The organism is Acinetobacter puyangensis, assembly GCF_900096995.1.
Taxonomy (GTDB): domain Bacteria; phylum Pseudomonadota; class Gammaproteobacteria; order Pseudomonadales; family Moraxellaceae; genus Acinetobacter; species Acinetobacter puyangensis.
In genome coordinates this window covers 461,372-519,042 of record NZ_OANT01000001.1, presented here as the reverse complement: position 1 = coordinate 519,042, position 57,671 = coordinate 461,372, and the positions used below count along the sequence as shown (strand labels likewise).

General features: G+C 40.6%; 50 protein-coding genes, 5 tRNA genes and 1 riboswitch (1 of these 56 cut by a window edge). Of the genes, 14 read left to right on the top strand and 41 right to left on the bottom strand.

What is annotated here, in order from left to right; all coding sequences use genetic code 11:
- Window positions 1-77 precede the first annotated feature (77 nt).
- Window positions 78-1,289 carry a 4-hydroxybenzoate 3-monooxygenase gene (pobA, locus tag CRO21_RS02445; protein WP_097077742.1) on the top strand — a complete coding sequence of 404 codons (1,212 nt, stop codon included), beginning with the start codon at window positions 78-80 and terminating at the stop codon, window positions 1,287-1,289.
- A 55-nt stretch (window positions 1,290-1,344) separates the two neighbouring features.
- Here pobA and CRO21_RS02440 read toward each other — a convergent pair whose 3' ends face one another.
- On the bottom strand, window positions 1,345-2,676 hold the full coding sequence (locus tag CRO21_RS02440; protein ID WP_097077741.1) for an MFS transporter: 1,332 nt from the start codon (window positions 2,674-2,676) through the stop codon (window positions 1,345-1,347).
- Window positions 2,677-3,053: 377 nt separating this feature from the next.
- On the opposite strand from CRO21_RS02440, the gene CRO21_RS02435 reads away from it, so the two are divergent.
- The 3 genes from CRO21_RS02435 (at window position 3,054) to CRO21_RS02425 (ending at window position 6,123) form a co-directional block, all read left to right on the top strand.
- Window positions 3,054-4,133 carry an aromatic ring-hydroxylating dioxygenase subunit alpha gene (locus tag CRO21_RS02435; protein WP_097077740.1) on the top strand — a complete coding sequence of 360 codons (1,080 nt, stop codon included), beginning with the start codon at window positions 3,054-3,056 and terminating at the stop codon, window positions 4,131-4,133.
- Window positions 4,134-4,143: 10 nt separating this feature from the next.
- On the top strand, window positions 4,144-5,088 hold the full coding sequence (locus CRO21_RS02430) for a PDR/VanB family oxidoreductase (protein ID WP_097077739.1): 945 nt from the start codon (window positions 4,144-4,146) through the stop codon (window positions 5,086-5,088).
- Window positions 5,089-5,439: 351 nt separating this feature from the next.
- On the top strand, window positions 5,440-6,123 hold the full coding sequence (locus CRO21_RS02425) for a GntR family transcriptional regulator (RefSeq protein ID WP_097078111.1): 684 nt from the start codon (window positions 5,440-5,442) through the stop codon (window positions 6,121-6,123).
- 284 nt (window positions 6,124-6,407) lie between these two features.
- Here the strand turns inward: CRO21_RS02425 and CRO21_RS02420 are convergent, their stop codons facing one another.
- The 11 genes from CRO21_RS02420 to CRO21_RS02370 all read right to left on the bottom strand — a co-directional run bounded on the left by CRO21_RS02420 (window position 6,408) and on the right by CRO21_RS02370 (window position 19,537).
- Window positions 6,408-7,895: an aldehyde dehydrogenase family protein gene (locus CRO21_RS02420; protein ID WP_097077738.1), complete on the bottom strand. Its 1,488-nt coding sequence runs from the start codon at window positions 7,893-7,895 to the stop codon at window positions 6,408-6,410.
- A 54-nt stretch (window positions 7,896-7,949) separates the two neighbouring features.
- Window positions 7,950-9,560, bottom strand: a complete 1,611-nt coding sequence (locus tag CRO21_RS02415; protein ID WP_097077737.1) for a GMC family oxidoreductase — start codon at window positions 9,558-9,560, stop codon at window positions 7,950-7,952.
- Between the two features lie 127 nt (window positions 9,561-9,687).
- Window positions 9,688-10,602 (bottom strand): transcriptional regulator FeaR, encoded by a 915-nt coding sequence (feaR, locus tag CRO21_RS02410; RefSeq protein WP_097077736.1) that lies wholly within the window; start codon window positions 10,600-10,602, stop codon window positions 9,688-9,690.
- Window positions 10,603-10,707: 105 nt separating this feature from the next.
- Entirely contained in the window at window positions 10,708-11,169 is a 462-nt protein-coding gene (locus CRO21_RS02405; RefSeq protein ID WP_097078110.1) for a MarR family winged helix-turn-helix transcriptional regulator, read from the bottom strand.
- A gap of 171 nt (window positions 11,170-11,340) precedes the next feature.
- Window positions 11,341-12,087: a class II aldolase/adducin family protein gene (locus tag CRO21_RS02400; protein ID WP_097077735.1), complete on the bottom strand. Its 747-nt coding sequence runs from the start codon at window positions 12,085-12,087 to the stop codon at window positions 11,341-11,343.
- A gap of 11 nt (window positions 12,088-12,098) precedes the next feature.
- A complete protein-coding gene (locus CRO21_RS02395; RefSeq protein WP_097077734.1) occupies window positions 12,099-13,097 on the bottom strand; it encodes a ketopantoate reductase family protein in 999 nt (332 codons plus the stop codon).
- Window positions 13,098-13,111: 14 nt separating this feature from the next.
- Window positions 13,112-13,885 carry an ABC transporter ATP-binding protein gene (locus CRO21_RS02390; RefSeq protein WP_097077733.1) on the bottom strand — a complete coding sequence of 258 codons (774 nt, stop codon included), beginning with the start codon at window positions 13,883-13,885 and terminating at the stop codon, window positions 13,112-13,114.
- The gene (locus tag CRO21_RS02385; RefSeq protein ID WP_097077732.1) at window positions 13,882-15,684 is read right to left on the bottom strand and encodes a branched-chain amino acid ABC transporter ATP-binding protein/permease; all 1,803 of its coding nucleotides are present in this window, start codon (window positions 15,682-15,684) and stop codon (window positions 13,882-13,884) included. The genes CRO21_RS02390 and CRO21_RS02385 overlap by 4 nt, the downstream gene beginning before the upstream one ends.
- Entirely contained in the window at window positions 15,681-16,718 is a 1,038-nt protein-coding gene (locus tag CRO21_RS02380; RefSeq protein ID WP_097077731.1) for a branched-chain amino acid ABC transporter permease, read from the bottom strand. Before CRO21_RS02380 ends, CRO21_RS02385 begins: the two co-directional genes overlap by 4 nt.
- 103 nt (window positions 16,719-16,821) lie before the next feature.
- Window positions 16,822-17,967: an ABC transporter substrate-binding protein gene (locus CRO21_RS02375; RefSeq protein ID WP_097077730.1), complete on the bottom strand. Its 1,146-nt coding sequence runs from the start codon at window positions 17,965-17,967 to the stop codon at window positions 16,822-16,824.
- A 283-nt stretch (window positions 17,968-18,250) separates the two neighbouring features.
- The gene (locus CRO21_RS02370) at window positions 18,251-19,537 is read right to left on the bottom strand and encodes an OprD family outer membrane porin (protein ID WP_378234912.1); all 1,287 of its coding nucleotides are present in this window, start codon (window positions 19,535-19,537) and stop codon (window positions 18,251-18,253) included.
- 367 nt (window positions 19,538-19,904) lie between these two features.
- Here CRO21_RS02370 and CRO21_RS02365 point away from each other — a divergent pair, with 367 nt between their 5' ends.
- A complete protein-coding gene (locus CRO21_RS02365) occupies window positions 19,905-20,480 on the top strand; it encodes an HD domain-containing protein (RefSeq protein ID WP_097077729.1) in 576 nt (191 codons plus the stop codon).
- A 57-nt stretch (window positions 20,481-20,537) separates the two neighbouring features.
- Here CRO21_RS02365 and CRO21_RS02360 read toward each other — a convergent pair whose 3' ends face one another.
- The 19 genes from CRO21_RS02360 to secA form a co-directional block, all read right to left on the bottom strand.
- Window positions 20,538-21,503 carry a p-hydroxyphenylacetate 3-hydroxylase reductase component gene (locus CRO21_RS02360; RefSeq protein WP_097077728.1) on the bottom strand — a complete coding sequence of 322 codons (966 nt, stop codon included), beginning with the start codon at window positions 21,501-21,503 and terminating at the stop codon, window positions 20,538-20,540.
- A 47-nt stretch (window positions 21,504-21,550) separates the two neighbouring features.
- Window positions 21,551-22,504, bottom strand: coding sequence for a PDR/VanB family oxidoreductase (locus tag CRO21_RS02355; protein WP_097077727.1), 954 nt, complete (start codon window positions 22,502-22,504; stop codon window positions 21,551-21,553).
- A 34-nt stretch (window positions 22,505-22,538) separates the two neighbouring features.
- The gene (locus CRO21_RS02350; RefSeq protein WP_097077726.1) at window positions 22,539-23,276 is read right to left on the bottom strand and encodes an SDR family NAD(P)-dependent oxidoreductase; all 738 of its coding nucleotides are present in this window, start codon (window positions 23,274-23,276) and stop codon (window positions 22,539-22,541) included.
- A gap of 11 nt (window positions 23,277-23,287) precedes the next feature.
- Window positions 23,288-23,773, bottom strand: coding sequence for an aromatic-ring-hydroxylating dioxygenase subunit beta (locus CRO21_RS02345; protein ID WP_097077725.1), 486 nt, complete (start codon window positions 23,771-23,773; stop codon window positions 23,288-23,290).
- 12 nt (window positions 23,774-23,785) lie between these two features.
- On the bottom strand, window positions 23,786-25,063 hold the full coding sequence (locus CRO21_RS02340; RefSeq protein ID WP_097077724.1) for an aromatic ring-hydroxylating oxygenase subunit alpha: 1,278 nt from the start codon (window positions 25,061-25,063) through the stop codon (window positions 23,786-23,788).
- Between the two features lie 33 nt (window positions 25,064-25,096).
- On the bottom strand, window positions 25,097-25,603 hold the full coding sequence (locus CRO21_RS02335) for a nuclear transport factor 2 family protein (protein WP_097077723.1): 507 nt from the start codon (window positions 25,601-25,603) through the stop codon (window positions 25,097-25,099).
- A 23-nt stretch (window positions 25,604-25,626) separates the two neighbouring features.
- Window positions 25,627-25,986, bottom strand: a complete 360-nt coding sequence (locus tag CRO21_RS02330) for an IacB protein (protein WP_097077722.1) — start codon at window positions 25,984-25,986, stop codon at window positions 25,627-25,629.
- A 20-nt stretch (window positions 25,987-26,006) separates the two neighbouring features.
- Entirely contained in the window at window positions 26,007-27,176 is a 1,170-nt protein-coding gene (locus CRO21_RS02325) for an acyl-CoA dehydrogenase family protein (protein ID WP_097077721.1), read from the bottom strand.
- A gap of 15 nt (window positions 27,177-27,191) precedes the next feature.
- Window positions 27,192-28,325 carry an amidase gene (locus CRO21_RS02320; protein WP_097077720.1) on the bottom strand — a complete coding sequence of 378 codons (1,134 nt, stop codon included), beginning with the start codon at window positions 28,323-28,325 and terminating at the stop codon, window positions 27,192-27,194.
- A 1,650-nt stretch (window positions 28,326-29,975) separates the two neighbouring features.
- Window positions 29,976-30,052, bottom strand: a tRNA-Pro gene (locus CRO21_RS02315).
- Window positions 30,053-30,093: 41 nt separating this feature from the next.
- Window positions 30,094-30,170: transfer RNA gene (locus CRO21_RS02310), tRNA-Pro, on the bottom strand.
- 4 nt (window positions 30,171-30,174) lie between these two features.
- Window positions 30,175-30,250 (bottom strand) — tRNA-His (locus CRO21_RS02305).
- A gap of 31 nt (window positions 30,251-30,281) precedes the next feature.
- Window positions 30,282-30,358, bottom strand: a tRNA-Arg gene (locus CRO21_RS02300).
- A gap of 42 nt (window positions 30,359-30,400) precedes the next feature.
- A tRNA-Pro gene (locus CRO21_RS02295) sits at window positions 30,401-30,477 on the bottom strand.
- 132 nt (window positions 30,478-30,609) lie between these two features.
- Complete coding sequence (nadA, locus tag CRO21_RS02290; RefSeq protein WP_097077719.1) at window positions 30,610-31,674, bottom strand: quinolinate synthase NadA; 1,065 nt, start codon at window positions 31,672-31,674, stop codon at window positions 30,610-30,612.
- Window positions 31,675-31,825: 151 nt separating this feature from the next.
- A complete protein-coding gene (argJ, locus tag CRO21_RS02285) occupies window positions 31,826-33,058 on the bottom strand; it encodes a bifunctional glutamate N-acetyltransferase/amino-acid acetyltransferase ArgJ (RefSeq protein WP_097077718.1) in 1,233 nt (410 codons plus the stop codon).
- A 42-nt stretch (window positions 33,059-33,100) separates the two neighbouring features.
- Entirely contained in the window at window positions 33,101-33,460 is a 360-nt protein-coding gene (locus CRO21_RS02280; protein WP_097077717.1) for a hypothetical protein, read from the bottom strand.
- A 69-nt stretch (window positions 33,461-33,529) separates the two neighbouring features.
- Entirely contained in the window at window positions 33,530-33,943 is a 414-nt protein-coding gene (locus CRO21_RS02275; RefSeq protein ID WP_097077716.1) for a hypothetical protein, read from the bottom strand.
- Between the two features lie 106 nt (window positions 33,944-34,049).
- Window positions 34,050-36,800, bottom strand: coding sequence for a preprotein translocase subunit SecA (gene secA / locus CRO21_RS02270; protein ID WP_097077715.1), 2,751 nt, complete (start codon window positions 36,798-36,800; stop codon window positions 34,050-34,052).
- Window positions 36,801-37,112: 312 nt separating this feature from the next.
- On the opposite strand from secA, the gene CRO21_RS02265 reads away from it, so the two are divergent.
- A complete protein-coding gene (locus tag CRO21_RS02265) occupies window positions 37,113-37,754 on the top strand; it encodes a peroxiredoxin (protein WP_097077714.1) in 642 nt (213 codons plus the stop codon).
- 124 nt (window positions 37,755-37,878) lie between these two features.
- The gene (locus CRO21_RS02260; RefSeq protein WP_097078108.1) at window positions 37,879-38,481 is read left to right on the top strand and encodes a phosphatase domain-containing protein; all 603 of its coding nucleotides are present in this window, start codon (window positions 37,879-37,881) and stop codon (window positions 38,479-38,481) included.
- Here CRO21_RS02260 and CRO21_RS02255 read toward each other — a convergent pair.
- From CRO21_RS02255 to trpA, 4 genes are read right to left on the bottom strand one after another with little or no spacing between them, the layout of a single operon-like run.
- Window positions 38,478-39,503, bottom strand: a complete 1,026-nt coding sequence (locus tag CRO21_RS02255) for an SPOR domain-containing protein (RefSeq protein ID WP_097077713.1) — start codon at window positions 39,501-39,503, stop codon at window positions 38,478-38,480. The two genes, CRO21_RS02260 and CRO21_RS02255, sit on opposite strands and share 4 nt — an antisense overlap.
- The gene (gene folC / locus CRO21_RS02250; protein WP_097078107.1) at window positions 39,490-40,773 is read right to left on the bottom strand and encodes a bifunctional tetrahydrofolate synthase/dihydrofolate synthase; all 1,284 of its coding nucleotides are present in this window, start codon (window positions 40,771-40,773) and stop codon (window positions 39,490-39,492) included. The genes CRO21_RS02255 and folC overlap by 14 nt, the downstream gene beginning before the upstream one ends.
- Window positions 40,770-41,666 (bottom strand): acetyl-CoA carboxylase, carboxyltransferase subunit beta, encoded by an 897-nt coding sequence (gene accD, locus CRO21_RS02245; RefSeq protein WP_097077712.1) that lies wholly within the window; start codon window positions 41,664-41,666, stop codon window positions 40,770-40,772. Before accD ends, folC begins: the two co-directional genes overlap by 4 nt.
- Window positions 41,666-42,466: a tryptophan synthase subunit alpha gene (gene trpA, locus CRO21_RS02240; RefSeq protein WP_097077711.1), complete on the bottom strand. Its 801-nt coding sequence runs from the start codon at window positions 42,464-42,466 to the stop codon at window positions 41,666-41,668. Before trpA ends, accD begins: the two co-directional genes overlap by 1 nt.
- 494 nt (window positions 42,467-42,960) lie before the next feature.
- On the opposite strand from trpA, the gene CRO21_RS02235 reads away from it, so the two are divergent.
- Window positions 42,961-45,048, top strand: a complete 2,088-nt coding sequence (locus CRO21_RS02235; RefSeq protein ID WP_228150340.1) for a TonB-dependent siderophore receptor — start codon at window positions 42,961-42,963, stop codon at window positions 45,046-45,048.
- Window positions 45,049-45,090: 42 nt separating this feature from the next.
- Here CRO21_RS02235 and CRO21_RS02230 read toward each other — a convergent pair whose 3' ends face one another.
- A complete protein-coding gene (locus tag CRO21_RS02230) occupies window positions 45,091-45,525 on the bottom strand; it encodes a PaaI family thioesterase (protein WP_097077709.1) in 435 nt (144 codons plus the stop codon).
- A 576-nt stretch (window positions 45,526-46,101) separates the two neighbouring features.
- On the opposite strand from CRO21_RS02230, the gene CRO21_RS02225 reads away from it, so the two are divergent.
- On the top strand, window positions 46,102-46,977 hold the full coding sequence (locus CRO21_RS02225) for a metal-dependent hydrolase (RefSeq protein ID WP_097077708.1): 876 nt from the start codon (window positions 46,102-46,104) through the stop codon (window positions 46,975-46,977).
- 78 nt (window positions 46,978-47,055) lie between these two features.
- Here the strand turns inward: CRO21_RS02225 and trpB are convergent, their stop codons facing one another.
- Together trpB and CRO21_RS02215 are read right to left on the bottom strand one after the other, a co-directional pair.
- Window positions 47,056-48,300, bottom strand: a complete 1,245-nt coding sequence (gene trpB / locus CRO21_RS02220) for a tryptophan synthase subunit beta (RefSeq protein ID WP_097077707.1) — start codon at window positions 48,298-48,300, stop codon at window positions 47,056-47,058.
- Window positions 48,275-48,925 (bottom strand): phosphoribosylanthranilate isomerase, encoded by a 651-nt coding sequence (locus CRO21_RS02215; protein ID WP_097077706.1) that lies wholly within the window; start codon window positions 48,923-48,925, stop codon window positions 48,275-48,277. The genes trpB and CRO21_RS02215 overlap by 26 nt, the downstream gene beginning before the upstream one ends.
- A gap of 143 nt (window positions 48,926-49,068) precedes the next feature.
- A riboswitch (cobalamin riboswitch) is annotated at window positions 49,069-49,284 on the top strand.
- Window positions 49,285-49,320: 36 nt separating this feature from the next.
- Between CRO21_RS02215 and CRO21_RS02210 the strand changes: the two genes are divergently transcribed.
- The 3 genes from CRO21_RS02210 (at window position 49,321) to CRO21_RS02200 (ending at window position 52,577) form a co-directional block, all read left to right on the top strand.
- Window positions 49,321-51,159, top strand: coding sequence for a TonB-dependent receptor plug domain-containing protein (locus CRO21_RS02210; protein ID WP_097077705.1), 1,839 nt, complete (start codon window positions 49,321-49,323; stop codon window positions 51,157-51,159).
- A gap of 87 nt (window positions 51,160-51,246) precedes the next feature.
- Window positions 51,247-51,825 carry a cob(I)yrinic acid a,c-diamide adenosyltransferase gene (locus CRO21_RS02205; protein WP_097077704.1) on the top strand — a complete coding sequence of 193 codons (579 nt, stop codon included), beginning with the start codon at window positions 51,247-51,249 and terminating at the stop codon, window positions 51,823-51,825.
- Window positions 51,826-51,863: 38 nt separating this feature from the next.
- The gene (locus tag CRO21_RS02200; RefSeq protein ID WP_097077703.1) at window positions 51,864-52,577 is read left to right on the top strand and encodes a glycerophosphodiester phosphodiesterase; all 714 of its coding nucleotides are present in this window, start codon (window positions 51,864-51,866) and stop codon (window positions 52,575-52,577) included.
- Window positions 52,578-52,816: 239 nt separating this feature from the next.
- Here CRO21_RS02200 and CRO21_RS02195 read toward each other — a convergent pair whose 3' ends face one another.
- Window positions 52,817-53,329: an META domain-containing protein gene (locus CRO21_RS02195; RefSeq protein ID WP_171293964.1), complete on the bottom strand. Its 513-nt coding sequence runs from the start codon at window positions 53,327-53,329 to the stop codon at window positions 52,817-52,819.
- A 245-nt stretch (window positions 53,330-53,574) separates the two neighbouring features.
- Between CRO21_RS02195 and CRO21_RS02190 the strand changes: the two genes are divergently transcribed.
- Both CRO21_RS02190 and CRO21_RS02180 read left to right on the top strand, forming a co-directional pair.
- Window positions 53,575-54,744, top strand: a complete 1,170-nt coding sequence (locus CRO21_RS02190; protein WP_097078106.1) for an acyl-CoA desaturase — start codon at window positions 53,575-53,577, stop codon at window positions 54,742-54,744.
- Between the two features lie 156 nt (window positions 54,745-54,900).
- A complete protein-coding gene (locus CRO21_RS02180) occupies window positions 54,901-56,346 on the top strand; it encodes a protein adenylyltransferase SelO family protein (RefSeq protein ID WP_097077700.1) in 1,446 nt (481 codons plus the stop codon).
- A gap of 5 nt (window positions 56,347-56,351) precedes the next feature.
- Here CRO21_RS02180 and CRO21_RS02175 read toward each other — a convergent pair whose 3' ends face one another.
- Both CRO21_RS02175 and CRO21_RS02170 read right to left on the bottom strand, forming a co-directional pair.
- Window positions 56,352-57,242, bottom strand: coding sequence for an SDR family oxidoreductase (locus tag CRO21_RS02175; RefSeq protein ID WP_097077699.1), 891 nt, complete (start codon window positions 57,240-57,242; stop codon window positions 56,352-56,354).
- A gap of 376 nt (window positions 57,243-57,618) precedes the next feature.
- A protein-coding gene (locus tag CRO21_RS02170) for a response regulator (protein WP_097077698.1) crosses the window boundary here: on the bottom strand, window positions 57,619-57,671 show its 3' end. 634 nt of this gene lie beyond the right edge of the window; 53 of the gene's 687 nt are visible here — the last part of the coding sequence; the start codon falls outside the window, past its right edge — the gene reads right to left on this strand; its stop codon occupies window positions 57,619-57,621.

The window sequence follows — 57,671 nt, the reverse complement described above, 5'->3', positions numbered from 1 at the left end:
CCCAACTAGCCTGTTGTTGATAAACATCATAAGGTTTTAGTCATCGCATGATATTGCATTAAAGGGATACAAAAACAATGGAAAAGTTAAGCACGCAAGTTGCCATTATTGGTTCAGGGCCGGCAGGTTTATTACTTGGACAACTGCTTTACAAAGCAGGTATTGACCATCTGATCATCGAACAGCGCAGTGCCGATTATGTTGCCGCACGCATTCGAGCTGGTATTTTAGAACAAGTGTCTGTCGATTTACTCAGAAAAGCTGGTGTTGCCGAAAATCTGGAAAAATATGGCTTGCCACATGATGGTATTGAAATTTTAACTCATCAGAAAAAACATCGAATTAATCTGAATAAACTGACAGGGGGTAAACAAGTCACTGTCTATGGGCAAACCGAAGTCACCAAAGATTTAATGCAGGCACGTGAAAGCCAACAACTGCAAACTTTTTATGAAGCAGACAATGTACGTATTCATGACTTTGACACACAACCCTATGTTACCTTTGACAATAAAAGGCAATCTTTTCGTATCGATTGCCAGTTTATTGCTGGCTGTGATGGTTTTCATGGTGTATGCCGTGCCAGTGTGCCACAAGAAAAAATTAAAACTTTTGAAAAAGTTTACCCATTTGGCTGGCTTGGCGTACTTGCCGATGTGCCGCCTGTATCTGAAGAATTAATCTATGTACAATCTGAACGTGGTTTTGCACTCTGTAGCATGCGCTCGAATACACGCAGCCGTTATTATATACAGGTGCCGATTACCGATTCTGTAGAAAATTGGTCTGATGAGGCTTTTTGGGCAGAACTCAAAAACCGGCTTGATGAGGATAGTCGCAATAAATTGGTCACCGGTGCCTCTATCGAAAAAAGTATTGCCCCGTTACGCAGTTTCATTACCGAGCCCATGCGCTTCGGCAAACTATTTTTAGCCGGCGATGCAGCGCATATTGTGCCACCTACTGGTGCTAAAGGCTTAAATCTCGCTGCATCAGATATCGGTTTTTTAGCCGAGGCATTTATTGAATATTTTAATCGCCATTCTGAACATGGCATCGATAATTACTCGCAAAAATGTCTTGCCCGTGTTTGGAAAGCCGAGCGATTCTCATGGTGGATGACCCATCTATTACATCGTTTTGATACCGAATCAGAATTTGACCATCGCATGAAACAGGCAGAACTCAGCTATATTTTGGAATCTTTTGCAGGCCAAAGTTCTTTAGCAGAAAACTATGTCGGATTACCGTTCGAAGCCGATGTAAAACTTGCAGCATTAAACGCCTAAACTATCGATAAACAAAGTCTGACATTCATGGTCAGACCTTGTTATATTTTAATATTCAAACAGGCTGCTTTTGCTCACGATTGACTTCACGACTTAATAATAAAATTAAACCAATGGCAAAAATGAACACAATCCCATAATAAGCATAGATCGTAGCAGCTGCGACCTGCTGATCCAAAAAGATCCCTGCCACAATCGGCGATAATATTGCACCGATTCGACCAAAACCAATGGCATAACCCACGCCACGATTACGCACATCTGCCGCATAAATCGTTGGTGAAATGGAATATAAACCTGCAACACAACCGTTGATCAATAAACCTAAGAATATCCCGACAATAAATGCTGTGCTGACTTGAGCAGATACACTCACGAACAGAAACACACACAATGCGGTTAAGCCCAAAAATATGCTTAAGGCATAAAAAATTCGGATTTTAGATGCCAATAATCCAATAATCGCCGCACCAAAAATACCGCCGATGCTAATTAAAATCCCTGCACTCACGCCTTGTTCAGGTGACATGCCCATGGCAATTAAAATTTTCGGAGTCCAGCTCATGACAAAATAAAAACCAAACATCACCAAGAAAAAAGCAAACCATAAATACAAGGTTTGCCTTGCTTTTGCCCCTTGGAACAATTTAGATATTGCAGTTTGTCCTTGCTGCGTCGCTACCACGTGTACATCAGGTAATTGAGCAATCGTGCTCATTTTCATTTTTTGCAAAATCTTATTTGTGGTTAACAAGGCATTTGAGGGACGTTTGGCAAACAAATAATCCAATGATTCCGGTAATAACCATATTGCCAATACCAGCATGACAACGGTCGTCATTCCACCCACCAAAAATACCGAACGCCAGCCAAACTCTCCAATTAAGGTCAATGACAATACACCACCGAGTGTGGCGCCAATTCCATAACCTGTAGACATTAAACTCACTGCCAGACTACGCCAACGCAAATTTGCATATTCACTGGCAACCACATTGCTGCTTGCCAAAATGCCACCAACGCCCAAACCAGTAATAAAACGGAATATGGCAAGCATGGCCTGTGAGCTTGCCGCAGCAGAGGCCAACATGCTTACTGCAGCAATTGCCAAACAGGTTAAAATTAATTTTCGACGCCCGATCCTATCGGCTAACGGTGCAAGAAAAATCGAACCACCGGCCATACCAAATAAACCGGCACTTAATAATAAACCTACTTGCGAACCACTGAGCAGCCACTCACTGGATACAGATGGCGCAGTAAATGCCATGACCATGACATCAAAGCCATCAATGATATTGAGAAAAATACAGATCCCAATCACAAACCATTGATAAGTCGTCATCGGTTGCTGGTCGATCTGGGTTAAAATTGTATTATTTGGCATAGATGCACTCCCAATCTGGACTGGAAGCACAATTCCGCTGAAAACAGAGAAATATTGAGTGATTATGTATATCCATATCCATAATTGCCTAAGAAATTTTGAAATACTTGTGTTGGTGGATATCCTATCCACTCACTCAATCTAATTAACTGGATCCAAAAAGTCAATCAATTAAAATAAACCCCTTATCTTCCCTCTTATAAAAAAGTGCAATAAAAATATATGATTACTAAAAAAAATTCTGCATAAAAAAGGATTTAATACATCAAATTATTACTTTTTATTTTAATTACCCTCTATTTTAATGAAAAAATAACTTGACCAAAGCCCTTAAAATTTCATAAATTGGATCCAATAAGTGATAAGGAGTCATCACAATGTTTATTAAAAATGCATGGTACGTAGCATGTCGCCCCGAAGAAATACAAGATAAACCCTTAGGACGAAAAATTTGCGGTGAAAGCATTGTATTTTACCGTGGTCATCATCAACAGGTTTTTGCAGTCGAAGATTTTTGCCCGCATCGTGGCGCCCCACTTTCATTAGGTTATGTTGAAAATGGAGAGTTAGTCTGTGGCTATCACGGCTTGGTCATGGGGTGTGAAGGTAAAACAGTCTCTATGCCAGGACAGCGTGTATCAGGATTTCCATGTAATAAAGCCTTTGCCGTCATCGAAAAATTTGGATTTATCTGGGTGTGGCCGGGCAATAAAGAAGATGCCGATTTAGATGCCTTACCTGAACTTGAATGGGCGGACAATCCAGAATGGAGTTACGGCGGTGGTCTCTTCCATATCCATTGCGATTATAAATTGATGATCGATAATTTAATGGATTTAACCCATGAAACTTACGTGCATTCCAGCAGTATTGGGCAAAAAGAAATTGATGAAGCAGCCCCCACAACCAAAGTGGAAGGTGATCATGTGATTACTGAACGCTATATGGAAAATATCTATGCACCACCTTTTTGGCAAATGGCACTCAGAGGGAATAAGTTACCCGATGATGTCTTAATTGATCGTTGGCAACGTTGCCATTTTTATGCTCCGAGTAATGTACATATCGAAGTAGGTGTAGCTTTAGCCGGACATGGTGGTTATCACGCAGCGCAATCTAAAAAAGTCTCATCTATCGTGGTGGATTTTATTACACCCGAAACGGAAACATCACATTGGTATTTCTGGGGTATGGCACGCAACTTTCAACCAGGTAATCAGGAACTTACCGACAGTATTCGTGAAGGTCAAGGTAAAATCTTTAGCGAAGATCTGGACATGCTGGAACGTCAACAAAAAAACATCCTCAATCATCCCAATCGCAAATTATTGATGTTGAATATCGATGCTGGTGGAGTGCAATCACGTAAAATTATTGATCGTTTACTCGAAGCGGAAAAACCGATTACACCAATCTCCGGTCAAACCCGACAATTCCCAAATATTCGGATCATATAAGGGGAACAACATGGACGTTATTATTGATAAAATTCACCAACTCACGCCAACAATTCGTGCATTTGAATTAGTCACAGCAGATAACCAGCAATTGCCAGAATTTACTGCGGGTTCGCATATTGATGTGTTTTTAAAAAATGGATTGATCCGTCAATATTCACTTTCAAACTGTTGTCGAGAACACCATCGCTATGTAATTGGCGTATTGTACGATGCAAACACAAGAGGTGGTTCCGCATGTTTACATGAGCAATATACTGAAGGTGATCTTTTATCGATCAGTGCGCCACGTAATTTATTCGATATTCATCCACAAACCGAAACCGCCATTTTATTTGCAGGCGGTATTGGCATTACGCCAATTTTAGCGATGGCATACCATCTCAAAAAAAATAATACACCTTTTGAATTGCATTATTTTGTTCGTAGCCGTGAACAGATTGCATTTTATGGCAATCTTAATGCTCACTTCGCAGAGCAAACGTATTTTCATATCAGTGATGAAGCTGAAACAATACCTGATATGAACAAAATTCTGGCAGCACCTCATCCTACGAAACACTTGTATGTCTGTGGTCCTAATGGCTTTATGGATTTTATTTTTGACGCTGCACATCAAGCACACTGGGAAAATGCACAACTTCATCAGGAACACTTTGTTGCTGAGAAAATAGATACCTCAGATGATCAGGCATTTATTCTTGAAGTGAAGGGCTATGAAAAACCGATCGAAGTTGCCGCACATCAAAGCGTTGCAAATGCATTAATTGCGCATGGATTTGATATTCCGCTGTCATGTGAACAAGGTATCTGTGGGACTTGTATGTTAAAAGTTGTGGATGGTATTCCAGAGCATCGTGATTTATTTATGACCGATGCAGAACATGCCGCCAACACACATTTTACCCCATGTTGTTCCCGTGCAAAATCAGATCGACTCGTCATCGAAATTTAGATGGAGATCGTAGATAAAGAAAAACGTCCGTCCAAAGGGGTAAAATTGATCATTGCTCTTTTGGACTGCAATTAAACGCTGTCGAGTACATTTCCTAATCTTCGTATGTCAATATAACAACGGCAGGTAAAGATAAAAAATATACGTTTATTTGTGATCCAATCGCAAAATAAATACCTAGGAAGATACCCATCAATAGAAAGCCTGAAATAAAATAAACTTTGTTTTACAATACATTCCGAGTATTTCTTAGACTATCACATTTACCCTTTGATGCAGTGTCTTTATCATTTAGTATAGTAAGATGATAAATTCTAACGAAGTCCTGACTACTTAAATATGAGTAAACAAATATTATCTGGCCAGCAAGTATTATTAAAACTCAGAGAAATGATCATTTCTGGTGAATTTGTTGATGCTAAACATATTGCAGAAATTCCGACAGCAAAGATGCTAGGTGTATCACGTCAACCTGTTCGTATTGCCTTTCAACTACTAGAACAAGAAGGTTTACTGATTAAAAATCCAACTCGTGGCTATCGGGCACGAGAGATTTCACCGGATTTAATTCAACATGCGCTTGAAGTACGAGGTGTATTAGAAGGATTGGCTGCAAAAACATTGGCTGAAAAAGGCATGAGTGAATTACAGCAACAAACTTTACTCAATTGTATACAAGTATGTGAAGAATTATTTTCTAGACAACAATTTGGAGAACAAGAATTAGAACAATATGATAAATTTAATATTATTTTTCATGACACCATCATTCAAGGGTCTGAAAATATTGCTTTAATCCAAGCCTTGATAAAAAACAATCAAATGCCTATGGCATCTGCCAAAGCATTAACATATGACTCTAAACATGCATTGTCTGAATATCGTAGATTACATTTTGCACATCTACAACATTGTTCAATTTACGATGCTCTTTTACATCGTCAAGCCGGACGTGCTGAAACGTTAATGCGCGAACATAGTCGTGTCGTTGCTTTTACCACAACCATGCAAAAAATTCTGCAAAATAAAACTTAATTCTGTGTGCCCCCTAACTTTTATCAATATTGCCTATTGGACTAATAATGACATGACAACAATTTAAACTAAAGTATATGTGTCTTAACTTATTGTTTTAATGACCAGCAATATAAAATAATACCTTGATAAACCTGACTTTATTACACGCTAATGACATCGGACTTTTAGGTGATCTACCTCCTCCTCATACCTTGAGCATTATAGTCTACAAGGTATGATCCGTTCGGTTTAGATCACTTGCGATCATGTGATCGAAGCAAAGATGAATATAACCAAATCCATCAATAACACATCATCACAGATTTAAGCTCGGTATAATCCTCAATAAATGCATCAGAAAACTCTCTACCGATCCCGGAAGCCTTGGCACCGCCAAACGGTACGGAGGGATCCAGAAAAGTATGCATATTGACCCACACAGTGCCAACTTCCAATTGTGGAATCAGACGCATAATTTTAGACAAATCATTACTCCAGACACTGGCTGTTAAACCAAACCGCCCCTGATTCATTTTTTCAATCAGTTCATCTTCATGTTCAAAAGGCATCACGGCGAGAATCGGACCAAAGATCTCCTCACAGAATATCGGATCATTCATACCAGTACCCCGAACTAATGTCGGCTGCATATAAAACCCGTGTTGTTCAAGAATTTCACCACCCGCGAGTATTTGCTGATTCTTTCGCGCCAAATCCAGATAGTGCTTGACCTTTTGAAAATGCGATGCATTGGATAATGGGCCAAAATGTGCATCTTCATCCAAAGGTGAACCAATCTTAAACTGTTGCATGGCAGCCGAACATTTTGCAACAAATTCATCATAACGACTTTGATGCACGAAGAAACGTTCTGGTGCAGCACAAACCTGCCCCTGATGAACCAATGATGACTGTAATAATGAAGGTAAATATTGATCAATATCCGCATCGGCCAAAATAGCAACAGCATTCTTGCCCCCCAACTCCAGACTCACCCGAGTTAAATCACTATCCATGGCCATTTTACCAATAGCAATACCTGTCGGAACCGAACCTGTAAAAGATACCTTTTTCACCACAGGCGATGCTATCAACAACTGCCCGGTTTCTCCCAAGCCAGTCACGACATTAATTACTCCTTTCGGAATCCCCGCTTCAATGGCTATTTCAGCCAGACGTAATAAGGATAAAGGTGTATATTCACTGGGTTTGAGCACAATAGTACAACCGGTGGTTAAAGCAGATGCAATTTTCCAGATGCCGATCATCAAGGAAAAATTCCATGGCACAATCCCAGCCACGACACCCACCGGCTGCCGTAGCGTAAATGCTGTATATTTTTCACCGTGCATTGAAGGCAAAGAAGGCCGCATGGTTTTACCGCTAATTTTGGTTGCCCAACCAGCAAAATAGCGTAGAAATATCACACTTTGCGCGACTTCCAAATGGCGGGAAATATTGATCATCTTACCGGAGTTTAATGTTTCCAATTGCGCCAACTCTTCGGCATATTGTTCAACCAAATCAGCCAATTTATTCAACAAAACCCCTTTTTCATAGGGAGAAATACTTGCCCATTGCTGTTTAAAAGCTTGATGTGCGCTTTGTACTGCGTGATCTACATCATTTTGATCACCAATGCTGATACTGGAAATAGTTTGCTCGGTGGCCGGGTTAATTAACTCAAAACGTTGGGTATTTAAGGAGGTTTTTTGTACACCATCAATAAAATGTCCATGCTGGCGTTGTAAGAATTGCTGTACGGAGGCCAATATTGTAATTTCGCTCATGATTTTTTTCCTGATTGCCTAAAAATATTAGATTGATTTGATGACCTTAGACCATCAGAGATGCTGAGGATTTAAAATAAAATCCGCACCACGCTCACCGATCATGATGGCAATCGCATTGGTATTGCCACTGGGCACCTGCGGACAAATCGAGCAATCAATCACTCTTAGATTCTTCATACCATGAACTTTCAACTGTAAATCCGTGACAGACTTTTGTGGATCTACACCCATACAGCATGAACCACCTGGGTGATAAACCGTTTTAATGTTTTGACGCATCCATGCTTCAATCGCATCATCATCTTCTGGCAATGTTTGCGCAGGTTCAGTCACTTGCTTGATAATGGCTTGTAAAGCAGGTTGCTGAAACATTTTTAAACCCTGTTGGACTGCACGAATATTACCGGCGACATCATCGGGATGACCCAGATAATTTGGATCAATGACAGGTAAATCCTTTGGATTATTACTACGTAAAGTTACCCGCCCCCGAGCCTTAGGTTGTAGATGTCCCACCTTGATGGTAAGGCCATGTTCTTGCGCAGCCTCTTTCTCTCCCGGGGTATTATCAAAATTATCCAGAATCGGTAAAAAATGAAATTGTACATCTGCCCGACCCTGCTGTTGACTATCGACAAAACCTGCACCCTCAAGGATATTTGAGGTTAATAGCCCAGACCGAGTCAACATCCACTGTAAGCCATGCTTAAGTGCCTTTAAGCCCTGATCTTCACCCAAAATACTGATTGGATCCTTGATCGTGGCATTCACCGACATATGTAAATGATCATGAAAATTTTCACCAACTGGTAAATCTCGAATACACGTAATCTCATGTTGTGCTAATTGTTGTTTTGGCCCTAAGCCAGACAATAACAGAACTTTTGGACTGCCAATGGCACCAGCACTGACAATGATTTCTTTTTTTGCCTTAACCTGAATCGGCGCCTGATCTGCAATACTATAGATCACCCCAGTTGCAATATCATTATCGATCTCAATTTTATGCACCAAGGCCTGTGTGATGATGGTCAGTTTGGGATTGTCTTTTACCGATTTTAAATAAGTTTGCGATACGCTGGCACGTTCACCATTTTTAGTCGTGGTTTGATAAAAACCTACACCTTCTTGCGACCAACCATTAAAATCATTGACATATTTTAGGCCCATTTGTTGTCCGGCTCGAATACATGCAAGTGTTAATGGGTGGCGATAACGATTTTCACTGACAGGCAAATGCCCACCCTGACCATGGTATTGATCTGACAGGCTTTCGTTGTTTTCTGCTTTTTTAAAATAAGGTAAAACGTCCTGATAGCCCCATCCCTTACAATCCCAATCACTTTCCCAAGACTCATAATCCTGACGCTGACCACGAATATAAATCATCCCGTTGACTGAACTACCACCACCCAGCACCTTGCCTTGCGCCAAAATCATTTCACGCTGGTTGCAATGCTGCTGCGGCACAGACATATAAGGCCATGATTTTTGTTGAAATACCTTAACCACCGTAGCAGGTATTTTATGGAAAATACTGCTGTCTGGTTCGCCAGCTTCCAGTAATAATACCGAACCTGCATTTGCCTCCAGCAAACGGGTTGCCACGACACATCCGGCAGAACCAGCACCAATAATAATATAATCAAAAACTTTATCCATTTAACACCTCGATTAGCCATTGAATTAATCATGGGATTAATAGGATTACATGTGATTTATCATATTCTGTCTTGGCTGTATTTGCCTAACACTTGTATAATCGTGACATTATATAAATAATAAATATTCAATTTAAAAGCTGAATTCTAAATTGACGTGGTGCAATACCATACTGCTTTTTAAAACAACGGGAAAAATGAGAACTGTCTTCAAATCCCCATTTAAGTGCGATTTCAGTCAATGAAATATTCTGATTATCCAAATTACTAATTTCTGCATAGATCTGTTGTAATCTTAAATATTGTATATATCGACTAATAGATTGATTTTCACTTGAAAATAATCGATAAAGTTGCCTGGAAGAAATGCCTAGATGATCTGAAATTAATTTTGGTCTCAAATATGGATTCTGTAATTGCTCTATAATAAAGCGTTCTGCGCGATATTTTATCGGATCTACTTTTAGATTTGAATCATAATGTATCATCGGTTTTAATAGGGCAATTAAAGCATCTTCAAATGCATTTCCATCTTGTTGTGAATGCCAGAGCTCAATCTGATCATGGGCAATTTGTTGCAGAATATTTTTAAGTAAATGTCCACTCATATTACTGGTATTCAGCCTGCCAAAATGCTGTGCTGTAATATCATTGATCAATAATTTTTCTCGGGAAAGATGTACAGAAATATGTTCAAACATACCTTGTGGAAACATTTCGATCGTCTTTGCAGTATCAAGTAAAACGATATCATTTTCATTTATTTGTATTTTTTGTTCATCTTGAAAAATCAGCATTTTTCCTTTAGGCTGAAAAATCAAAAAGCAGAAACGATCTTCTGCACGGTCCGGCTTGCCTTTTTGGCGAACAATCTGATTGGCATTGCTGCGAATAAAAGCAACTTCTGTATTACCCAATTGATAAGCACGAACTTCTCCAATAAACAAAGCCTGATCAGCATTAAACTTTGTTTCAAATGCACCACATACGGATTCAATATGCTCTGTCCAGACAGAAATTTGAGAAAGATTCGCTTTAATCATCTCTATTCCTACAAAATACATTTAAGATTCAATCTTCCCTGAATGAATATGCATTTTATATACCAATCTTTAAGTTATAAATATTTAATTACAACTCCAAGAATCCTAGCTTAAATTATTTTTAATTATTTTCAATGCATCATTTAATTTCTTAATCTCAGCAGGTTTTAACCCGGCAAAACTATCATTAAATAATAGTGAAGTAATTTCATTAATTTTAATCACCATATCATGCCCTTTATCGGTCAAACTCACTCTGGTAATACGACTATCTGTATCGCAAACAGAAGTATCCAAAATACCTTCATCTTTTAAACGATAAATAATTTTAGTCGCTGTAGGGATTTTGATAATCGCCATTTCGGCCAATTCAGAAATACTGGCATTGGGTCTGGCATGTACAGCCAAAATAATCCGCCTTCTGGAATTATCCAAGCCATAACTTTTTAAAGAATTATCCATTTTTTTGATATATAACCCATGGACCTGTGAAATCCAGTAATAAGGGAAATCATCAATACTAAAATCATCATGTATTGGAAAATATTTGGAGTATTTATTTGTCATCTTAAGCATTCACAAATCAGTTTGTTTTTTTAGTTTATCATTTCCTTATCCTGATAAAAATATAAAGATGAAAAATAATGATATTCCTATATATAAAAAATAGAATTGCAGAATACAACTCTATTTTTAAACCAATCGTTTAATTGTTACTGGTATTCATTTTTCAAATACTTACTTTTTACTTTGCATCTTACGTACCATGGCATCGAAAAATTTTGTGGCAAAACCACTTTCTCGTATCAGCATTGCGGTTAAATCAGCACATTTTTCTTTAATATCATTTGCCAATGGCACATCTTCGCCACCCATTGCATCGGCCTGACATTGTATTTCTGCTGCGCGCTGTACTGTCCAGAGCAGGAAAAAAGCTTTTTCTATACTGCTTTCACCCACTGCAATACCATGATTACGCAGCACAAGAATATGCTTGTCGCCCAAACTTTGAATCATTCGTTCTTTTTCATCTTGAAATAAAGTGATGCCCTCAAATGCATGATAACCAATACGACCATAGAGCTGTGCCCCATAAAAATTATCGTATTTAAATGCCTGTTTTTTTTGCACAATGGCACTAATCGGTGTGGTATGGGTATGAATTAAACAGCAAATATCTTCACGAGCAGTATGAATTGCACTATGTAACGCAAATCCGGCAGGATTCCCATCATACGCAGAGGGTTCAACTTTATTACCAATATGATCCACTTTTAACAGGTTTTCAGGTGTCACTTCGCTGTAATTTAATCCAAAGGGATTAACCAGATAATAGGCATGTTCACCTGGCAAACGTGCAGAAATATGATTAAAAATAGTTTCTGTCCAACCGAAAAAATCGACCAGATGATAGCACTGAGCCAGTTTAACCCGTAACTCCCATTCCTGTTGAGAACAATTTAATGCTGCAACTGATGTATTCATTGTATCTTCCTCTAAGATTGGCTGTGCAGTGATTGCTCACTGATAAATTTGGCTAAATTACAGGTATTGAAGGTGGTTGGCATTGGACATTGATAGCGTTGGGCCAGTTCAAATACCGCCGTAGCAATACTGTTTAATTCCAGAGGACGCTTGTGTTGAAAGTCCTGCCACATCGAAGTGTGTACCTCACCCATCTCGGTACCCAGTTTTAAAAAGGTATGGGGATCAATACTAATTCTGGCACCATAGCTGACAGCAACCAGGCGTATTTCCTGCATGATTTCTGTGACCACAGGTAATAATTGTGGATGTGAGTAGATATCTTTTAAGGTGGCGCCCGTAACAACGGATAAAGGATTGGAACTTAAATTGGCAATGACTTTGGTCCAGATCTGATCACGGATATTATCAACTGCTCGTGCTTCAATCCCGGTATCCTCAAACATTGACTTTAATGCTTGCAAACGATCACTTGATTGATGCTTAGGTTCACCAAAGATCAATAAATAGGGATTATTGGATTGTACTTTCCCATACTCATGTAACTGCGCCGTGATAAATACCACTGCGCCAACCAAGTGCTGTAATGGAAAATGCTCAATCAAATAATGATCCGGATCCAGACATTGTATTGCTTCGACCTGGTCACCTTGCTGGCCGGTATAAAAATACCAGAAAGGAATACCGTTCATGAGTGGAATCAAAAGGGTTTGATCATGCAATACTGGCAAAATATCAGACAGTACATTACGCAACGCATCTGCTTTAGTGGCAATAAAGACTAAATCCTGTACGGGCAATAATGCAGCATCCTCTAGCACCTGATAAGGTTTAACATGATGTTCACCGGTTAAATCTTTAAGATGAATACCGTTTTTTAGCAATACCTGTCGATTTTCACCCCGGGCGATCAAGGATACATGATCAAATCCGGCCAGAATCAATCGGGCTGCCACCGTACAACCAATTGCACCAGCACCCACGATACAAATCTTCGTCTGTTTATCCATTGCTATTGCACCTTCTAGATTGCCAGCACATCTTGATGCTTACTATTGATGCCGAGATAGCTCTCGATAATACGTGGATCTTCAACCAGATCTGCCCCACGACCTTGCATGGATAATTCGCCCATTTCCAGCACATAGGCATAATCCGCAAGTCTGAGTGCCGCACGGGCATTTTGCTCGACCAATAAAATGGAAACGCCTTGTCCACGTAACTGATCAATGATTTTGAAAATTTCACGGGTAATTAAAGGTGCCAAACCCAGACTAGGTTCATCCAGCATCAATAATTTGGGTTTTGCCATCAAAGCCCGACCAACCGCTAACATCTGACGTTCGCCACCGGACAAGGTTCCAGCTTCCTGACCGCGACGCTCTTTTAAGCGTGGAAAAATGCTATATACCTGCTCTAACGTGTCTTTATAGCTGCGATCACCATGACGATAACGCTGAAAGGCACCCAGCATCAGATTGTCTTCTATACTCATCGAACTAAAGAGTTCACGCTTTTCCGGCACAAGGCCAAGTCCACGCACCACCATGCGTTCGATCTGCGGGCATTGTCCAATTTCACCATCAAACTCCACATGGCCTTTTGAGCCCAATACCCCCATAATGGCAGACAATAACGTGGTTTTCCCGGCGCCATTTGGCCCTACCACAGAAACAATCTGACCTTCATTGACCCGCATATTAAAGTTCAGCAATGCCTCGACCTTGCCATAAGCCACACTTAAGTTTTTGACTTCCAGCAAAGATTTACCTTGATCATTGTGTTCGATCGTACTCATGCTGCACCTCCGAGATAAGCTTCCAGTACCGCTTCATTTTTCTGGATTTCTTCGGGTAATCCTTCGGCAATTTTTTGTCCGAATTCCATGACCACCACACGATCCACCAGATTCATGACAAAATCCATATCGTGCTCAACCAGTAAAATTGCCATGCCTTCGGACTTCAGTTTGCCGAGTAAATCTGCCAAAGCGCGTTTCTCTTGAAAACGCAATCCGGCAGCTGGTTCATCCAGCAACAATAAAGACGGTCTGGCACATAAAGCACGGGCAATTTCCAGAATACGTTGCTGACCCAGTGCCAGATTACCTGCTTCTGTATAGAGATAATCGCCCAGACCAACACGCTCAAGCTGCGCTTTTGCTTCGTTTAAAAGATTGTTTTCTTCTTCCCGATCCAACAGCAACATGGAGGCAATCACACCTTTATCACCACGCAAATGCGCACCAATGGCAACATTCTCAAGTACCGTCATTTCCGGTAAAATCTTGACGTGCTGAAATGTTCGGCTTAAACCTTTTTTGGCAATCTCACGGGAACTCTGTCCATTGATTTTTTCACCCAGAAAGATGACATCACCACTGGTCGGCACATCAACCCCTGAAAGCTGGTTAAACATGGTACTTTTACCGGCCCCATTCGGACCAATCAGCGCCAAAATTTCACCTGCATGGATAGACAAATTCATCTGGTTATTCGCGACCAGACCACCAAATTTTTTGGTCACATCTTTTGCTTCCAAAATCACCGAACCTTTTAATGGAAATTCCAGAGAAGGTAATTCCCGTGTCGGTGGCGTAATGGCAAAATGCTGATCTTTTGCACGAATTTTTTGTGGCACGAGTTTAACTATCATGGGCCATAGTCCGGCAGGTGCTTTTTGCATCAAAACCACAATTAATAAACCGAACACGATGGTTTCATAATGCCCTTCTGAGCCAAAAATTACCGGCAGAAAATCCTGTAACCATTGCCGCGCCATGGTAAAAATACCCGCACCCAGAATTGCACCCCAAATGCTGCCAACACCGCCTAACAGCGCCATAAACAGATAATCAATACCGGCCTGCAAACCAAATGGTGTTGGATTAATAAATGCCTGATTGTGCGCATAAAGCCAACCAGAAATAGAGGCATAGATCGAAGCAATGATAAAAATGACCATTTTTGAGCGAAAGGTATTCACGCCCATAGATTCCGCCATAATCTGCCCGCCATTGAGCGCACGAATGGCACGACCTTCTCTGGAATTTAAGAGATTTTTGGTCAGAAGAATGGCAATAAAAAGAATTACCCAAATCAGATAAAACATTTTATTGCTGCTATCAAGGGTATAATCCAGTAGATGAATACTTGGAATATTGGATATCCCAGAAGGTCCACCCAGACTATCAATGGTAGAAAAGAAATAATACAGCGAGATGCCCCAGGCAATCGTACCCAATGGCAGATAATGCCCAGAGAGTTTTAGCGTTAATCCACCGACCAAAATTGCCGAGATGATGGTAATCATAATCCCCAGAATCAATGCCATCCAGGGACTACCATTGGTCCAGGCCAGCCATTGTGGTAACTGCTCGGTAGCGGAGATATAGGCCGTGGTATAAGCACCAATTCCGACCAATGCAGCCTGACCAAAACTGGTCATACCGCCAACTCCGGTGAGCAGAATCAGTCCCAAAACCACCAGTGCATTCAATCCAATATAATTCAATAAAGTGACCTGATAAGCAGGTAAAATTAATGGACTAACCAAGGTAATGAGGGCGAAAGCCAATAGCAAATACTTCGTTTTCATTCACCTTCCTCCTCTGAATGACGGGAAGTTAAAGACTTCCAAATTAAGAAAGGAATAATGATCGTAAACACAATAATCTCTTTATAATCACTGGCCCAGAACATCGAAAAGGACTCAATTAATCCCACCGCAATTGACCCGATTGCTGCAACAGGAAAACTGACTAGGCCACCAATAATGGCACCGACAAAACCTTTTAAACTGATTAAAAAACCAGAGTCGTAATACAAGGTGGTGACAGGAGAAATTAAAATGCCAGACAGCGCACCAATAAATGCAGCCAGTGCAAAAGTGACCTTTCCGGCAAATACGGGGGAAATCCCCATCAATTGCGCCCCCACACGATTGACTGCTGTGGCATGTAAAGCTTTGCCGTACAGTGTTTTTCCGAAGAAATACCACAGTGCAATAATCAAAATCACAAATGCAGCCAAAATGCATAAAGTCTGACTATTTACACTTAAACTGCCGAGTTCAAAACTTGCATCACTAAACGGTTGTGTTTGCGCACCATTCGGTCCAAAAATCACCAAACCAATTCCAACCAGAGCGACATGCGCTGCAATAGAAACGATCAGCAAGACTAGAGATTTCGCCGAAGCAATCGGTTGAAAACAGCTTCGATAAATCATCGGTCCCAATGGAGTAAGAATTGCCAGTGTAAACAGAATCTGTAAAAACATGGGTAAAGTCGCCAATGGCAGTTGGTACATCGCACCTACCAGCATCGCAATATAGACTCCCAAAGAAACTTTTATTTTCCAGTTAAAATACACATGATGTCTAACATAGGCATAGCCATCGAGTAGCACATTGACGATAAAAAGTGCCACCAACAACCAGACAATCGTGCTCGGTGTTCCTGCTTGTATAGATGCCAGTGTCAATGCAGCAAAGACAGTGAACTCGCCAAGCGGAATTAATAGAATACGGGTAACCGTAAAGACCAGAATAATACACAGTGCCAGTAACGCATAAATTGCCCCACTGGTGATCCCATCCTGTCCTAAAATTAATGCGATGTTAAAATCCATAAACCTTACCCTATTTCATTTTTTAGAGACAAAACCGCTCCAAGAGATGTCCATCTCTAAAAAATTAAGTTTTGAATAAGTGAAAAACAGTTGAACTAAAACATTATTTCAGCAACTTCCATTGACCATTTTTTACCGTAATCATGACCCGGCCACGTTGATCAAAACCACTATGGTCAGTTGGTGTCATGTTATAAACACCTTGTGTTCCGGCAAGATTTTTGGTGTTTTCCAGTGCGGCACGCAAGGCCTGGCGGAATTGTAAAGACCCCGGTTTTGCCTGTTTCAATGCGACAGGTACGGCTTTTTCCAATAACAGACCTGCATCATAAACATTTGCACCAAAAGTCGCCGGATAGCTGCCATAAAGTTTTTTATAATTATTCATATATTTCAAGGCAACTGGTTTCGATGGATTACTATTCGGAATTTCATCAATCACCAGCATCAGACTCGCGGCCAAAATCGTATTATTAACCTTGTTGCCGCCCATTTTAAGGAATTGATCCAATGCTGCACCATGCGTTTGATACATTTGTCCGCGATAGCCACGATCATACAACGCTGTCTGTGGTGTCACCGCAGAACTGCCCGGTGCAGCAACCAGAATCGCTTGTGGTTTTTTCGCAATCAGTTTAAGTGCCTGACCAGTGAGTGAGGTATCCTGCCGTTGGAAACTTTCTTTGGCGACAATACTGATACCATTTTTTGCTGCCAGTGCAGTGACAACTTTAATCCAGTTATCACCATAAGGATCCGCTGTACCAATAAAACCTAAGGTTTTGATTTTACGCTTGACCATATCCTGAATCAGTGCAGTTGCAATCAAATCATCATTTTGTGTGGTCTTAAATACCCATTTTTTTTGGGCATCCATAGGTAATACTGCACTGGAGGTACCCACCGGCGCTAATAAAGGTACACCAGCCTTGGCGACGGTACCAATCACCGCCATCACATTGGGTGAACCCGAAGGTCCAATAATCGCATCAACATTATTTTCCTTGATCAGCTTGTTCACTGCCTTAACAGAAGCGGTCGGATCACTGGCGTCATCAATCGAAATATAGCGGACTGTCTGACCGCCTAATGTTTTGGGTAATAGTGCAATAGTATTTTTCTGTGGAATACCGACCATTGCAACGGGTCCACTTGAAGATGTCACAACACCAATTTTGATATCAGCAAAAGCGGCTGACATGCTACCTGTTAAAATGGCGCCAAATAGGGCTGTCTTGATAAAATTCATGCCAAACTCTCCTCTTAGTTTGATGTCATGCTCAATACAATTTGATTGAAACATCTAAATATTACTTATAGTATTTATGCAGTATCCATGCCACATTTTAAATTTTATACAAAATTTAAATTTTAAAAAAATCAATTACTTATATAAATAAATACACATAAAATAATTTACAAATAAATATATACTTTTCAACTATTTTTTTGCCCCAAAATAAACCTTATTTCGATAAAAGTGCATAAAAAAAGCCCACTTTTTCAGTAGGCTTTCCATATCAAAAATAAGTTTAGAATTTATACGTATAAGTTGCAATTAAACGATTTTCCTGCCATTTTGCCCCAGCATTATTGGTCGTTTTATCATACTTGGTATCGGTGTTGATATTCATCCACTGCAATCCCAAGCCTTTAAATTTACCTTCGGGAACGACATAACTCAGCAGGAAACTTTTTTCAATTTCTGTATTATCGCTCATACCCGCACGGTAGATATTGTCCCCATGCAAATAACGCAAAGTGGTTGATAAACCCGGCAAACCCAATCCTTTAAAATCATAACGATATAAAATATGCCAAGTCATCTCTTCCGGACTTACAAATCCCAAATTAGACCATGCATGTAAAAATGGTTGCGGTGCATAACCGGTTAAAGTGGGAAAAGTACTTGGGCCTTCATTTTTCCTTACCCCTGTAGAAAATAAATGATCGCCAGTTTGAATGGTTGTCATCAAGCCATAAGATTGACTGTCAATTTTCCCATAAAATGCATCACCATCTTCCTTATTATTAAAATAACGACCATCGATGCTAACTTTTGCACCACCAATCTGAGTACTATAGGCCAGCTTAGCATAATGCTGTTGATAAATATCTTCCAACTGGCCAAACCAGTATGAACCCGATATTTTTGGCGTAAAATTATAATCCAAGCCCATAAAATTCAAACCATCACTCCCCAATGCATTTGGATTAGAACTGGCTTGTCCAGTGAATAAACTGATTTTTCGATATTCATCATCTTCACGTCCATTAATACGTGTCAAACGCCCTGCACTAATTTTCAGATCTTTAATATCTTTTGACTCCAGCATTGCACCCGCATAGCTGGTCACCAACTGCCGTGAATCATCAATAAATGCAACCGGTGTCATTGGATATAATTCACCAACTTTTAATTCGGTTTCATTATATTTTAATTTTAATGTTGCTCCATATTTTACATAATCATCATATTGCTCACCTTTTTCTGCATCAAAAGGAATAATAGTATCAGCACGCTGTACATTATGATCATTTAATCGAAAAGCATATTGTACAGATGCATCCAAACCAATCTTAATTGGTGTATCGGTATAACCTGATTTAAACTTACCAGAAATGGCCTGTGTCCAGCTTCCAATATCAGGTCTTTCAACACGATCAAAACTACGATCAATATAAAAATTTCTTAAATAAATCGATGTTTCACTGTCCTCTAAAAAATCTGCATAAACATTTTGAAAACCCATTGCACTTATTAATAAAGCCAAATAGGTTTTATTATTACCAGTATAAAACTTTGCTCTAACAGACATAATTAAACCCTTCCAAAAATAGAACCAATCCATAAACCCGACTAAAACTATGTGATTTTTTAATTGAAATGTCAATTTTATGTAATGCACTACAAATGCACAAAACAGCCAAATAAAAACTCTATAAATACAAAAACACTATGATTGTGCAAAATTAAAAAAACAAATGAGAATAAATTTCAACCAGTAAATTTAAGCTAAGTTTTTATGTGATTTTTCTAATAATTTAATTATTCTTTAAATATTTTATTACAATTTAACAATTCATATTATTTATATTGCACCAAATAAATTCATGATATTTTATATAAATTTTATGGAATAATTATTGCATGAATTAATTTTTAATTTTAGAGAGTGAACCTTAATGAGCAGTTTATCCAAAGCAAACTTTAAAAATATTATTGAAAGTGAACAAGATGATTTTAAAATTATTGCTGAACACTTTAAATTGTTTAAGAAAAATCATACACAACGGATAATTGATCATTTACTTTTATTAAAAGATGATCATGGTGGTTTTCCGGTTGATCGCTTAACACATTGTTTACAAACTGCGACATTGGCACACCAGGATGGACGCGATCCAGAATATGTGGTTTGTGCATTATTACATGATATTGGTGACACCCTGGCTTGTTATAATCATGCCGATCTTGCTGCAACATTATTGGAACCGTTTATTAGTGAAAAAAATTACTGGATGTTAAAACATCATGGTATTTTTCAAGGCTATTATTTTTTTCATCATATTGGGCTGGATCGTTTTCAGCGCAATCAATTCAAAGATCATCCTTATTTTAGTTATACAGAAGAATTTTGCAGAAAATATGACTCTCCTGCTTTTGACCAGGATATGGAAACGTTATCTTTAGAATTCTTCTTGCCAATGCTGGAGCAAGTCCTTGCAACACCCAAAAAATCATTATATAAAAATATTTAATCCAAAAAAATAAAGCGAATAAAATAAATTTTATTCGCTTTTTTAATCTTTACTCAATTATTTTAAACCAACTAAATCCTTTAAAATTTTGATAAAAATTTCTTTATCCTGCTCACAATAATTTTTAAATACTTCATTTTGATGGCTATCTGCGATTTCAAATAACCATTGAGCAGTCTCCCGGCCTTTTTCGGTTAATTCAAAAAAATCACCCTGATCCAGTAATAATCCCTGTTTCTGTAAAATTTCAGAAGCTTGTTCAATTTCACGCATTGGCATAGCGACATCACGTGATAATTCTTCCTTGCACGATGCCGTTTCACTGGCAAGTACCAATAATAAACGTGCTTCACTGGTGCGAAAACCTGATGCACATTGTTTTGGAATATAGGTTTTTTGATATACCTTGATCGCACGACTCATCAAATAACAGGCATTATCATATAGCCGACCACGATAAATATTGTCTGCATCATCCTGACCTACTGCCACATGATCTTGTGGAATGTCTAAACTTGGATGTGGCATGACACTGGAATAAGCACCTTGATGGTAAACCAGCGGACTACGCCCTTCATCATAAAAATTAACCACTTTACCAATGATAATCCAGTGGTCACCACCTTCTACAATCTGATAACGTTCGCATTCAAATACCGCAGAACAATTTTCCAGAACAGGCACCATGCCTGCACCCGGCTGAAACCGTGCATTGGCAAATTTATCGGTATTACGACGGGCAAATGTATTGGAAAGCTCAATCTGCGATGCCGATAAGATATTGACCGCAAAATGCGAAGCCTGCTCAAATACAGAAAAACTAGAAGATTTTTTATCAATACTCCACAAGATGAGAGGTGGATCAAGAGAAACCGAATTAAAGCTATTGGCGGTCACACCTACTTTTTCACCGGCTTCATTTTGCGCAGTGATAATGGTTACACCTGTTGCAAAATTACCCAGAGCACGCCGAAATTGTAATGGATCAATGCTGATTGCATCCATAGCCTGTAATGAATTCATCTTCATTCTCCTACAACCGTTTTCATATCTTAATCGTTCATCCAGAATTAAATATCTAATACCAGACGTGAAGTTTTGGATCGGGAACAACACACCAGTATTTGTTCATTACTGGCTTTTTCCTCATCGGTAAAATAGACATCACGATGATCCGGCTCACCTTCAATCACATCACACATACAGGTACCACAAACGCCCTGCTCACATGACATTTCTATTTTGATGCCTTCTCGAGCCAAGGCAGCAAGAATGGTTTCCTCGGCATCCACCATAATAATTTTTCCACTGCGCTGTGCCACAACTTCAAAACTATCACCACTTAAATCTGCCTCAACCTGAAAATATTCTTTATGAATTTGCTCATCCGGAATATGTTGTGACTGCGCCAGATTGATTACCCAATCCATAAACCCATTGGGGCCACAGGTATAAATATGTGTCGCCGGATCAATATTCTGAATACTGTCCTGAAAAAACTGCCGATGATTTGCCCCTTCATCCTTAAAATGAAAATGGCTAAATGCTGCCAGCTCACCGTTTTTAATTTCTTCCACAAATGCACTACTGCCTGCACTTTTACCACAATAATGCAGCTCGAAAGATGCACCCTGCTGTAACAGTTGATAGGCCATGGTAATCAGTGGTGTGATACCAATTCCACCACCAATCAATACGGTATGCTTGGCTTTAGAGAGTGGAAATAAATTGCGTGGCGCACTCACCTGCAATTGCATACCCGCTTGAAGATCATTAAATGCCGATAATGAACCACCACGAGATGCCGGATCGTTCAAAATTCCCAGACGAAAAATGCCTGCCTGTGCCGGGTTTTGGCATAAGGAATATTGACGCACCAAACCATTGGGCAGATGCACATCAATATGTGATCCCGCTTCAATACTTGGCAGTGCCTGATCTGTTGCAGACTCAAACGCCAGCACTGCCACATTGCCGCCTTCCACATGGCGGTCTTTTATCTTTACCGTATAAAGTTCAGTCATGTTTACCTCTACGTTATGCCTTGGATCAATTGATCTAGCGCATAAATAAACCACCATTGATATCCCACGTTGCACCAGTCACAAAATAAGCGTTATCACTGGCCAGCAAGTCAACGGTTTGTGCAATAAACCTCATACTTCCCAATGCCTTAACGGGAATATTGTCAATAAACTGCTGCATTTTTTCGGCAGCGACAATGCTTTGTACCGCAGGTGAATCCATTGGACCCGGTGCAATTGCATTCACTGTGACGCCCTGCGCCGCAAATTGTTTGGCAAAAATTTTGGTCAGAGTCACAATCGCCGCTTTGCTGGCAGCATAGTGCGCCCCTGTTGCCGTACCACCATTTTGTCCAGCCAGAGATGCCATATTGATGATACGTCCTGCGCCTTTTCCAGCCATATACTGACCCAGAATTTGACAAGCCTGAAAGGTGCCCCGCTGATTAATCTGCGTGACCCAGTCAAATTCCGCTGCACTGATCTCCAAAACAGGGGTGGCTTTGGTGACCGAGGCATTATTGACCAACACATCTAGTCTGGAAAACTTCTCTTCAATCCATCGCACCGCCTGATGAAAATCATCTTCAAGCGAAATATCCAGCTTTAAGGCATACATGTTCTGTGCGTACTGACTACCTGCAATCGCTTCCTGCGCCTTTTCCAGACTGGTACCCGAAACAATCACCTGATAATCCTGACTCGCCAGATAATCGGCAATCACATAACCCAACCCCGATGATGATCCTGTGATCAAGACAACTTTACCCATGGTTCACCACCTTAAAGAAGATAACTAATACCGGCCAGGGTATCGGTTGAATTGATCAAATTAATGATTTTGCGCTGAATCTTAAATTCACCCTCCGCATTACGGATTAAGGTATATGTCACATCGGCAGTGTAATGACGCAGGTTTTCCTTACGAAACTCACGCAGATTCTGGGCACAACGCAACACCACGGTATTACCTTCTTCCTGCAAAATACGAACACGTGAGACACTGCGTACGGTATTGGCTTTGGGTGAAGTGGAAATCGCTTCACCATTTTCCAGACGCTCCACCCTTAACTGACGCATATGATGATCGTCATAGGCATAATTCAGATGGTTTTCATAATCTGTCAATGCCGGATCAATCGGAATGATATATTTGCCATCTTTTTCCCATAAATTGAGCCAAGCCTGATATTCAGCATGATCCAACATATCGGCTTCGGTCCAGATGAATGCTGTCACTTCGGTTAATCGCTGTAATTGTTCGTTCATGTCTTCTCTACCCTATGCAGTCATCATCTTTTTCCATTGCTGATAGGCCGCACGCATACCTGTTTCAGCACTGACATCACTTTTCAAGCCATCTTCGGTTTTCACTTCACCCGGCAAACCACGATTCAGCATAATCCAGAGATCATTGCCTGCGGCTGCACCATGCTGTACCCGTTCCCATGCTTCAGAATCGTCAGGCGTACCAAAACCCAGTGGCCCCTGAAAGTGTTCATGCAAGCGCAAACGGTACTGATTAGCCAGTTGCGGACCACCATCCATGGTAATCACGGCATGATGAATTTCGGTTTCCTGTACAGAAATCGGTTGTAATACCCGGAAAAACGCCATAGAACAGGCAATGTTTGGAAAAAGATTGAGGTTAAAACCGGAACCACCGACTGCTCGCACAATGCGACGGACTTGTAATTCCTCATGTCCTTCATCACGTAATGCCTGCGCCAGCTCTTCAAAGCGTTCCGGAATATCACGCTCCATCAGTTCTTCTTCCAGATCAATCAGTTCCGGAATCATCACCATCACACTATGACCATTGCCCAGATCTTCGACATAACCCGGACCAGAAGCAAAATCCAGCATACGTTCAGTTTGTTCATCCACCGAACTTAAGAATGATTTATGCACCAATGGAAAATGATAAGCATCTGTGGTGTTTTCCAGCTGGATTTTCCAGTTACCAGGAAAACGAAAACGATGTTCGCCCAGCACTTTAATGGGATAACCCGCACCCTGTTTCATAAACAAATCCATCCATTTTTTTGCAGGACCGAGAAAATCCAGCAAAGGTTCGATATCTTGTTTAAATGAGGCGAAAATCATGCCGTTGTATTCTTCAACCCGCAGACTAACCAAGGGAAATTCACTTTTATCCAGACATTCACCATAACTTTCCGGCGCAGGCACACCACGTAAAGTCCCATCCAGCGCATAACTCCAGCCATGATAGGGACAGACAAAACTATTGGTTTTGCCTTTTTTATGCTCACAGACGGTTGCTGCACGATGGCGACAACGATTAAGTAATACATGCACCTGTTTTTTACGGTCACGTACAGCAACAACAGGTTGTTTACCAATATTGATGGTTTTAAAACTGCCTGCATCAGGAATTTCGCTGGCATGTGCTACCCAAACCCAAGTGCTATAAAAGATTTTTTCCATTTCTTCATCAAAGATCTGCTCGTCCTTGTATAAAGAAGTATGCACCCGGTCGGTTTGCACCAGACTGGCATAATCCGTTTCTGCGGCGCTCATCGGAATTAAACTGTTCATTGATTCTTTCCTCAAATATGTGGGTGTAGCGAGTTAAGCCTTTGGCACAGGCAACGTGGCTGCACTTTCCCAATGGGAGATCGGACGACTAAAAATGTTTTCGGTCTGAAAATGACTAATTTTCCAGTGACCATCGTCCTGACATTTAAACTGGATATACAGTCTGGCGGCATTTAGGTGTGAACTGCCATCTCTGAATGTTGAGGTTTGCAGCATCAGCCAGCGACCTGTCGCCATTGGCTCTTGCAGATCAATTTGTTCTGAACTGACAAAATGCGCATTCATGACAAAATGCGATTGTTGCTGCATATAGCCGGCAAACATTTTTTCGATTGCAAATCGCCCTTCATAGCGTCCAAATGCTGCCTGATAACGCTCACCAATACCTTCCCAGATGGCCTGTTCATCAAATAGATCCATCAATTGCGATAAATTGGTATTGGCATCTAACGCATCACAAATTTCCATATAGCGATTGATGCTATTACGAATTTCATTGACCGCTTCCAATCTGGCTAAACGCTGTAAAATGGCCTGCATGACATTTTCCTCAACACATTCAATTAACGCTGGATCACCAATTCACGTCCAACCCGCGCTTCAACCTTGCAATATTTCCAGAGTTTAAAAGGGCCTTCACCCACCACAGTGCTACGGAATAAATTGCAAGCTGCATGTACCGTTTCAATATCCGGCACATCAGCCAAAAGATAGGTGGTCCACGGCCAGCCGGCACTTGGTCCAACCATGCTCTGATCATCATCGAGACTGCCGTACACGGTGACATTGGGTAAATCATGAATACCGTGCCACATTTGACCAAATGCCGCCCATACTGCCTTGGCTTCTTCGGGAGGAGCATCAAAAAAGTTTTGATTAATTCCCATACAAAACAGTACACGGAGTGATTTTTTGGTTTCCATTGCGCTATACCTCTTTAACGTTATAAATATCCCGGAGTGGGTTCCAGACCAAAGCTCATGGCACCCGCATTTAACAAGGTCGCATCACCCATAAAGGCATGCTGTGTCACCACATTGCTATCATTGACAAATCGACTAAACACGTTATTGGTATAAATGGCCGTCATACCTGCCAACATCTGCATTTTGCGGGTTACTTTTGAGGCCACCCGTGCTGCATGGGTACAGGACAAACGCATCTGGCTGATTTGCTCAGGTAATGGATCCTGTCCTTTTAAGATCACGTCCCAGACCGCATCCATGGTTTGATAAAACCATGCTCTAGATGCCAAAAACTCTGCTTCGGCCTTTGCAAATTCGTATTGCGTGACTGGGCGATGCGCAATTTGTGCGCCACCTGTAATAGATGATTTTCCCGGGGCCAGATTTTTAAATTCTTCCAGTGCAGCAGCAGCAATCCCGATACCCACCACAGTTAAAACCTGTGTGGCAAAAGATAAAGAAGGATATTTAAAAAATGGTTCCGGTAGCGTTGAAGCTTCGCCACGTACAAAAGTCCAGTCTTCCTGAACCAGCACATCATTCACCACCAGATCATGGCTACCTGTAGCTTTTAAGCCCACAGTATCCCATGTCATTTCAATCTGTACCTGATCGGCAGGCATCACCGCCATACGGGGTAATCCTTGTGCTTCCGATCCTTTACACGGAGAAATACCAACACCGATAATATCCGCGCCCATACAACCACTAGAGAATTTCCAGCGACCTTTAACCAGCATGCCTTCCTGAGTGACTTGAGCAGGTTGAGGCGGAAAAATCCCACCCGCAAACACTACATCGGGACCATCCTGATAAATTTGTGCCAAGGTAGCTTCCGGTAAACCAGCAAGATAAGCTGGACTCATACCAAAACTGGCCACCCACCCCACAGAACCATCGGCCATGGAGAGTTTCTCGATCAATTCACAAAACTCTCTCGGAGTACATTCTTCTCCACCAAAACGGGAAGGAACCAGTGCGCGATAGACACCAATTTTTTTCAACTTATCAATAATATCCAAAGAGACATAAGCCTGTTCATCAAACTCGCCTGTCACTGCACGCTCTCTGATTTCCTGACATAAGGTGTCTAAATCGACATCATCATTTAGATTATTACTAATACTTACCATGGATAGGCCATTCATATTTTCCGGCTCCTACTAATTTGCGTTTGCCCTATTGACCAGATGTGTCGCAATGGCACATAACTGTTCATCAGCATCATGTCGGGTGACAATTTGAAGACCTACGGGATTGCCGTCCGCAGTCTGTAAAGGAATGGTGATTGCGGGGTGGCCTGATAAGTTAAAAGGTCTCACCAACGCCGTCATATTTAAAAATGCGACTGTATTTTCTGCATCAGCAACTTTGGGTGGAATTTGCGGTAAAGTCGGCAATACAATGGCGTCATACTGCTCAAGCAATTGATCAATAGCCCGACTAAACTTTTCACGTACCAGATTTGCAACATCGACATCTACACTTGTGGTTTTAGAAGCTTTTAACAATCGACCAGCAACATCTTCGGCAACATTTCCACTTGCCACTAGATGCCCAAATGCCTGCCATGTTTCATAATTAATAATTTGCATCCCTGCACTGTACGCTTCATCAAACGTTTCGATTTGAACATGGGGAGAATGCTCAAGTCCGGCTTGCTTGAGAAACGCTTTCACCACTTGCCACACGTCATCTGTTGCAGTCACATCGAGCATCACCAGATTGGGTGTTTTGACTGCCGCAGCATTGACAACCTCTCCTTTGAAACTGGGATCAATAATTTGCATCGCCTGAATAAGATGGTCCATATCATTGGCAAATGGCCCCACACAATCCAGACTGGTCTGTTCCGGTAATACACCTTTGCGACTGACTCGTCCAAACGTCGGTTTTAAACCAAACACACCACAACAAGCAGCAGGCATACGGATCGAGCCTCCCGTATCCGTCCCGATTGAAAAGTCAACCATATTTGCGGCAACCGCGGCAGCGGAACCACTGGAAGACCCTCCAGGAATAAGTTCTGGATATTTCGGATTAATCGCTGTACCCGTAAACTTATTAATGCCGGTAATACCATAAGCAAGTTCATGTAAGTTTGTTTTACCAAGAATTTGACAATCTGATTTTAGAATTAAATCCACGATCTCAGCATTTTGTTTTTCTAATTCACTATTAATTAATGCACGACTTCCAGCAACTGTTTTAAATCCAGCAATGTGAATACTATCTTTAATCATGACTTTAATAGCACCTTGCCCTAAAGTCATTTTTTCATAAACAATATTATCCATAGATTCACCTTTTACTGTAAATTTCACCACCAGATTTAGAATTAAAATGCGTCAATTTAATTGAAATGTCAATTAAATTTTAAGAGATAAAACTTGGTGCAACGCTATTTATAAACAGCACCATAAATGCTCAAATAAAATTATTTAATGATAAAAAACAATTACTTATATTTATATCAAAACAAACAACACAGAACCTTTAACCCACAAATATTAACTTTACTAGTCAATAAAATTTTATAAAAAAATTATTGCACTATTTTTTAGCAATGATATTTTTTAGAATATGCACCATGATTTAACACATATATATTTTTTGCTTTTTTTTGATGCATTAATTTGCAATATAATAGAGCATTCAAAGTAATTGGAAAATATTTAAAATTTACTTAATCAAGTTAAAAAATAAATTATACAAATATAAATTTTTATCTATTTTAATTAAAATTTGATCATCATTATTAACAGACATAGTCGCATACAATTTACAACAAAATCTAAAAATGAGATATAAAACCATTCACAAGATACAGCAAACACTTTAGCCCTAAGTTTAAACAACAAGCAATTGATTATGCATTTGCAGACTCACATGAACCACTCGCTTTGATCGCTTAAAAACTTGAGGCTGTTTATTCAATATTAGATCAATAGACTCACCAATTTCATTTAGCATATTCAAATAAACTTCCATTAATACCAGAACAGCAAAGAATTATTTGATCTAGAAAAAAGAGGTTAAATAACTTAGAAAAACCCAATAATATTTTATAAAAAGCGCATGAGTAATTTCTGTCTAACAGGTCATACCAAGAACAGCACACCATAATACAAGATTAGGCGGAGAAAGATGCCTCTATTTTTTCTGCTTATAAGTACTTAAATGGCAATATTCCAAAATATTATGCTTGGCAAAAATGGCAAACGAATACAAGTACAGAAATACAATGATTTAAAGCTGTATGCGACACCATACACGCTTAGATATACCATCACTCATGCATGACTTAAGTTATTGCATAATTAAGCGTAGCATTGCAAGAATGCTTAAAAGTTTGATTTACGCAGTAAGATTGCATGTAAAAAAGATAAACATACAACTGACTCAAATCATCGATTGCTCATAACACCAAATCTATTGGATCAACAATTTACAGATACTCAACCCAATAAAGCTTGTGTAACTTACATTCAAACCAAAGCAAGCTCACAATACTGTAAGACGTAATTTTAGAACATTACTTCTGATAAACGACTGTCTTCAAAGTATGTTAAGTAGGAGGGAAAACTGTTCAGACAAGGAAATCGTTTGATCTAATTAAAAATATTTAGAATTAGAAGTTCTGTTATAGTTTTAATAAATCAACATCGCCAGTCATTAAATTTTTACAATGGTCATTATTGAGCGATTTTTAAATACTGCAATTCTACAAATTATAAATTGCAAAACTTACATCCACAACACATTATAGAGCGTAATTAAAATGGCTGACGGATTGGAGTAGCTGATATGGTAGGAACAGGAAATGGGTGGCTGAGTTATCTAGTATTTTGCGTATAAGATCTACAAATATACACTTAGCAAGACAAACGAGTAGAAAAAATAATCAAATTTCGATTTGACAAAGGAATTTAAATTATTGGTTGAATTGGTCGGAATGATAGGATTTGAACCTACGACCCCTTACACCCCATGCAAGTGCGCTACCAGACTGCGCTACATTCCGAATTCTTTTTTGAACAGGTAAATACTTGAATTTTAATATAATGGTCGGAGCAGTAGGATTCGAACCTACGACCCTCTGGTCCCAAACCAGATGCGCTACCAGGCTGCGCCATACTCCGTAAGTGGGGTGAATGATGGGGCTCGAACCCACGACAACCGGAATCACAATCCGGGGCTCTACCAACTGAGCTACATCCACCATAGTTTTGGTCAAACCACAAGCTACCAAATGGTGCGCCTGACAGGATTCGAACCTGTGACCATCCGCTTAGAAGGCGGATGCTCTATCCAACTGAGCTACAGGCGCTTCACCGACGAAAAAAATCGTACGATACATTGCCTTATGTAATGGTCGGAGCAGTAGGATTCGAACCTACGACCCTCTGGTCCCAAACCAGATGCGCTACCAGGCTGCGCCATACTCCGATTTACTCAGCGTTTGCGTATCGCACCATGTGCGGTACGGAGTGCATTCTAGGCGTAGCGCTACACTACGTCAATACTTAGAATCAAAAAATCCTTGATTTTTTATCTAAATGCTTATTTAAACAACAAAAACTAAGGTTTTAAGCTGGCAGTAAAATTTAGCATGCGGTCAAGTGGAAGCTTGGCACGTTCACGTAATGCTTCATCAACAAAAATTTCCTGATCTTTGTGCTTTAAAACATGAAGAATGCCATCAAGTTCATTCATTGCCATCCATGGACAATGCGCACAAGAACGACAGGTTGCGCCCTCGCCTGCTGTAGGTGCTTCGATCAGTTCTTTACCGGGTGCGGCCTGCTGCATTTTATAAAAAATACCACGATCCGTTGCCACGATCATCTGTTGATGCGGTAAGGTTTGTGCAGCTTTAATCAACTGGCTGGTACTGCCGACTGCATCAGCAATGGCGACAACTGACTCGGGTGATTCAGGATGTACCAGTACCGCAGCATCAGGATACAAGGCTTTCATTTTGCTGATGCCTCGCGCCCGGAACTCTTCGTGGACAATACAAGAACCATCCCAGAGCAGCATATCTGCGCCTGTTTTTTTCTGAATATAGCGACCTAAATGCTGATCCGGTGCCCAGATAATTTTTTCACCCAGACTATCCAGATGTTCAATAATTTCCACTGCGCAGCTTGAGGTAACGACCCAATCTGCACGGGCTTTGACTGCTGCCGAAGTATTGGCATACACCACCACAGTATGCTCGGGATGGGCATCACAAAAAGCACTGAACTCATCTTCAGGACAACCCAGATCTAATGAGCAGGTGGCTTCCAACGTCGGCATTAAAACCGTTTTTTCAGGGGAAAGAATTTTTGATGTTTCCCCCATGAATTTAACACCCGCTACCACCAGTGTGGTTGCTGCATGATCCCGACCAAAGCGTGCCATTTCCAATGAATCTGAAATACAACCACCTGTAAATTCAGCCAACTCCTGAATATCCGGGTCACAATAATAATGTGCCACCAAAACTGCATTCTGTCGTTTTAATTCTTCTGCGATTTCAGCAAATTTTTGTGCTTTTTCATTCGCTGTTAAAATATAGGCGTTTGGTTGTCCCAATTGGTCTAAATGCTGTTCTACGATTCGTTTCGCATCATTAGCAATTAAGGTGGATTCATTCATCGAAACTTTGATCCTTATTGGCGAGTGAAGATCAGCTATTTCACTTAGCTAAAACATGACCTGTCATAAGATTGACACGGCGTAAGCATAGCATGTATTGGTAAAAAAGCCCCTAATTTTAGGAGCTTCGATCACAATAAAAAGTCTAATTCTAAGACCGATAATCGGCATTAATTTTGACATAATCATAGGAAAAATCACAGGTATACACGGTATCTTGTGCCGTACCACGTCCTAGGTCAATACGAATGGTGATTTCTTTTTCAGCCATGACTTTGGCGCCCGCTTCTTCAGTATAATCCAGTGCAGCACCACCATCACGGCAAATCCGCACATCACCCAACCACACCTGAACTTTACTGGTATCAAGTTGTGCGATGCCCGCTTTACCAATCGCCATAACAATACGCCCCCAATTTGGATCAGAAGCGAATAAAGCGGTTTTTATCAAAGGTGATTCGGCAATACTATAGGCCACATCACAACACTCTTGTGTGCTTACTCCACCCTCCACAGTGACGGTAATAAATTTGGTTGCACCTTCACCATCGCGTACGATCAGTTGTGCCAGACGCAGCATAATCCGTGACAACACATCTAGCACCACTTGATAGCGAGGATCATCACTTTGTTGAATCGCTTGACCACCCGCCTGTCCAGTTGCAATAAAAATACAGGAATCGTTGGTCGAGGTATCACCATCAATGGTAATGCGGTTAAATGACTGTTCAACTGTAGTTTTAAGCAATTGCTCAACCAGATTTTTCGCAATCGGTGCATCTGTTGCCACAAAGCTCAGCATAGTCGCCATGTTTGGACGAATCATTCCTGCACCTTTGCTGATACCTGTCATGCAATAAGTGATGCCATCCAGTTCAAATTGCTCTGATGCGCCTTTGGGTGCAGTATCCGTAGTCATAATACCTGTGGCTGCTTCCTGCCAACTGTCCGCATTTAAATTGTCCAATGCAGGTTGTATGCCGCTAAGTAAACGCTCAATCGGCAATTGCTCACCAATCACACCTGTAGAAAATGGCAAAATCTGGTGGCTTTGTACACCAGTAAGTTTGGCAAGATGCGCACAGGTCTTCTCGGCATTTTCCAGACCAATCGTGCCGGTTGCTGCATTGGCATTGCCGGTATTAATAATCAAATAACGTGGCTGATCTGCTGACAGACTTTTGGCGAGATGCTGCTTGGATAATACAACAGGTGCCGCAGCAAATGCATTTTGAGTAAAGACGCCGGCGATATTTGATCCTTCAGCCAGTTCAAATATGACTAAATCACGTCGATTGGGATATCGAACATACGCCTCACTGCTGCCAATTTTTATACCTGCAACTGTCCACATTTTTGGAAAAGAAACGTCACCAACCGCCATGAGATCGTCCTTATTTAACGATAGTAAAAGATGAAATTTCAGCTAAGATTTTAGCTGACACTGATAGATTACAGGGTAATCTTCAAGATGAATAGCAGGATCAAACAACATTGTTTTTAATGTAGCTTGTTGTTCATTTTCAATCCACAACAAGCCTTTTCCCTGCACCAGGCCCTGTTCTGTACGATAAAAATTTTGACTTTTATCTGGCACAGAAAGTTGTGTTAACTCAAAAAAGCGATGAGCAAAACCTAGGCGTATTGTATCTTCATCCAGTTTTTGTCGATGAATAACAACCCGCTCATCGCATTGATATTGCTGTATATTATTTTTCAATACAGTCTGTTTGAGTAGACCTCTATGATCGCTTGCACTTTGACAGCCCGAAATAACCAAATTCATTACGGACAAACCTATCAATAATGATGGTGTGCAAAATCGTTTTATCATTGTCAGTCACTCAGCACGCAATTATTCTGCCAATGCAGTTTGAGCTTCCAAAGCCGTAGGTTGCTGTGGTGCCTGAATACCAGCCAAATCCAATAAAGCTTGTTCTGCTTGTTGTTGACTTTGCGCAGATAATGCAGGATTAGAAGCTGCAATGCGACTCACGTTCTGTGCAGAGACGGGTAAGACACCTTCAGTTTTAAAAATGATCTGACGGTTATCGGGATTATTAAAACTATAGCGAATTCCAGTACGTGGACTCACCAGCACTGTCTTACCACCTTGTTTGCTTGCCTCAACTGTCGGTGTAGCAAGCACATTCTGTACCGCTGCGGCACTTACAGTAAGCGGCTGAGAAGCAGTTTGTTGTTCCGCAAAAACCAGACTTGTAGCACCAGCAAAAAATGATAAAACAGCACAATGGAAAATCTTATTCATGATAAATCCTGTTAATCTAGCAATTTTTCTGTAAATATCTATAGCATAAAACATTTGGTCTTAAATCACAAAAGGTAGCGACTTGCGCTACCTTTTGTAAATGATGTTAAATTTTGCCATGACATTGTTTGTATTTTAATCCAGAACCACACGGACATGGCGCATTACGGCTGCTTGGTGGCTGAATATATTGTGCTGATGGATGTGCACTACTACGGGTTTGATCAACCTCAGGATTTTCAGTAACCTCACCGGTTAATCCATCCACATCACTATGTTCAAATGATAAACGCATGGCTTCGGCTTGCTGTTGCTGCTGTGCTTCTAAAGCGGCAACTTCTTCCGGTGTCGGAATATGCACACGGGATAGATCGGTAACCACATCTGCTTTAATCGCACCCAGCATATTTACAAACAAATTGAATGCTTCTTTTTTGTATTCCTGCTCGGGGTTCTTTTGTGCATAGCCACGTAAATGAATCCCTTGACGCAAATAATCCATTGCTGCCAGATGATCTTTCCAGTGTTTATCCAATGCCTGTAACATAAAATGTCGTTCCAGCATTGGTGCAGACTCTTCGCCCATCTGTACACGACGCTGACGATAACGATCCAGCACTTCATCACTAATACGTGCCACCAAACCTTCTTCATCTAAACGACGATTGGTTTCCAGCCATTCAGCCACAGGCAAATCAATACCTAAATCATTGCGCAGCGCATTTTCTAGACCTTCGATATCCCATTGATCATGAATCGATTCCGGTGGAACAAAGTTGGCAATCAAGCCCTGCATCACATCGCGATGCATTTCTTCAATACCTTCTTGCAGTGTCGCTTCTGACAGAATTTCATCACGTTGGCGATAGATAATTTTACGCTGTTCGTTGTTGACATCATCGTATTTCAACAAGTTTTTACGAATATCAAAGTTACGTGATTCAACTTTACGCTGAGCATTCTCAATTGAACGAGAAACCATCTTATGTTCAATGGCTTCATCTTCTTTTAAGCCCATCGCACGCATCATGCCGACCACACGATCACCAGCAAAGATACGCATCAAATCATCTTCTAAAGACAGATAGAACCGTGATACACCCGGATCACCCTGACGACCTGCACGACCACGCAACTGATTGTCAATACGACGCGATTCATGACGTTCCGAACCAACAATATGCAAACCACCAGCGTCTAAAACGGCTTTATTGTTTTCACGCCATTCAGCCTCAAGACGCAGTTCATCTTCTGCGGTCGGATTTTCAATTTGTGCCAGTTTGGCACGCCAGTTACCACCCAGCAAAATATCCGTACCACGACCGGCCATGTTGGTGGCAATGGTGACAGAGTTTGGACTACCTGCCTGTGCAATAATATCGGCTTCTCTTTCATGCTGTTTGGCATTCAAGACTTCATGTCGAATGCCGGCCTGTTGCAGTTTGGCAGAAAGAATCTCACTGGCCTCAATGGTTGCCGTACCAATCAATATCGGTGCAACTCCCGCCTCACGAACACGGGTGATTTCCTGAATAATGGCATTATATTTGCCATCACGGGTCAGATAGATTAAATCGTTATTGTCCTGACGGACCATAGGACGATGGGTCGGAATCAATACCACATCCAGACCATAAATTTCTTTCATTTCCGCAGCTTCGGTATCGGCTGTACCAGTCATACCTGATAATTTTTTATATAGACGGAAATAGTTTTGGAATGTTGTGGTTGCCAGTGTCTGGTTTTCCGGCTGAACTTCTAAGCCCTCTTTGGCCTCAACAGCTTGATGTAAACCTTCCGACCAGCGACGACCCGGCATGGTACGTCCGGTATGTTCATCAACAATGATGATTTCCTGTTTGCCTGTCGATGGATTAACACCGATAATATACTGCACATCACGTTGATATAGATTATGCGCACGAATTGCCGCAGTTGCATGATGTAGCAGATTTAGATTACTGGCAGAATATAGACTTTCGCCTTCTGCCAACAAGCCCATTTTAATCAGTTCATCTTCAATTACTTCAAAACCAGCTTCGGTGATTTCAATCGAACGCTGTTTCTCATCAACCCAAAAATGTCCGCCATCAGGCACTTTTTCTTCTTTTTGCGCATGTAATTTGGGTGGAATACTATTAATTAATTGATACAGCTGTGAAGAATCTTCACTTTGTCCAGAAATGATCAATGGGGTACGGGCTTCATCGATCAGAATGGAATCGACCTCATCGATAATCGCATAATGCAAGCCACGCTGTTTTTTCTCACCCAGTGCAAACACCATGTTGTCACGCAGATAATCAAAACCGAATTCGTTATTGGTCCCGTAGGTAATATCCGATTGATAGGCCTGTGCCTTTTCAAAAGGTGCCTGCATCGAATAAATCGTACCCACGCTCAATCCCAAAAATTCAAACAATGGACGGTTTAACTCGGCATCACGCTGCGCCAGATAGTCATTCACGGTGATGACATGTACACCCTCGCCACTTAAGGCATTGAGATAACAGGCCAGCGTTGCCATTAAGGTTTTACCTTCACCTGTACGCATTTCTGCGATTTTACCTTCATGTAAGGTAATACCACCGATCAACTGTACATCATAATGGCGCATGCCCATGACACGCTTTGAAGCTTCACGACACACAGCAAAGGCTTCGGGTAAGAGTTTATTTAAAGATTCACCTTTTTGATAACGCTCTTTAAATTCTTGAGTTTTTGCAGTTAAGCCTGCATCGCTTAAACTAGATACCGACGGTTCAAGTGCGTTTACTTGCTCGACAATTTTACGCATTCTTTTGAGCTCACGCTCATTTTTTGTACCGAAGATACCTCCGACCAGACTTGCCAACATGAATTTAACTCTCTAAAAATCTAAAAATACGTTTTTATGCAACGAAAAATTTACATTCAATATTATGAGGACAGAAATTTGAAGTACAAGTCCTAAACAGTTACTTTGCACATTTTTTTCCGATGGAAATGCAAAATTAGCCAGCTTTTGCAAAATTGTGCATGATTCAAACAAGATGATGGATTTAAACGTAGATTTTTCCTTTATGAATTTTTTAGATAAAAAAATACAAAAACTTTAGTTCTATTTGCAATAGAACAGGTTCATATTAAAGCCACTGCTTTGAACAACAGATAAATAGAGGAAATAACAATGTCTTTGCGTCTTGGTGATACAGCACCTAACTTTGAACAACAATCAAGCGAAGGTTTGATTAATTTTTATGACTTTCTCGGTGATAGTTGGGGAATTTTATTTTCCCATCCTGCCGATTACACCCCGGTATGTACCACAGAACTTGGTTTTACTGCAAAACTTAAAGATGAATTTGAAAAGCGTCATGTTAAAGCAATTGCTTTGTCTGTAGATGATGTTGAGTCACATAAAGGCTGGATCAACGACATTAATGAAACTCAAAACACCACGGTAAACTTTCCCATCATTGCTGATGCAGATCGTAAAGTATCAGAGTTGTACGAATTTTTACATCCAAATGCCAGCGAAACTACAACTGTACGTTCTTTGGTCATTATTGATCCAAATAAAAAAGTACGTTTGATTATTACTTATCCTGCATCGACAGGTCGTAACTTTAATGAAGTGTTGCGTGTCATTGACTCACTACAACTGACTGACAATTATAAAGTTGCAACACCAGCCAACTGGCAAGATGGCGATGATGTAGTGATTGTGCCTTCGATTAAAGATGAAGCCGAACTCAAAGAACGCTTCCCTAAAGGCTATAATGCGGTGAAACCTTATTTACGCTTAACCCCACAACCGAATAAAAATTAATTTAATAAGCAAAATTTAAGTATTACTCCATCCCTTGCCTGTCAAGGGATTTTTTCTTTTTAGCTTGCAAATCCGATGTGCGCCGACTAAGGTAATTAAAGTTCATATCACTTTATTTGCCATGATAAAACAAACTTTTATATTAACTTCCTTACTTTCGCTTACACTTATGACGGGTTGTGTGAAGCATCCATCTCTTGCACCAGAACAACGCCCACAGCATTGGGGTCGTTTGCTTCAGCAGCAACAAAATCTTTATCAAATCAGTGATTTTTTATATCGTAGTGAACAGCCACTGCATCAACAAAGTCAAACCCTGCATCAGCTTGGTATCAATACCATTATCAGTCTGCGTTCCCGCAACAAAACTGCCCGAGAGTTTCAGGATCAATCGTTTAATATTATTCATATTCCCATTCATACTTGGGCAATTGATCGTGAAGATGTGCTTATAACCATGCAAGCATTCAAACAGGCACGGCAAAAAAAGCACAAGGTGTTGATACATTGCTACCATGGTTCTGATCGTACAGGCACCATGGTAGCAATGTATCGTATCTTTTTTGAAAACTGGTCAATTGACAATGCTGTGAAAGAAATGAAATATGGTGGTTATGGTTTTCATCCGATCTGGGTCAATATAGATCGTTTATTTAGCACAGAAAATATTACATGGATTCGCCAACATCTGGACGAATCCAATGGAACAAATATGAATAAAGATTAACGCTGATCAAGTGGCACCCAGTCAATTACCCATGCCGATTTCATATTCAGGCTGGCATCAGAAGTAATTTTCTTACGCATCGTATCAGCAGCTTCACGGTCTTTTGACGGCCCCACCATAATACGTACCCCTTTTGAGGTTTTACTTTGCGTTACTTTATAGCCTTTGGCCTGAAGTTTTGCAGTTAAAGCATCGGCATTGGACTGACTGGCAGCAAGTGCAACCTGTACCATCCATTTTTTGTCGCCACTTTCAAGCAAATCTCTTGCTTTTTCTGCATCTTGTTTCTTTTTATCCGCTTCGGCTTTACGCTTTGCTTCGGCTTCTTTCTTGGCTTTAGCCTCTTCCTCAGCCTTACGTTTAGCTTCAGCCTCTTTCTTGGCTTTTGCCTCTGCTTCGGCTTTGCGTTTTACGTCTGCTTCTTTTTTAGCGTTGGCTTCGGCATCAGCTTTGTGTTTTGCTTCGGTCTCTTTTCTGGCTTTGGCATCAGCTTCTGCTTTACGTTTCGCGTCAGCGTCTTTTTTCGCTTGGGTTTCCTGCTCGGCTTTACGCTTTGTTTCAGCATCTTTTTTCGCCTGCGCAGCCTGTTTGGCTTTTTCATCCTGAATCAATTCGGGCGGAATATTATCTGAACTTTGTAATTGCCCTTGACGACGCGCCAAAATCGCAGCGTTTTCTTCTGCGGCTTTACGGGCAGCATCTGCCTCAGCCTGTTGTTGCATTGCCAGATATTCAGCGGTACGTTGCTCTTGTTCAGCAACTGCTTTTTCCCGTGCTTTACGCTGTTCTTCGAGCAAGCGTTTTTCGGTTTCCACATCCACAGCCAAAGGTTGTAAATCAAATTCTGTTTGTGTCTCGGAAGGCTGTGGCGCTATACTTTGCTGTTTTGTGGTCTGCACTGTGGCAGCTTCGGTGCTTTGATGTGTTGTATTCTGCCCTTTTAACAAAATTGCAGCCAGTAAAACACCACCACCCAGTAAAACAACGCTACCTAGAAGACGCTGCTTATTATTCATCGCCATTTAACAAATACTCCCAAACGGCTTCCAATGTATGAAATGAACCACAAACCAAGATCAAATGCTGCGATGAACTGCGTTGTAATGCCTGTTCGAAACTTTGCTGAATCGACTCGGAAACAAAAAATTCCTGTCCTTGCAGTTCGTCTTGCAAACGTGTAATTGTACAAGCTCTCGCAACATTTAGTGGCGCAATATACCATTCTTTTACGATAGTTGTTAATAATTGCACAACACCTTGTATATCTTTGTCGTCCAGCATGGAAAATACAGCATTTACCTGCGTAATTTCAGGATGTAATTGTAAATATCTGCTTAATTGTTGTTTTAAAAAGCGCACACCGTGCGGATTATGCGCCACATCCAGCACCAGATGGCGATCTTGATATTGACGAATTTCAAACCGTCCAGCCAATTGTGCTACCTGTACACCCTGCATCATTTGATCATGGCTAACATTCAAACCGCTTGCCAACACAGCCATCAATGCAGCACTTTGATTAATATGTGCCAATTGACCATGGGCAAAAGTCATGGTTAATGCAGGTGTGGCCAGATACCAATGCTCATCGGTCAATTCGAAAAAATAATCTTTTTGATATTGATATAATGTGGCTTGGCACTGCTCTATTTTATCGGCAATAGCCTGTGGTAGCGTTTGCGCTCCAGCAAAAACAACAGGAATATTCGGACGAATAATACCTGCTTTTTCAAATGCTATTTTTTCTATACTATCGCCTAACCAGTCAACATGATCCAGTCCGATATTGGTAATGACTGCAACATCTGGATCAATAATATTGACGACATCCAGACGACCGCCGAGCCCGACTTCCAGCACCCAAACATCGCACTGCTGTTGCGTAAAAATATAAACCGCTGCCAGCGTGGTGGCTTCAAAAAAAGATAAAGTGAGATCACATTGCTGCCGTGCCTGCTCAACCTGAACAAAAGCATCGACCAAAACATCATCGGCAACTTCAATGCCATTGATACGCACACGTTCATTAAAATAAAAAATATGTGGTGATTGATACAAACCGACTTGATAGCCGGCTGCATTTAGAATCGCAGCAAGGGTGGTCGTGGTAGAGCCTTTGCCATTGGTTCCAGCAACAGTAAATACTTTTGCCTTAGGCTGTAAAACATTTAAAGCGTGTGCTACAGGTAACACACGCTCCAAACCTAAATCGATGGCTGTGACATGAACAGTAGTCCAATAGTCCAGCCAAGTTTTTAATGAATCAGATGCAGTTGGTATCGTATGGCTCAAGGTAAATTCATCAGTTTACTTACAATACGGTAGATTGTATCGCGTAATGCATGACGATGCACAATTTGATCGATTACACCATGCTCAAGCAAATATTCTGCGCGTTGAAAGGGTTCTTCCAACTTTTCACGTACTGTTTGCTCAATCACACGCTTACCGGCGAAGCCAATCATGGCTTTAGGTTCTGCCAGATGGGCATCACCAAGCATCGCCAAAGATGCTGTTACACCACCATAGACAGGATTGGTCAATACCACAATATAAGGGATACTGGCCTGACGTAAGCGTTCAATCGCTGCCGCAGTACGTGCCATTTGCATCAGCGACAACATACCCTCTTGCATCCGTGCCCCACCTGATGCGGCAAAACAGATCAATGGCTGACGTAAACTTAAAGCACGTTCGGCTGCCTGTACAAAGCGATCACCGACAACTGTACCCATTGATCCACCCATAAACTCAAAATTAAAGGCCACCGCAACCATCGGCACACCTTCAATCATACCTTGCATACTAATTAATGCTTCGGTTTCGCCAGTTTTGGTCTGCGCCTCTTCCATACGTTTCGGATAAGGCTTGCTGTCAACAAAGCCTAGCGGATCTTTCGGGGTAAATTCCAAGCCCAGTTCTTCATCAACCTGATCAAAGAACCAGTGCAACCGATCACGTGCTTTCATTGCCAGATGTTCGTCACATTGCGGACAGACATAAGCATTAAATGACATGGCGGTACGTGTGACCAGCGCATGACATTCCGGGCATTCAACCGTTGGTTCAGAAAAAGTAGGTTTACTCTTGTTTTCTTCCGGTACATGTACACTTGGGACTGGACGTTCAAGCCAGTTTGCACCATTTAACAACGATTGTGGTTGATCGGTTTGCGTTTCATTCATCATAGCTCATCCAAAGCTGCTCTTAATTCTTTCACTTTTGCAACAGCGGCTGCCGTTGCATCTTCTACAGATAAAGTTGCAAAAGGTTTTACAAATGCACTGCCCACAATGACTGCATCGGCAACTGCACCCATGGCTTTTGCCGATGCAGCATCACTGATCCCAAAACCAACACCAACCGGTAAATCGGTTTGTTGTTTAATTTTGGCAATACGCTCTGCTGCGGACTTAATATCCAGTGTTGCAGCACCAGTAACACCTTTTAACGACACGTAATAAATAAAACCACGTGCTTGTTTAATCACATGCGTAATACGCTCATCAGTTGAGGTCGGTGCAAGTAAAAACACCTGATCCAGACCATACTGATCTAAAATAACATCGAATTTCTCTGCTTCTTCTGGTGGCAAATCAACCAGAATCATGCCATCAACGCCTGCTTCTGCTGCGGTTTGGATAAATTTTTCGTATCCGATCACTTCTGCCGGATTTAAATAGCCCATCAAAACAACAGGTGTGTCCTGATCTTTTTGGCGAAATTCCTTGACCATGGCAATCGCATCCAGCGTATTGGTACCACCTGCAAGCGCACGCTCTGCGGCAAGTGCAATCACCGGACCATCAGCCATCGGATCGGAAAAAGGTAAACCAATTTCCAAAATGTCCACGCCGGCTGCCACCATCTCATGAATAAGTGGTACAGTGACACTTGGCTGTGGATCACCAGCCATTACATAAGTCACTAATGCTTTTCTATTTTCTGCTTTTAGTTGAGCAAAACGCTGCGCTAGACGAGACATAATATTTGCAATTCCTATCAATCACTTTCTACTGTGCAGCAATCATAAAACTAAACGTGATAAATTTGCAGGGTTGATTTGCATTTTTATGCAATGACTAGATGATAAACAGCAAAGTATCTTTACTCAATGATCGAATGTTCCACATTCACAGCTTTGTCTTATCCAACCCCGACAACAAAATTATTCTGAAACTTACCTGCCATATTTTTGAATCCATCTTAGACATCAAATTATTGTTTTTATCTAAACCATATATTGCACAAGGAATACGAAATGGGCACTCGCATTCTTGCATATAGAGCTACAAAATAGTCTTGTTAATTTTGGCCAAATAGACGTTTATCGCAAATTCATAAAAATGATGACAAAATACTTGCAACAAAAATCAAACAATTTTACAATTAATAAATAATAATCACTAACAAATGAGATTAAGTGTAATGTGCAATAAAACCACAAGCCACTCTAAGCCAATACCCCGTCTAAATCTTTTGTCTTCTTTAATTACACTTACACTGTTGCCAACCCTGGCAATTGCTGCCGAAGAAGATAGACAACAACTTCCAACAATCGTTGTTAACGCACAAAAATCTAATATTACAGAAGGCACAGGTTCATATACTGCTGACAGTTCAAACACCTCGACTAAATTGGATTTATCCCCTCGTGAAACGCCTCAAAATATCAAGATATTAACTCGTGAATATCTGGACGATACCAATATCACTACATTTCAAGAATTAATTAGCAATATTACAGGCGTATATCTAAACCGTACCGATGAGAGGATTAATCCAATCTCACGAGGTTTCGAAACAAATTATTATTTATTTGATGGTGTACCAACTGCTGGTTACTATGCCAACCTAGACCCAGACCTTACGATCTATGACCGAGTCGAAGTAATTAAAGGAGCCAATGGTCTGATGACAGGTGCAGGTAGCCCTGCGATGGGTTTAAACCTGATTCGAAAACGTGCCAACGCCAAAGAACTCACCGGTTCTCTCAATGTATCAATCGGTTCATGGAATAAATATAGTAGTAGTGTAGACCTATCCTTTCCAATAAATAGTGATGGTTCAATTCGTGGGAGGACTGTAGTCAAATATCAGGATGAAGATTCATTTATGGATAAATATCATAAAATGCAAGAGACTGCTTATGCAGTAGTCGATATGGATTTGACCGATAGCACGTATTTATCCATCGCAGCCAGTTATCAGAATCTACAACGAGACAATATTCGTTGGGGTGCATTTCCTGCCTATTATACCGATGGTACACGGACTCATTTTGACCGCTCAAAAATTGTTACTGCCGATTGGACATATCAAGACAATAAAACCACGACTTTTTATGTCGATTTTCAACAAAAATTATTCAATGATGCTAGTTTTAATTTAAAAGCTACGTACAAAGACATTAAGCAAGGTTGGGCATTGTTAAATTCTTACGGTTGGGCAATTGATAAAACCACTAATTTATCCAGTGGCCCTGCATGGTCATTAGAAACCAACCCATATAATCAACGAGAGCAAAATATTGATGCTTATTTTAATCTGCCATTTGATATTTCAGGTTTGCCACAGGAAATTGTCACAGGTTTTAATTATCATCAAGCTAAAGTAGTTAATCCCTATTTTTATTCAAGTCGAGTTTCTGTAGGTTTGATTGACTATGACAGCATCTATGCCATACCTTATCCAGAATCACATCGCACTAAAACCCAAGGTATATTAAATGAAACGGCACAAACCGCCGGATATGTTGCAGGTAAATTCACTATACTTGAACCATTAAAAGTGGTGATTGGTACCAGATTAACCAACTGGAAATATGAACAAGAAGATGGAGTTGGTAATCGTGAATTTAAAAATCAACTTACCCCATACTTTGGCATTGTATACGAACTAAATCAAAATCATTCATTGTATGCTAGTTATACTGATATTTTTAACCCACAAAACTATAAAGATGTGAATGGAAAGTATCTTGACCCGATTATCGGCAAACAATATGAAACAGGCATTAAAAGCGGATACTTTGATGGTCGATTAAATACTGCCTTATCTATATTCCAGATTCAACAGGATAATGTTGCCGAGGCTCTGAATAACGTATTTATATCGAATGGCGATCAGGCCTATCACGGTGTAAGCGGGATCAAAAGTAAAGGCGTAGAATTGGAAATTGATGGTGAGATTATCGATAACTGGAATATTAATTTTGGTATTGCTCATTTTGAGGCCAAAGACCCGGAAGGTGAAAAATTTAATACGCAAGCTGCCAGAACCACAGCAAATTTATTTAGTAAATATAAGTGGGAGAAATTCTCTATAGGGGGTGGTTTAAGCTATCGTAGCAAGTATTATAATGGTGAAACTGCTTATGGTGTTTTAGTTCAAGATGCTTATTTTCTTGCCAATGCGATGCTTGGTTATGATGTCGATAAAAATATTAAGGTTCAGCTCAACGCAAATAATATTTTTGATAAAAAATATTATGAATCAGTGAGTAATGGAACATATCATTATGGCACACCACGTAATGCCACCCTTAGTCTAAAATATCATTTCTAGCAAAGATTTATTTTTGCCTGATAACATCAGGCAAAAATTGCATTAGCGGCGAATAATCATATTGGTTGCAGTGGCATGCGCATAAAGCTTACCTTCTTCATCACAGAGATAACCTTCTGAAATCACCAAATTTTTTCCGGCATTAATCACTTTTCCTTCCGCGATTAATTTTTTATTAAAGGGCATCGGACGACATATTTTAATATTTAGATCGGTTGTACCATAGCTTTCACCTACTGCAAGCACAGTATGCGTTGCACAACCTGTCACCGAATCCAGCACTGTTGCAGCAAAACCACCATGTACACCACCCAGTGGATTGGTATGCCGCTCATCGGCAATCGCACTAAATACAATTCGTCCATGTTCAACCTCTACAGGCTGCATGGGGATTGTTTTGGCAATTCCTGGTGCAGGAAAAAGTCCCTGACAAAATGCCTGCATAATTTCCAGACCTGTCATTTTCAATGGATTCATCGCATTACACTCCTGCTAATAAATGTTATATTTTGAATTAAAGATTGCATTATGAGGCACACTTTAACAATTTAACCAATTGTAAGAACTATAAGTTCTAAAATAGAACTATAATGTAAAAATAGCCATGCTATGATAAGAAGTCAATACAAATTATCGCATAACATAAATTTAGTCTGGAATACGCCAATCTAAACTTTTTTAAGAATATCATTTTTCACTAAAATACTAATAATATTATGTTTTTTAAATTTTTATTGCCTACAGCAACCAACATTACAAGTTCTTGCGATACAGTGCCTCACCCACTCGCCGAGCCGCCAAAGGCGATGAGGTGAGCAATATTTGTGTAAAATTAAAAATTTTATGTTATTTATCAATTAATTAACCATGAATTAAAGTTGAGATTAACGTAATTGCTGTCAATATTGATTCTGAATTTGCCTAAAATTTAATAAAAATGGCCTAAATGGCGATGGTTGTTTGAATATCGAGAGTGCATCATAAATAGGTTTATAAAGAAATCGTCTTAGCTGCTTTTATATTTTTCGGTCATAAATTCAAGGAATAATCAGCATGAATATAGCGATACAATATCAAGTTGATCCTGTGGTACGTACCCATTTGGACTTTAGACTTGAAGAAATTCCGCGCTTCTGGTTTGGCAATGATCCGTTTAAAACCAGAGTTTTTGATGCGCTCAGCTTGACCTTTCCAGATGGAGAACGCTATTTCATCGAATCTGTGCGCTTGTTTCGTGACAAAATTACCGATCCGGATCTACAAAAAAGAGTTGCCGACTTTATCCGTCAGGAAGCACAACATGGTCTTGCACACGAAAAAATGAATCAATTGATGCAAGCACAAGGTATGCCCGTCGATCAATTCACTGCCTTACTCAAACGCATTTTCCGTTTTGAACTCAGCAAACGATCACTGCAGTATAATATTGCCATGACTGCCGCAGCAGAGCATTTGACGGCATTGATGGCAGACACCTTTTATCATCATCAAGCAACCTTAAAAGATGCTCATCCATTTGTACGAGCATTACTGGCATGGCATGCCATTGAAGAAATGGAACATCGGGATGTGGCGTTTGATGTGATGCAGCAAGTGGGAGAAGTCCCCGAAGCAACCCGCAAATTCACCTTGGCTGCCACCACGGTTTTAATGTTGGGCTTTACCTTGTATCGCACCAATATCATGCTGAAATGTGATGGTTTTTCGAGTAGACAACGTCTGAAACTATTTCGTCAGGGCTTGCCTTGGTTTCTGGGTAAAAACGGCATACTCACCCGTATGAAACAACCGTATTTGCAATGGTATAAAAAGGATTTTCATCCGAGTCAACATCAGATCATTGCACAATATCCTGTCTGGATTGAAACCATGGCAAAAACCGGTGACCCCATTGCCGCAGGTGAAGCGTTCTGGCAAGCAGGACAATAAACAACGAGAAAAAGTAAATAAACAACTTGAGCATTGATTATGCCCAAGTTTTAACAATCAAGTCTTAATAACCAAGAATTATAAATCTACCATTGGAATGCCATCAATTTTGGCAACCGTCATCAAATCCTTATCACCACGACCTGATACTGTCGCAATAATGATTTGATCTTTATCCATGGTTGGCGCCAGTTTAGTCACATATGCCATGGCATGTGCGCTTTCCAGTGCTGGAATAATCCCTTCAATTTTGGTCAGATCACGGAACCCCTGTAAGGCTTCATGATCGTTAATCGGCACATAATTTACACGATGCATATCTTTTAAGAAACTATGTTCCGGCCCCACACCTGGATAATCCAGACCTGCGGAAATCGAATGCGTTTCAATGATTTGCCCCTGTGCATCACTCATTAAATAAGTACGGTTACCATGCAACACACCAACATGTCCGGCATTTAATGGTGCAGAATGTTTACCTGTTTCGATGCCATAACCCGCAGCTTCCACGCCATACATCGTAACGTCCAGATCATTCAGGAATGGATAGAACAATCCCATGGCATTTGATCCACCGCCAACACAGGCCACCAATGCATCCGGTAAACGTCCTGCCTGCTCAAGGATTTGTTTTTTCGCTTCACGGCCAATGATCGACTGAAAGTCACGTACCAGCTGCGGATAAGGGTGCGGACCTGCCACTGTACCAATCACATAATAAGTACTGTCCACATTGGTTACCCAGTCGCGCATTGCTTCATTCATGGCATCTTTTAAGGTTTTGGAGCCACTTTCTACCGGTACAACTGTTGCACCCAGCAAACGCATACGATACACATTCATGGCCTGACGTTTCACATCTTCGGCACCCATGAACACGACACATTCCAGTCCCAAACGTGCAGCAATGGTTGCAGTAGCAACACCATGCTGCCCTGCACCAGTTTCGGCAATAATACGTTTTTTGCCAGAAAGTTTGGCTAACAATGCCTGACCGATGGTGTTATTGACCTTATGTGAACCGGTATGATTCAAATCTTCCCGTTTCAAATAGATCTGCGCACCACCCAATTCTTTTGACCAACGCTCGGCGTGATACAGTGGACTTGGACGACCAACATAAAATGCCAAATCACGATCAAATTCTGCCAGAAATTGTTCGTCATCTTTCATGCGCAAATACAGTTTTTCCAAATCTTCAAGTGCCGCCATCAGGGTTTCTGATACAAACCGCCCACCATGAATGCCAAAATGACCTTTTTCATCGGGAAATTGCGTATAGTCAGTCACCTGATCTTTATGATTCGCACTTTGTTGATCCACGTTGGACTCCTTGCATAAAACTTTGGATAAGTTGTTGGTCTTTGATACCTTTGGCAGATTCTACACCACCGCTGACGTCAACCGCATAAGGTTTTGTAATCGAGATGGCTTGTTCAATATTCTCCGGATTCAAACCGCCTGCCAAAATAAGTGGAATATCCAGTTTCGGGAACTTGTCCCAGTCAAATGCATGCCCGGTTCCACCTTTTAAATCGGGATGCCATGCATCCAGCAATATCGCACTTGCACCGGCAGCCTGATAACGCTTAATTTCTGCTACCACATCCAGATCAGGCTTGACCTGAATGGCTTTATACCAGCGACGTTTAACGTGCTGTGCAATAGACCGACATTGCTCAGGGGTTTCATCACCATGTAATTGCAGAATATCCAATGGCACCTGCGCCAGGGTTTGCTCAATCTCATCTGCACTGGCATTGACAAACAAACCCACTATCTGTACATACGCCGAAATGTCTTGGGCTAATGCTGCGGCCTGCGGTATTGAAACAGCACGAGGACTTGGCGCAAAAAATACCAGACCAATCGCATCTGCGCCCGCATCAACCACTGCCTGCACATCCTGAGATCGGGTAACCCCACAAATTTTGGCACGTACTCGCATGTTTTTAAATCCAGAAATTGTCTCGCTTTTGATGAAAGCGTTTAAAAATCGCAACTATTGTAATGCAAATTTTACCATTTGCATTGTCCTTTGAAGCAAATCCATAGTATTTACGTTGTTAAATTGCAATACACTCTTTATACTTCGCAACATCCACAACAAGTGCCGAGCCATATGCTCAAGGGAAACTGGTGTAAATCCAGTACTGCCCCCGCAACGGTAACGATGAAACATCTATTGTTTTCAGCCTAGAACTGACACCACTGCATGACATAAAAATGTGGGAAGGTGAATAGATCAATTATGTCAAAACATAATTATATCGAAGTCCGGAGACCTGCTTGTTGTATTTATCCATTTGATCATTCACGGGGAGTGAATGTAGGAGTTACACCATGTCTAAACATTTCCAGCCAGCCAGCCTTGCTGGGGCAATTGCTATTGTCCTCGCCTCAACCACGACTTTTGCAGCAGATCAGACGATAGAACTTGATCCAATTGTGGTAACGGCATCAAAATCTGAAGAAAAAGCCAGTGAAGTGCCAGCACGTATTTCTGTGATTTCACAACAGGATATTGAAAAAAATCCAGCGTTAAACTTATCGGATGTTTTACAGAAAGATGCCTCTATTTATATAAAACAATCTGGTGGTATCGGGCAAATTTCCGATATTTCTTTACGTGGTACTTCTGCTGTACATACACTTGTTTTACAGAATGGTGCCCGATTAAATAATCAAAATAATTATGCACCTTTATTTCCAGCCTTTCTTGATTTGAGCAATATCAGTCAAATTGAAATTCTAAAAGGTCCAGCATCGGTACAATACGGTTCTGATGCAATTGGTGGCGTCGTTAATTTAATTACAGCCCCACCAAGTAAATCAGGTGCTCAACTTACTGGTGTATATGGCGAAAACAATACTTATAAAGCGATCATAAATACTGACTTTGTTGATAATTCTGGGTTTTATGCACAAGTTGGTGGCCAACGTTTGGAAACTGATGGGACGACTGTACTTAATACTCAAGAAAAAAATGAAAAAGCAGGATATGACCAAAAAGGTTATCATGCCAAATTAGGATATATCCAAGATAAAAAAGTTGATGCTAGTATTGAAATTAACCAAAATGAAGGTACAAGCATTTTTACTAATGATTATATTGTAAGTAATTCACCTAGAATCTTCAAAAATCAGGTAATTAATGCAAAATTAGCTTATACACTCTTACCAAATTTGAAACTTTCAACACGTTATTCAAATATTAAAGACGAACAAAATGTTCCTGATTATGGTTCCCACTATAATACGGAAAACAATGAAGCCGATGTAAATTTGAAATGGGATTTCTTACCGTATCAAAATATATTATTTGGCGTGAATTACTTGGGTTCTCAATACGAAAGCAACACCATTACTAATGCCAAGCAGGATATCGATAGTACTGGCTACTACTTACAACATCAATATAAAAATGATGGTATTTCAACTCAAATTGGTGCTCGCGTAGAAGATAATGAACGCTTTGGTACACATACTGTCGGGCAAGCAGCTGTAAGATTCCAGGTTCTTCCACTCACCAGTATTTATGCAAATATTGGTTCCGCTTTTAGAGCACCATCATTAAATGAGTTGTACTCGCAATGGGGCGGTAATCCTGAGCTTGACCCAGAAAAAAGTGTTTCATACGAAATTGGTTTAGATCAGAAGCTAAATTATGGTCTTTCCGCATCTTTATCAGGTTATTATACAGATGTTAAAAATTTAATTACTTCTGATCCCAGTACATTCTTAAATTCAAATATTGAAAAAGCAAAAATGACAGGCGGTGAACTTGGTTTCAAATGGGTATTAAATCGTTATTATGCTAATGCTCAATATAACTATGTCAAAACTGAAAATAAAGATACAGGTTTAGAAATCGCCTATCGTCCACGTCAAACAGGCACATTGACGTTGGGTTATGATGACGGTGTGTATGGTGTTTCCACCTCGCTAATTGCACGGTCTAAAGCCAACTCAAGCAGTAACAACAGTAATAACAAAGTACCAGGTTATGCCTCAGTAGACTTTAATGCTTTTTGGAATATAAATTCAAATATAAAACTATTTACTAATGTTCAGAATATTGGTGATGTTCGTTTTAAAGAGGTTTATAACAGTTATCCATTTACCAGTTGGTACATCAACGGCGGTCGTCAAGCATCTATCGGTGTAACACTAAAATATTAAGCCAAAATTTAAAACTTGATTTAAAGTTTATGGATAATGTTCTTGACCGACATTATCCTTTTTTAATTTAAAGATCAGGAATACATTATGGGACATCGTTTAAGTAAAATTTATACCCGTACAGGCGATGCCGGCACCACAGGGCTGGGAGATGGTTCGCGTGTGGGCAAAGAAGACCTGCGCATTCAGGCTTTGGGCGATGTAGATGAACTCAATGCCATTGTCGGCGTGTTACGCGCGCAGATTGCAAATAGTGAACTCTCCGAAAAACAGGATTGGGATCATAAACTCAGTCTGATTCAACACTGGCTATTTGATCTTGGCGGTGAAGTCTGTATCCCCAATTACACCTTATTACAGGACAAAAGTATCGATTTTCTCGAACAAGATATTGATCGCATGAATGAATCGTTGCCTATGCTCAAGGATTTTATTCTACCCAGTGGGACTTTAGCCTGTAGTTATGCACATCAGGCTCGTGCCGTGTGCCGCCGAGCAGAACGCAGTCTAATTATCGTACAACAACGGGATCAGAATATTCAGAACACTGCCCTGCAATTACTCAATCGCTTATCCGACTGGTTTTTTGTAGCATCACGTTGCCTGCAAAAACAGGCTAGAGGCACAGAAGTCCTATGGCAAAAAAACATTAATGACACAATATAAGGTTTATAATTCAGACACGGTTACATCTGGAATAACACATGCAAATCATTGGTCATCGTGGCGCACGGGGTGAAGCCCCTGAAAATACATTAGGCGGATTCAAGTATTTACATGATCTGGGTGTCCGCGCAGTTGAGTTTGATGTTCGCCAAATTGCTGATGCTGCGCTAACCATCATTCATGACGATAATTTTTTGCGCACTGCCGGCATAAATCATGCTGTAAAAGATTGCACGCAAGATGATCTGTGTCGTTTTAATCAGGCCAAACATTGGGAATCTTGGCAACAGGTTGAAAATGTGCCTTTACTCGGGCAAGTTTTGTCATTAATTCATGACTTTGAACATATCGAAGTTGAAGTGAAAGCTGTAGACACCGAACAGGAAGCAGAAAAACTAATTACACATTTACAACAACAACTTCAGCCCTTGAAGCAACAAATTACCATTACCAGTTTCGACTTAAAAATTTTAAGCGCCTTACAAAACCAGCAATCTGCGTTTAAGCGAGGCTTACTGGTCGAAATTCCGATTGGAGAACATGCCATTGAGCTTGCACATCAATATGATTGTACGCGAATTGGCTGGAAAGATGCCTTGGTCAATCCGTCCATTGTCGAATTATCCCACCAAGCCGGGCTTGCGGTCAGCGTCTGGACGGTCAATGATATAGACCGTGCCAAACAATTACATGATTATGGCATTGAAGGACTGATTACCGATTTTCCCAAGTTGATGCAGGAACATCTCTAAATCTATAGCAAAATTCAAAATGTAAGCTACATTTGTGTCATGCCGTGAGAGATGTATCTCGCAAGGCCGGCATCCAGAGTTAACGTATCCTAAATCAAACTCTATAAAGCTAAAGCCTAGGCCTTAAGAACTTGGCTCTGGATACTTTGAGAGATGTATCTCGCAAGGCAAGTATGACGAGATGATATGTAACCTATAAACCGAATTTTGCTATAGCTTGACTGAAATCCCGACTTTGCTCAAATCTCTGCGGTAATTAAAGCCTGACGATTAACATCATAAAAAGTGATGCGTTTATTCTGTACAGAAAAATATTGCACACGGGCAAATGCATCCATCAGTTCCGCTTCTTGTGCTAAGGCGTTATCACAAGACTGATGTCCTGCATTGGTTTTAAATTGTATGGTTTTTTTACTTACATCAATTTGATAGCTGCCATAAATTGAATTACAGCCAGTATTGCCAATCACACGCTGTACATTGGATTGCAAAAGCACTGATGGCATTTGGTTAAAATACAATGCTTTTTTTGATTTGACCGATTTAATCATCCACTTAATATCTTGAATGCCATCTTTGCTCTTAATCACGGGTATGCTTTGCGTATTTAATTGTAAGGGTGTGTTTGTGGCTTTCTGCCCTGATCCTTTATTTTTTGATGCAGATTGCGTGGGTGAATGACTCTGACATGCCGTCATTAAGACAGCCATACCAATCAGAAAAACTTGAGCAAATACAGAATTAAGTCGCATAAAATACACCATTATTTTAATTGTAAAAACATGAAATAGGTCACACAACAGTATAGTGAAATCGTCCTACTAAATCATGGATTTTTGATGTACTTTTTTGTCAAAAAATCATTTTTTCCGCTAGTGAACACTTGTTCTCGCATGCTATGATGATTGTACAAATTAAAGCATGGCTGACAATACTCAATTCATTCTTTTTATTTGTTCTCGCTTTTTGTTTGGTTTATATGGAGCAACCAAAATTAATGTCTGCTGAATCTCAGACCAAAGCACCCATCAATTGGCCAGGTGCAATTGTTCTTTTAGGCACGCCAATCGCTGCACTTATTCTTATCCCTTGGTATGCTTACCATCACGATTTTACCTTAGGTGCATGGTTAAGTTTTATTTTGTTATTGGCTTTTAGTAGCCTGAGCATTACTGCCGGTTATCATCGATTGTGGTCACATCGTGCCTATGAAGCCTCGTTGCCTGTCAAACTGATATTAATGATTGGTGGTACATTTGCCATCCAAAACAGTATTTTATTCTGGGCATCAGGGCACCGGGTACATCACCGCCATGTGGATGACATCGAGTTAGATCCTTATTCTGCCAAGAAAGGTTTCTGGTATTCCCATATTGGCTGGATGTTACGTGATTATCCAAATGGCACACCAGATTATAAGAATGTTCCGGATTTACTGAATGACAAACTGGTGATGTTCCAGCACAAATATTATATTCCGTTGGTTTTGCTAACCTCACTGGGTATTCCCGGATTAATCGGTTGGGCCATTGGTGATATATGGGGTGTGATGTTATTGGGCGGCCTATTGCGTCTAATCGTGAGTCATCATGTCACTTTCTTTATTAACTCGCTGTGCCATATGTTTGGTAAACGCCCATACACCGATGAAAACACTGCCCGTGATAACTTCTGGCTGGCAATTTTCACTTGGGGCGAAGGCTATCATAATTATCACCATATCTTCCAATATGACTATCGTAATGGCGTAAAATGGTGGCAATATGATCCTACCAAATGGTTAATTTGGTCACTATCGACAATGGGTCTGACCAAAAACTTACGCCGTATCCCGAGTTTTAATATCAAGCGTGCAGAACTGGCAATGAAGTTCAAATATGCCGAGAAAAATCTGGCTATTTTTGGACACGATGTTGATGAAGATATTGTACAGATCAAAAATAAAATTGCGCTGGAATACGATGCCTTTACGCATACCCTAAATGAATGGGCACAATTGAAAGAACAGGAATTGCAGGCTAAAAAAGCCAGTGTTGCAGAGAAAATTCACCAGATGGATGTCAAGCTCAAGCATGAGTTTCATGCAGTGGAAAAAAGTTTGATTGAGCAAAGCGAACGTATGGAATTAATGTTGCGCTCACTGAAAAAAGAGATGAAAAGAGTTTAATTCAACCTTTACTCCTCCGGCTCCCATTGATTGGGAGCTTTTTTTATCTTTAGACAAAACTAAGGTAGTATCTATAAGGTCTGTCGACATTTCATCATTGGATGATTTGTTGGTTAAAATGTCTTCAGACGCTAAACCATACATCGGGACTTGATTATGCATTTTGACAATACCTATCGTCTTCTAGACGACAAGCTTTACCATAAACAAAGCGTACAAAGCCTGACACAGGTATTGCCCGGACATTTTAATCAGGCATTGGCCCAGCAATTACAATGGACTGCCGAAGAACAAAACGATTGGATCAATATCCTCAATGGCACCCATTTACCCAAAGATGCCGATCCGCTGGCAATGGTTTATGCTGGACATCAATTTGGTCAATGGGCGGGACAACTCGGTGACGGACGTGGTTTGTTGCTCGGACAAGTTCTCGATCAAGCACAAAAGCGTGTTGATCTGCATTTAAAAGGTGCCGGTTTAACCCCCTATTCGCGTATGGGTGATGGTCGTGCTGTATTGCGTTCTGTTATTCGGGAATATCTGGCGGGTCACGCTTTAAATCAACTACAGATTCCATCAAGCAATGCAGTTGGCTTTGTCTATTCGCACGATTTAAAAATCCGTCGAGAACAGCTAGAACCGGCCGCCATGATGCTGCGCACGTCAGATTGCCATATCCGTCTTGGACATTTTGAATGGATCAATCAATATCAACCACAATTATTAAAAGAATTTACCGAGCATTGTCTCACCTATTATTATCCAGACTGTTTAAACGCAGAGCAGCCTATTGTAGCATTTGCCAAGCAAGTGATTGATCGAACTGCTTATATGATTGCTCAGTGGCAATTGGTCGGTTTTGCGCATGGGGTGATGAATACCGATAATCTTAATATCACGGGTTCAACTCTTGATTTTGGCCCCTACGGTTTTATGGAAAGATTCAGACCAAACTGGATCAACAATCATTCAGATGATCGTGGCCGTTATACCTATCAGAATCAACCCAGTATTGCGCATTGGAATTTATGGATGTGGCTCAATAATCTCATCCCTTTAGCCGACTCAACAAAAAAAGAACAATTTAAAAATGATTTAGTGGCATCTCTTGAAAATTATGAACCAGCTTTTTTAAATTATTATACTGCCGGGCTGTATAAAAAAATGGGCTTGCCACTTGCAGATGAAAGAAGCTTTGATTGTGGTATGGCTTTTCTACGAATATTACAGGCTGAACAACTGGACTACACCGGCAGTTTTAGACATTTGACCGCACATGACTACACCGAAATTCGCGATAACTGTTTAGACATTCGTGCCTTTGATGAGTTTTTAACGCTATATCATGAGATTCGGGCCACTCAGCCTACGGAGATTTTAGATCTGGATATGCAGCAACATAATCCGATTTATATTTTACGCAATCATATGGTGCAGCATGCTATCGAACTGGCTGAACAGGACGATTTATCCGAAGTTGATCGTTTATTTAAACTGTTTACTCATCCATTTACCAGACAGCCTGATCTGGAAAGACCACAGGATTTGGTACCCTTACCCAGTGATCAACCAGAAGTGATGGTCAGTTGTTCATCTTAAAAAATCTATTTGCCGTTGGGCGTTTCAGGTTCCAACTCATAAGCTGTCTGAACCAATGGATCACGTTTTGCCTGCTGATGGATGGTACGTTGCCATACCTCCTCCAGTTGCTTTTTGGTATCCGCTTCAATTTCTTGAGGAACAATATTACGATAAGTCAAAATCTCATTGCTGACCACTTTAACGATCAAATCAGAAACCTGTTCCGGATCATACTGTTTATGCGGAAATGCAAGTTGATCATAATCGAATAAAGTGTCCTGTTGATCCTCTGGAAACCAGTGTTTCCATCCTTCAAACATACGATCATTAAAACCGGTCAGGATTGGGCCGGGATTCACCGTACTGATTTGTACATTGAACTCGTGTAGTTCTTTATTTAACGCTTCTGCAAAAGCCTCAAGCGCATGTTTACTGGCAGAATACGCCCCAGTAAATGGATCGGTAGTCAGTCCGGCAACGGAGGAGATAAAAACAATTTTTCCAGATTTTCTCTGGGCAAACTGGCGTGCGAATTGTTGTGTAAGCAAAATTGTACCAAACACATTTACTTCAAATTGTTGTCTTAGAATATATTCAGGCAGATCAACCACTGCACCACCTTCGGAAATACCAGCATTATTTACCAGAATATCAATCTCCCAGTTGGCCGCCAGTTCACGATCTGCTTCCGATGTGATATCTAGTTTTTCCACTACAAGTTCAAGATTGTTGGCTTTTGCAGCCTGTTTAAGCGGTTGGATTTGTGCAACCGCCTCGACAGTGGCAATTACCCGATAGCCCAATTGTGCCAATTTAAAAGAAACCGCTTGTCCAAAGCCACTCCCTGCACCGGTAATTAACACTGTCTGATCTGTTGCTGTTTTTTTGTCTATTACACTATTGTCTGTAGTCATTGTTTATTTTCCTACGCTTTAAGGTCAACTCTTTTAAGGATTAAAATTTAACAATGTGAATGATGCATTATCTTCCATATTGCTAAATTTGGTATAAAAAGCCTTGGCTTTATCTCTAATTTAAATTAACAGATTAATATTTATTGTTTGTGTTGATCAGGCAAGGATTATGTCCAATTTATTTTAATAGCTTACACAAAATGTTAACGCTCACAGCCTTTATGTTATCTAGCCGGGTTATTCATATGGTGCTGTTTGATTATATGTTCTATATATTCATCCACCCATGAAAACCCGAACTTTTTTATCATATTTTATTCTGTTTTTGGCATCCTCTGGGCCGGGCTTACCAGACTTAGAAATTCAGGTATTGAAATTATGCATCCGGATATTCAAAACGATAGCCGACGCCATATACTGCCTGAATCC

Coding starts and splice junctions, on each gene's coding strand:
- pobA (WP_097077742.1), top strand. CDS start 78: ATGGAAAAGTTAAGCACGCAAGTTGCCATTATTGGTTCAGGGCCGGCA.
- CRO21_RS02440 (WP_097077741.1), bottom strand. CDS start 2,676: ATGCCAAATAATACAATTTTAACCCAGATCGACCAGCAACCGATGACG.
- CRO21_RS02435 (WP_097077740.1), top strand. CDS start 3,054: ATGTTTATTAAAAATGCATGGTACGTAGCATGTCGCCCCGAAGAAATA.
- CRO21_RS02430 (WP_097077739.1), top strand. CDS start 4,144: ATGGACGTTATTATTGATAAAATTCACCAACTCACGCCAACAATTCGT.
- CRO21_RS02420 (WP_097077738.1), bottom strand. CDS start 7,895: ATGAGCGAAATTACAATATTGGCCTCCGTACAGCAATTCTTACAACGC.
- CRO21_RS02415 (WP_097077737.1), bottom strand. CDS start 9,560: ATGGATAAAGTTTTTGATTATATTATTATTGGTGCTGGTTCTGCCGGA.
- feaR (WP_097077736.1), bottom strand. CDS start 10,602: ATGATTAAAGCGAATCTTTCTCAAATTTCTGTCTGGACAGAGCATATT.
- CRO21_RS02405 (WP_097078110.1), bottom strand. CDS start 11,169: ATGACAAATAAATACTCCAAATATTTTCCAATACATGATGATTTTAGT.
- CRO21_RS02400 (WP_097077735.1), bottom strand. CDS start 12,087: ATGAATACATCAGTTGCAGCATTAAATTGTTCTCAACAGGAATGGGAG.
- CRO21_RS02395 (WP_097077734.1), bottom strand. CDS start 13,097: ATGGATAAACAGACGAAGATTTGTATCGTGGGTGCTGGTGCAATTGGT.
- CRO21_RS02390 (WP_097077733.1), bottom strand. CDS start 13,885: ATGAGTACGATCGAACACAATGATCAAGGTAAATCTTTGCTGGAAGTC.
- CRO21_RS02385 (WP_097077732.1), bottom strand. CDS start 15,684: ATGAAAACGAAGTATTTGCTATTGGCTTTCGCCCTCATTACCTTGGTT.
- CRO21_RS02380 (WP_097077731.1), bottom strand. CDS start 16,718: ATGGATTTTAACATCGCATTAATTTTAGGACAGGATGGGATCACCAGT.
- CRO21_RS02375 (WP_097077730.1), bottom strand. CDS start 17,967: ATGAATTTTATCAAGACAGCCCTATTTGGCGCCATTTTAACAGGTAGC.
- CRO21_RS02370 (WP_378234912.1), bottom strand. CDS start 19,537: ATGTCTGTTAGAGCAAAGTTTTATACTGGTAATAATAAAACCTATTTG.
- CRO21_RS02365 (WP_097077729.1), top strand. CDS start 19,905: ATGAGCAGTTTATCCAAAGCAAACTTTAAAAATATTATTGAAAGTGAA.
- CRO21_RS02360 (WP_097077728.1), bottom strand. CDS start 21,503: ATGAATTCATTACAGGCTATGGATGCAATCAGCATTGATCCATTACAA.
- CRO21_RS02355 (WP_097077727.1), bottom strand. CDS start 22,504: ATGACTGAACTTTATACGGTAAAGATAAAAGACCGCCATGTGGAAGGC.
- CRO21_RS02350 (WP_097077726.1), bottom strand. CDS start 23,276: ATGGGTAAAGTTGTCTTGATCACAGGATCATCATCGGGGTTGGGTTAT.
- CRO21_RS02345 (WP_097077725.1), bottom strand. CDS start 23,773: ATGAACGAACAATTACAGCGATTAACCGAAGTGACAGCATTCATCTGG.
- CRO21_RS02340 (WP_097077724.1), bottom strand. CDS start 25,063: ATGAACAGTTTAATTCCGATGAGCGCCGCAGAAACGGATTATGCCAGT.
- CRO21_RS02335 (WP_097077723.1), bottom strand. CDS start 25,603: ATGCAGGCCATTTTACAGCGTTTAGCCAGATTGGAAGCGGTCAATGAA.
- CRO21_RS02330 (WP_097077722.1), bottom strand. CDS start 25,986: ATGGAAACCAAAAAATCACTCCGTGTACTGTTTTGTATGGGAATTAAT.
- CRO21_RS02325 (WP_097077721.1), bottom strand. CDS start 27,176: ATGAATGGCCTATCCATGGTAAGTATTAGTAATAATCTAAATGATGAT.
- CRO21_RS02320 (WP_097077720.1), bottom strand. CDS start 28,325: ATGGATAATATTGTTTATGAAAAAATGACTTTAGGGCAAGGTGCTATT.
- nadA (WP_097077719.1), bottom strand. CDS start 31,674: ATGAATGAATCCACCTTAATTGCTAATGATGCGAAACGAATCGTAGAA.
- argJ (WP_097077718.1), bottom strand. CDS start 33,058: ATGGCGGTTGGTGACGTTTCTTTTCCAAAAATGTGGACAGTTGCAGGT.
- CRO21_RS02280 (WP_097077717.1), bottom strand. CDS start 33,460: ATGAATTTGGTTATTTCGGGCTGTCAAAGTGCAAGCGATCATAGAGGT.
- CRO21_RS02275 (WP_097077716.1), bottom strand. CDS start 33,943: ATGAATAAGATTTTCCATTGTGCTGTTTTATCATTTTTTGCTGGTGCT.
- secA (WP_097077715.1), bottom strand. CDS start 36,800: ATGTTGGCAAGTCTGGTCGGAGGTATCTTCGGTACAAAAAATGAGCGT.
- CRO21_RS02265 (WP_097077714.1), top strand. CDS start 37,113: ATGTCTTTGCGTCTTGGTGATACAGCACCTAACTTTGAACAACAATCA.
- CRO21_RS02255 (WP_097077713.1), bottom strand. CDS start 39,503: ATGGCGATGAATAATAAGCAGCGTCTTCTAGGTAGCGTTGTTTTACTG.
- accD (WP_097077712.1), bottom strand. CDS start 41,666: ATGAATGAAACGCAAACCGATCAACCACAATCGTTGTTAAATGGTGCA.
- trpA (WP_097077711.1), bottom strand. CDS start 42,466: ATGTCTCGTCTAGCGCAGCGTTTTGCTCAACTAAAAGCAGAAAATAGA.
- CRO21_RS02230 (WP_097077709.1), bottom strand. CDS start 45,525: ATGAATCCATTGAAAATGACAGGTCTGGAAATTATGCAGGCATTTTGT.
- CRO21_RS02225 (WP_097077708.1), top strand. CDS start 46,102: ATGAATATAGCGATACAATATCAAGTTGATCCTGTGGTACGTACCCAT.
- CRO21_RS02215 (WP_097077706.1), bottom strand. CDS start 48,925: ATGCGAGTACGTGCCAAAATTTGTGGGGTTACCCGATCTCAGGATGTG.
- CRO21_RS02210 (WP_097077705.1), top strand. CDS start 49,321: ATGTCTAAACATTTCCAGCCAGCCAGCCTTGCTGGGGCAATTGCTATT.
- CRO21_RS02205 (WP_097077704.1), top strand. CDS start 51,247: ATGGGACATCGTTTAAGTAAAATTTATACCCGTACAGGCGATGCCGGC.
- CRO21_RS02200 (WP_097077703.1), top strand. CDS start 51,864: ATGCAAATCATTGGTCATCGTGGCGCACGGGGTGAAGCCCCTGAAAAT.
- CRO21_RS02195 (WP_171293964.1), bottom strand. CDS start 53,329: ATGCGACTTAATTCTGTATTTGCTCAAGTTTTTCTGATTGGTATGGCT.
- CRO21_RS02190 (WP_097078106.1), top strand. CDS start 53,575: ATGTCTGCTGAATCTCAGACCAAAGCACCCATCAATTGGCCAGGTGCA.
- CRO21_RS02180 (WP_097077700.1), top strand. CDS start 54,901: ATGCATTTTGACAATACCTATCGTCTTCTAGACGACAAGCTTTACCAT.
- CRO21_RS02175 (WP_097077699.1), bottom strand. CDS start 57,242: ATGACTACAGACAATAGTGTAATAGACAAAAAAACAGCAACAGATCAG.